The 56,582-nt window shown below is 73.0% G+C and carries 52 protein-coding genes, 1 tRNA gene and 2 pseudogenes (1 of these 55 running past the window's edge); 36 read left to right on the plus strand and 19 right to left on the minus strand.

Annotation, left to right across the window (positions count from 1 at the left end; genetic code table 11):
* Window positions 1–577 (plus strand): hypothetical protein (locus ASG49_RS07155; RefSeq protein ID WP_056538907.1); only part of this gene is annotated, 577 nt, incomplete at its 5' end.
* Complete coding sequence (locus ASG49_RS07160; protein ID WP_235561938.1) at window positions 574–1,923, plus strand: DUF2252 domain-containing protein; 1,350 nt, start codon at window positions 574–576, stop codon at window positions 1,921–1,923. The genes ASG49_RS07155 and ASG49_RS07160, both read left to right, overlap by 4 nt.
* A gap of 7 nt (window positions 1,924–1,930) precedes the next feature.
* Here the strand turns inward: ASG49_RS07160 and galK are convergent, their stop codons facing one another.
* Window positions 1,931–3,022, minus strand: coding sequence for a galactokinase (gene galK, locus ASG49_RS07165; RefSeq protein ID WP_056538910.1), 1,092 nt, complete (start codon window positions 3,020–3,022; stop codon window positions 1,931–1,933).
* A 60-nt stretch (window positions 3,023–3,082) separates the two neighbouring features.
* Between galK and ASG49_RS07170 the strand changes: the two genes are divergently transcribed.
* On the plus strand, window positions 3,083–4,525 hold the full coding sequence (locus ASG49_RS07170; protein ID WP_056539973.1) for a GuaB1 family IMP dehydrogenase-related protein: 1,443 nt from the start codon (window positions 3,083–3,085) through the stop codon (window positions 4,523–4,525).
* 54 nt (window positions 4,526–4,579) lie between these two features.
* A tRNA-Leu gene (locus tag ASG49_RS07175) sits at window positions 4,580–4,664 on the plus strand.
* A 34-nt stretch (window positions 4,665–4,698) separates the two neighbouring features.
* On the opposite strand, the gene ASG49_RS07180 is transcribed toward ASG49_RS07175, so the two are convergent.
* Entirely contained in the window at window positions 4,699–5,274 is a 576-nt protein-coding gene (locus ASG49_RS07180; protein ID WP_156384207.1) for a GAF domain-containing protein, read from the minus strand.
* Between the two features lie 155 nt (window positions 5,275–5,429).
* A complete protein-coding gene (locus ASG49_RS07185) occupies window positions 5,430–6,605 on the minus strand; it encodes an NADH:flavin oxidoreductase/NADH oxidase (RefSeq protein ID WP_056538915.1) in 1,176 nt (391 codons plus the stop codon).
* 247 nt (window positions 6,606–6,852) lie between these two features.
* Here ASG49_RS07185 and ASG49_RS07190 point away from each other — a divergent pair, with 247 nt between their 5' ends.
* Entirely contained in the window at window positions 6,853–7,734 is an 882-nt protein-coding gene (locus ASG49_RS07190) for a bestrophin family protein (RefSeq protein ID WP_200936217.1), read from the plus strand.
* Between the two features lie 18 nt (window positions 7,735–7,752).
* Here ASG49_RS07190 and ASG49_RS07195 read toward each other — a convergent pair whose 3' ends face one another.
* A complete protein-coding gene (locus ASG49_RS07195) occupies window positions 7,753–8,211 on the minus strand; it encodes an OsmC family protein (protein ID WP_200936218.1) in 459 nt (152 codons plus the stop codon).
* A gap of 85 nt (window positions 8,212–8,296) precedes the next feature.
* The gene (locus ASG49_RS07200; RefSeq protein WP_056538921.1) at window positions 8,297–10,678 is read right to left on the minus strand and encodes an FdhF/YdeP family oxidoreductase; all 2,382 of its coding nucleotides are present in this window, start codon (window positions 10,676–10,678) and stop codon (window positions 8,297–8,299) included.
* A 160-nt stretch (window positions 10,679–10,838) separates the two neighbouring features.
* Here ASG49_RS07200 and ASG49_RS07205 point away from each other — a divergent pair, with 160 nt between their 5' ends.
* Together ASG49_RS07205 and ASG49_RS07210 are read left to right on the plus strand one after the other, a co-directional pair.
* Window positions 10,839–11,501: a hypothetical protein gene (locus tag ASG49_RS07205; protein ID WP_056538924.1), complete on the plus strand. Its 663-nt coding sequence runs from the start codon at window positions 10,839–10,841 to the stop codon at window positions 11,499–11,501.
* The gene (locus ASG49_RS07210) at window positions 11,498–12,082 is read left to right on the plus strand and encodes a hypothetical protein (protein ID WP_056538927.1); all 585 of its coding nucleotides are present in this window, start codon (window positions 11,498–11,500) and stop codon (window positions 12,080–12,082) included. The genes ASG49_RS07205 and ASG49_RS07210 overlap by 4 nt, the downstream gene beginning before the upstream one ends.
* A 25-nt stretch (window positions 12,083–12,107) precedes the next feature.
* Here ASG49_RS07210 and ASG49_RS07215 read toward each other — a convergent pair whose 3' ends face one another.
* Window positions 12,108–12,782: a M23 family metallopeptidase gene (locus tag ASG49_RS07215; protein ID WP_082533841.1), complete on the minus strand. Its 675-nt coding sequence runs from the start codon at window positions 12,780–12,782 to the stop codon at window positions 12,108–12,110.
* A 466-nt stretch (window positions 12,783–13,248) separates the two neighbouring features.
* Between ASG49_RS07215 and ASG49_RS07220 the strand changes: the two genes are divergently transcribed.
* Both ASG49_RS07220 and ASG49_RS07225 read left to right on the plus strand, forming a co-directional pair.
* The gene (locus ASG49_RS07220; RefSeq protein ID WP_056538932.1) at window positions 13,249–13,611 is read left to right on the plus strand and encodes a hypothetical protein; all 363 of its coding nucleotides are present in this window, start codon (window positions 13,249–13,251) and stop codon (window positions 13,609–13,611) included.
* A gap of 25 nt (window positions 13,612–13,636) precedes the next feature.
* Window positions 13,637–14,974, plus strand: coding sequence for a M20/M25/M40 family metallo-hydrolase (locus ASG49_RS07225; RefSeq protein ID WP_056538935.1), 1,338 nt, complete (start codon window positions 13,637–13,639; stop codon window positions 14,972–14,974).
* A 14-nt stretch (window positions 14,975–14,988) separates the two neighbouring features.
* On the opposite strand, the gene ASG49_RS07230 is transcribed toward ASG49_RS07225, so the two are convergent.
* Both ASG49_RS07230 and ASG49_RS07235 read right to left on the minus strand, forming a co-directional pair.
* Window positions 14,989–15,201: a DUF5703 family protein gene (locus ASG49_RS07230; RefSeq protein WP_056539978.1), complete on the minus strand. Its 213-nt coding sequence runs from the start codon at window positions 15,199–15,201 to the stop codon at window positions 14,989–14,991.
* 20 nt (window positions 15,202–15,221) lie between these two features.
* Entirely contained in the window at window positions 15,222–16,190 is a 969-nt protein-coding gene (locus ASG49_RS07235) for an aldo/keto reductase (RefSeq protein ID WP_056538937.1), read from the minus strand.
* 94 nt (window positions 16,191–16,284) lie between these two features.
* On the opposite strand from ASG49_RS07235, the gene ASG49_RS07240 reads away from it, so the two are divergent.
* Window positions 16,285–17,109 (plus strand): undecaprenyl-diphosphate phosphatase, encoded by an 825-nt coding sequence (locus tag ASG49_RS07240; protein ID WP_056538940.1) that lies wholly within the window; start codon window positions 16,285–16,287, stop codon window positions 17,107–17,109.
* A gap of 15 nt (window positions 17,110–17,124) precedes the next feature.
* On the opposite strand, the gene corA is transcribed toward ASG49_RS07240, so the two are convergent.
* The gene (gene corA, locus ASG49_RS07245) at window positions 17,125–18,099 is read right to left on the minus strand and encodes a magnesium/cobalt transporter CorA (protein ID WP_056538943.1); all 975 of its coding nucleotides are present in this window, start codon (window positions 18,097–18,099) and stop codon (window positions 17,125–17,127) included.
* 31 nt (window positions 18,100–18,130) lie between these two features.
* On the opposite strand from corA, the gene ASG49_RS07250 reads away from it, so the two are divergent.
* Genes ASG49_RS07250 through mshC form a run of 4 tightly spaced genes read left to right on the plus strand, consistent with a single transcriptional unit; the run spans window position 18,131 to window position 21,566 of the window.
* Complete coding sequence (locus ASG49_RS07250; RefSeq protein ID WP_056538946.1) at window positions 18,131–18,838, plus strand: MSMEG_4193 family putative phosphomutase; 708 nt, start codon at window positions 18,131–18,133, stop codon at window positions 18,836–18,838.
* Window positions 18,839–18,848: 10 nt separating this feature from the next.
* Window positions 18,849–19,439 (plus strand): DUF3090 family protein, encoded by a 591-nt coding sequence (locus ASG49_RS07255; protein ID WP_056538950.1) that lies wholly within the window; start codon window positions 18,849–18,851, stop codon window positions 19,437–19,439.
* A gap of 19 nt (window positions 19,440–19,458) precedes the next feature.
* On the plus strand, window positions 19,459–20,277 hold the full coding sequence (locus ASG49_RS07260) for an SCO1664 family protein (RefSeq protein ID WP_056538954.1): 819 nt from the start codon (window positions 19,459–19,461) through the stop codon (window positions 20,275–20,277).
* 23 nt (window positions 20,278–20,300) lie between these two features.
* A complete protein-coding gene (gene mshC, locus ASG49_RS07265; RefSeq protein ID WP_056538959.1) occupies window positions 20,301–21,566 on the plus strand; it encodes a cysteine--1-D-myo-inosityl 2-amino-2-deoxy-alpha-D-glucopyranoside ligase in 1,266 nt (421 codons plus the stop codon).
* An 81-nt stretch (window positions 21,567–21,647) separates the two neighbouring features.
* Here mshC and ASG49_RS07270 read toward each other — a convergent pair whose 3' ends face one another.
* Window positions 21,648–22,496 (minus strand): PAC2 family protein, encoded by an 849-nt coding sequence (locus ASG49_RS07270; protein WP_056538960.1) that lies wholly within the window; start codon window positions 22,494–22,496, stop codon window positions 21,648–21,650.
* 136 nt (window positions 22,497–22,632) lie between these two features.
* Here ASG49_RS07270 and metH point away from each other — a divergent pair, with 136 nt between their 5' ends.
* The gene (metH, locus tag ASG49_RS07275) at window positions 22,633–26,319 is read left to right on the plus strand and encodes a methionine synthase (RefSeq protein WP_235561976.1); all 3,687 of its coding nucleotides are present in this window, start codon (window positions 22,633–22,635) and stop codon (window positions 26,317–26,319) included.
* Window positions 26,320–26,362: 43 nt separating this feature from the next.
* Window positions 26,363–26,827: pseudogene (locus tag ASG49_RS07280) on the plus strand (HAD family hydrolase); the annotation flags it as partial.
* A gap of 6 nt (window positions 26,828–26,833) precedes the next feature.
* On the opposite strand, the gene ASG49_RS07285 reads toward ASG49_RS07280, so the two are convergent.
* Window positions 26,834–27,829 carry a PD-(D/E)XK nuclease family protein gene (locus tag ASG49_RS07285; protein WP_235561939.1) on the minus strand — a complete coding sequence of 332 codons (996 nt, stop codon included), beginning with the start codon at window positions 27,827–27,829 and terminating at the stop codon, window positions 26,834–26,836.
* A 55-nt stretch (window positions 27,830–27,884) separates the two neighbouring features.
* Here ASG49_RS07285 and ASG49_RS07290 point away from each other — a divergent pair, with 55 nt between their 5' ends.
* From ASG49_RS07290 to ASG49_RS07360, 15 genes are all read left to right on the plus strand, one after another.
* A complete protein-coding gene (locus ASG49_RS07290) occupies window positions 27,885–29,018 on the plus strand; it encodes a site-2 protease family protein (RefSeq protein WP_056538971.1) in 1,134 nt (377 codons plus the stop codon).
* Entirely contained in the window at window positions 29,015–30,019 is a 1,005-nt protein-coding gene (locus ASG49_RS07295; protein WP_056538974.1) for a tRNA (adenine-N1)-methyltransferase, read from the plus strand. Before ASG49_RS07290 ends, ASG49_RS07295 begins: the two co-directional genes overlap by 4 nt.
* A 102-nt stretch (window positions 30,020–30,121) precedes the next feature.
* Window positions 30,122–31,864, plus strand: coding sequence for a proteasome ATPase (gene arc / locus ASG49_RS07300; RefSeq protein WP_156384208.1), 1,743 nt, complete (start codon window positions 30,122–30,124; stop codon window positions 31,862–31,864).
* Between the two features lie 192 nt (window positions 31,865–32,056).
* Window positions 32,057–33,565 (plus strand): depupylase/deamidase Dop, encoded by a 1,509-nt coding sequence (gene dop, locus ASG49_RS07305; protein WP_369814206.1) that lies wholly within the window; start codon window positions 32,057–32,059, stop codon window positions 33,563–33,565.
* Between the two features lie 59 nt (window positions 33,566–33,624).
* The gene (locus ASG49_RS07310) at window positions 33,625–33,825 is read left to right on the plus strand and encodes a ubiquitin-like protein Pup (protein ID WP_056539985.1); all 201 of its coding nucleotides are present in this window, start codon (window positions 33,625–33,627) and stop codon (window positions 33,823–33,825) included.
* A gap of 6 nt (window positions 33,826–33,831) precedes the next feature.
* Window positions 33,832–34,662 (plus strand): proteasome subunit beta, encoded by an 831-nt coding sequence (prcB, locus tag ASG49_RS07315; protein ID WP_056538979.1) that lies wholly within the window; start codon window positions 33,832–33,834, stop codon window positions 34,660–34,662.
* Between the two features lie 12 nt (window positions 34,663–34,674).
* Complete coding sequence (gene prcA, locus ASG49_RS07320; protein WP_056538983.1) at window positions 34,675–35,493, plus strand: proteasome subunit alpha; 819 nt, start codon at window positions 34,675–34,677, stop codon at window positions 35,491–35,493.
* Between the two features lie 35 nt (window positions 35,494–35,528).
* A complete protein-coding gene (pafA, locus tag ASG49_RS07325) occupies window positions 35,529–36,890 on the plus strand; it encodes a Pup--protein ligase (protein WP_056538986.1) in 1,362 nt (453 codons plus the stop codon).
* On the plus strand, window positions 36,887–37,831 hold the full coding sequence (locus tag ASG49_RS07330; RefSeq protein WP_056538989.1) for an FKBP-type peptidyl-prolyl cis-trans isomerase: 945 nt from the start codon (window positions 36,887–36,889) through the stop codon (window positions 37,829–37,831). The genes pafA and ASG49_RS07330 overlap by 4 nt, the downstream gene beginning before the upstream one ends.
* Window positions 37,832–37,841: 10 nt before the next feature.
* Window positions 37,842–38,813, plus strand: a complete 972-nt coding sequence (locus ASG49_RS07335) for a YafY family protein (protein ID WP_056538992.1) — start codon at window positions 37,842–37,844, stop codon at window positions 38,811–38,813.
* A complete protein-coding gene (locus ASG49_RS07340; protein WP_056538995.1) occupies window positions 38,810–39,781 on the plus strand; it encodes a YafY family protein in 972 nt (323 codons plus the stop codon). Before ASG49_RS07335 ends, ASG49_RS07340 begins: the two co-directional genes overlap by 4 nt.
* Before the next feature lie 96 nt (window positions 39,782–39,877).
* The gene (gene tatA / locus ASG49_RS07345) at window positions 39,878–40,186 is read left to right on the plus strand and encodes a twin-arginine translocase TatA/TatE family subunit (protein ID WP_235561940.1); all 309 of its coding nucleotides are present in this window, start codon (window positions 39,878–39,880) and stop codon (window positions 40,184–40,186) included.
* 13 nt (window positions 40,187–40,199) lie between these two features.
* Window positions 40,200–41,039 (plus strand): twin-arginine translocase subunit TatC, encoded by an 840-nt coding sequence (gene tatC / locus ASG49_RS07350; RefSeq protein WP_056539001.1) that lies wholly within the window; start codon window positions 40,200–40,202, stop codon window positions 41,037–41,039.
* Window positions 41,040–41,084: 45 nt separating this feature from the next.
* Entirely contained in the window at window positions 41,085–41,963 is an 879-nt protein-coding gene (locus ASG49_RS07355) for a diacylglycerol kinase family protein (RefSeq protein ID WP_056539004.1), read from the plus strand.
* Complete coding sequence (locus ASG49_RS07360; RefSeq protein WP_056539007.1) at window positions 41,960–44,785, plus strand: RNA helicase; 2,826 nt, start codon at window positions 41,960–41,962, stop codon at window positions 44,783–44,785. The genes ASG49_RS07355 and ASG49_RS07360 overlap by 4 nt, the downstream gene beginning before the upstream one ends.
* Window positions 44,786–44,806: 21 nt before the next feature.
* On the opposite strand, the gene ASG49_RS07365 is transcribed toward ASG49_RS07360, so the two are convergent.
* Window positions 44,807–45,754: an NAD(P)/FAD-dependent oxidoreductase gene (locus ASG49_RS07365; RefSeq protein ID WP_056539009.1), complete on the minus strand. Its 948-nt coding sequence runs from the start codon at window positions 45,752–45,754 to the stop codon at window positions 44,807–44,809.
* Between the two features lie 87 nt (window positions 45,755–45,841).
* Between ASG49_RS07365 and ASG49_RS07370 the strand changes: the two genes are divergently transcribed.
* Window positions 45,842–46,447: a helix-turn-helix domain-containing protein gene (locus ASG49_RS07370; protein ID WP_056539012.1), complete on the plus strand. Its 606-nt coding sequence runs from the start codon at window positions 45,842–45,844 to the stop codon at window positions 46,445–46,447.
* Here the strand turns inward: ASG49_RS07370 and ASG49_RS07375 are convergent.
* The gene (locus tag ASG49_RS07375) at window positions 46,444–47,403 is read right to left on the minus strand and encodes a 5'-3' exonuclease (RefSeq protein ID WP_235561941.1); all 960 of its coding nucleotides are present in this window, start codon (window positions 47,401–47,403) and stop codon (window positions 46,444–46,446) included. The genes ASG49_RS07370 and ASG49_RS07375 overlap by 4 nt on opposite strands.
* Window positions 47,404–47,481: 78 nt before the next feature.
* Here ASG49_RS07375 and ASG49_RS07380 point away from each other — a divergent pair, with 78 nt between their 5' ends.
* Window positions 47,482–47,919: an Lrp/AsnC family transcriptional regulator gene (locus ASG49_RS07380; protein ID WP_056539016.1), complete on the plus strand. Its 438-nt coding sequence runs from the start codon at window positions 47,482–47,484 to the stop codon at window positions 47,917–47,919.
* On the opposite strand, the gene ASG49_RS07385 is transcribed toward ASG49_RS07380, so the two are convergent.
* Together ASG49_RS07385 and ASG49_RS07390 are read right to left on the minus strand one after the other, a co-directional pair.
* Entirely contained in the window at window positions 47,916–48,392 is a 477-nt protein-coding gene (locus tag ASG49_RS07385; RefSeq protein WP_056539019.1) for a VOC family protein, read from the minus strand. The two genes, ASG49_RS07380 and ASG49_RS07385, sit on opposite strands and share 4 nt — an antisense overlap.
* Before the next feature lie 59 nt (window positions 48,393–48,451).
* Window positions 48,452–49,696, minus strand: coding sequence for a GAF domain-containing protein (locus ASG49_RS07390; RefSeq protein WP_056539024.1), 1,245 nt, complete (start codon window positions 49,694–49,696; stop codon window positions 48,452–48,454).
* Window positions 49,697–49,807: 111 nt separating this feature from the next.
* Between ASG49_RS07390 and ASG49_RS07395 the strand changes: the two genes are divergently transcribed.
* Window positions 49,808–51,667: an NAD(P)/FAD-dependent oxidoreductase gene (locus ASG49_RS07395; RefSeq protein WP_082533843.1), complete on the plus strand. Its 1,860-nt coding sequence runs from the start codon at window positions 49,808–49,810 to the stop codon at window positions 51,665–51,667.
* Between the two features lie 185 nt (window positions 51,668–51,852).
* Here ASG49_RS07395 and ASG49_RS07400 read toward each other — a convergent pair whose 3' ends face one another.
* The 3 genes and pseudogenes from ASG49_RS07400 to ASG49_RS19575 all read right to left on the minus strand — a co-directional run.
* Window positions 51,853–52,572: a carbon-nitrogen hydrolase family protein gene (locus ASG49_RS07400; protein ID WP_056539027.1), complete on the minus strand. Its 720-nt coding sequence runs from the start codon at window positions 52,570–52,572 to the stop codon at window positions 51,853–51,855.
* Window positions 52,573–52,705: 133 nt separating this feature from the next.
* Window positions 52,706–53,356: a hypothetical protein gene (locus ASG49_RS07405; RefSeq protein ID WP_235561978.1), complete on the minus strand. Its 651-nt coding sequence runs from the start codon at window positions 53,354–53,356 to the stop codon at window positions 52,706–52,708.
* A 38-nt stretch (window positions 53,357–53,394) separates the two neighbouring features.
* Window positions 53,395–53,703: pseudogene (locus tag ASG49_RS19575) on the minus strand (DNA topoisomerase IB); the annotation flags it as partial.
* A 31-nt stretch (window positions 53,704–53,734) separates the two neighbouring features.
* On the opposite strand from ASG49_RS19575, the gene ASG49_RS07410 reads away from it, so the two are divergent.
* Entirely contained in the window at window positions 53,735–54,205 is a 471-nt protein-coding gene (locus ASG49_RS07410; protein WP_056539032.1) for an SRPBCC family protein, read from the plus strand.
* Window positions 54,206–54,266: 61 nt separating this feature from the next.
* Here ASG49_RS07410 and ASG49_RS07415 read toward each other — a convergent pair whose 3' ends face one another.
* A complete protein-coding gene (locus ASG49_RS07415; RefSeq protein ID WP_056539035.1) occupies window positions 54,267–55,667 on the minus strand; it encodes a KamA family radical SAM protein in 1,401 nt (466 codons plus the stop codon).
* 105 nt (window positions 55,668–55,772) lie between these two features.
* Between ASG49_RS07415 and ASG49_RS07420 the strand changes: the two genes are divergently transcribed.
* Window positions 55,773–56,582, plus strand: partial view of a hypothetical protein gene (locus ASG49_RS07420; protein WP_056539992.1) — the 5' portion only. Its footprint extends 252 nt past the window's final position; only the first 810 of its 1,062 coding nucleotides appear in the window; its start codon is at window positions 55,773–55,775; its stop codon lies beyond the right edge, outside the window.

The raw sequence follows: 56,582 nt of genomic DNA on the forward strand, positions 1-56,582 counted from the left end.
CGTCCTGGTGTGGGTCTGGGTCTGGATCCAGGTGGCGGGCTCGGTCCGCGACGCGACCCTGGCGCTCGCCGGGCCGGGACGCCGCATCGACGCCTCGGCCACCGACCTCGCGGGCCGGCTGCGCGACGCCGGCGACACCGTCTCGGGCCTCCCGCTGGTGGGTGACGAGGTCCGCAGCCCCTTCGACGGCGCCGGGGGAGCGGCCGAGGGCATCGCCGGGGCGGGCCGCGACCAGGTCGCCGCGGTGGAGTCGCTCGCCCACTGGTTGGGGATCACCGTGGCCGTCGTACCGATCCTGCTGGTGCTGCTCCTCTGGCTGCCGGGCCGGGTCCGCTTCGTACGCCGCGCCACCGCCGGGCAGCGGTTCCTCGACGCCCGCGCCGACCTCGACCTGTTCGCGCTCCGGGCGATGGCCCACCAGCCGCTGCACGTCCTCGCCCGCGTCGACGACGACCCGGCCGGGGCCTGGCGCCGGGGCGACGCCACCGTCGTCGACCGGCTGGCCCGGCTCGAGCTGAGGTCGGTGGGGCTGAAGCGACCGGCCCCCGGGGCGGGGAGTGGCAGGGTGGGCGCGTGACCGATGCCACGACCGACGCCCGCGCCGACGAGCCCGCCGACCCCCAGGCCCGCACCGACCTCATCGTCTCGGTGTTCAAGGACGCCTTCGCCCCGCTGATGCAGGCCGACCCGCAGGCCTTCCGCTTCAAGTACCGCAAGATGGCCGCCAGCCCGCACGCCTTCTACCGCGGCTCCGCCTGCTTGTTCTACGCCGACATGACCGGCGTGGACGACGAGTGGGTCGACGAGCGCACCGGGGCGATCTGGATCCACGGCGACCTGCACGTGGAGAACTTCGGCACCTACCTCAACTCCGACGGCCGGCTCGTGTTCGACATCAACGACTTCGACGAGGCCTACATCGGCCACTACACGTGGGACCTGCGCCGGTTCGCCGCCAGCCTCGCCCTGATGGCGTGGCAGAAGGCGCTGCCCGCCGCCGACGTCGAGGCGCTCGTACGCCGCTTCCTGCGCGGCTACCTCTCCCAGGTCGACCACTACGCCTCGACCGAGGACGACGAGGACTTCGCGCTCCACCTCGACAACACCGAGGGCCCGATCCTCACCGCCCTGCTCAGCGCCCGGGCCATCAAGCGGGCCGACCTGCTCGACGGCATGACCCACATCGAGGACGGCGTGCGGGTCTTCACCCCCGACCACTCGATCCGGATGCTGCCCGACGACGAGCGCGCGGCCGTCGAGGCGGCGTTCGCGGCCTACCTCGACACGATCCCGGCCTCCAAGCGGTTCGACCGGTCGCTGTTCTACGACCTGCGCGACGCGGTGGGCAAGTCCGGCTTCGGCATCGGCAGCGCCGGGCTCCCGGCGTACAACCTGCTGGTGGAGGGCTACAGCCAGGCCCTCGACAACGACGTGGTGCTCTCGATGAAGCAGGCCAACGTGCCGGCGCTGAGCCGGTTCCAAGACTCCGCGACCATCGAGGGCTACTTCGAGCACGAGGGCCACCGCACCGTGGTGAGCCAGCGCGCGCTGCAGGTGCACACCGACCCGCTGCTGGGCCACACCGAGATGGCCGGCACCGGCTACGTCGTCTCGGAGATCTCGCCCTACGAGGTCGACCTCGACTGGGACGACATCACCGAGCCCGACGACATCGCCGCCGTGGTCGAGCTGCTCGGTCGGGCGACGGCCAAGATCCACTGCGCCTCCGACGAGGACAGCGACCAGGACCTCGTCGACTTCCAGGTCGAGCAGGCCATCGTGGCCTCGTTGAAGGGGCGGCGACGCGCGTTCGCCGACCACCTCGTGGAGTTCGCGGTGACCTACGCCGAGACGGTGCGCACCGACCACGCGCTGTTCGTCGACGCCTTCCGCAGCGGGCAGATCGGCGTCGCCGCCACCTGAGCGCCGTTCAGAGGACGCGGGCGCCGGGGCCGGGAGAGGCGTCGATGAAGTCCGGCTGGGTCCAGCCGCGCAGCACGAACGCGTGGGTGAGCGCCGAGCGCACGGCGGCGAGCCGCTCGACCGGGACCAGCGCGATCGCGGAGCCGCCGAAGCCGCCCCCGGTCATCCGGGCCCCCAGCGCGCCGGCCTCCCGGGCCACCTCGACCGCGACGTCGAGCTCCTCGCACGAGACCTCGTAGTCGTCGCGCAGCGAGGCGTGCGAGGCGTCCAGCAGCGGGCCCAGCAGGGTCCAGTCGTCGGCGCGCAGCGCCTCGACGAAGGCGTCGACGCGGCGGACCTCGGAGACGACGTGGCGGGCACGGCGCAGCAGGGTCTCGTCGAGGTCGGCCTGCTCCAGCGCGGCGGGGGAGGCCTCGGCCAGCGTGTCCACGCCCAGGAGGCGCGCGGCCTCCCAGGCCTGGTCGCGGCGCGCCTCGTAGCCGCCGTCGGTGAGCTCGTGGCTGACCCGGGTGTCGACCACCAGCACCCCGAGGTCGTGGGAGGCGGGGTCGAAGCGGACCTGCTCGCGGGCCCCGGTGCCGAAGTCGAGCAGCAGCGCGTGGTGCTCCTCGGCGTGCACCGAGACCGCCTGGTCGAGGCCGCCGGTCGGCGCCCCGACCGTGTCGGACTCCGCGCGGACGCCCGCCTGCTCCAGCTGCTCGGGGGTGCGGGCCAGGTCGAGCAGCGCGTCCACGGCGTACGCCACGCTGCACTCCAGCGCCGCGGAGCTCGACAGCCCGGCGCCGATCGGCACGTCGCTGCTGATCGCCACGTCGAGGCCCTCGGTCACCTCCAGCGCGAGCACCACGCCGGCGACGTACCTCACCCAGCCGGGGGCGTCGTCGAGCGCGTCGACCCGGCCCTCCCAGGCCTCGTCGCGGCTGGTGACGCGGAGCAGGTCGTCGTCGCGGCGGGTGACGCGGGCCGTGGTGGCCTGCCGCAGCGCGAACGGCAGGCACCGGCCGCCGTTGTAGTCGACGTGCTCGCCGATCAGGTTGACGCGGCCGGGGGCGACCCCCGTGGCTGCGGCGGGCGGGGCGGCGGGCTCGTGGTCGGACACCCGGACACCCTAGGGCGGACCCCGGCGGGTCGTCGGGGGCGGCGCGTAGATTGCGTGACCGTGCGCTTCCTCGACGACCACCGCCCGCCGTACGACCTGACCTACGACGACGTCTTCATGGTGCCGGCCCGCTCCGCGGTCGCCAGCCGCTACGACGTCGACCTGGCCCAACGGCCCGGTGACGGCACCGGCACCACCGTGCCGCTCGTGGTCGCCAACATGACGGCCGTCGCGGGTCGTCGGATGGCCGAGACCGTGGCCCGTCGCGGCGGGCTCGTCGTCGTGCCGCAGGACATCCCGCTCGACGTCGTGGCCGACGTGGTCGGCTGGGTCAAGGAGCGGCACACGGTCTTCGAGACCCCGATCGTGCTCGACCCGCACCACACCGTGAGCGACGCGCTGGCGCTGCTGCCCAAACGCGCTCACCGCGCCGCGGTCGTGCTCGAGGGCGGCCGCCCCGTGGGCGTCGTCACCGAGGCCGACTGCCTCGGGGTCGACCGCTTCACCCAGGTCGCCGACGTGATGACCACCGACATGACGACGCTCAAGGCGACGATGGAGCCGCGGGAGGCCTTCGACGTCCTGCACGCCTCGCGGCACCGGCTCGCTCCCGCCGTCGACGACGACGGCCGGCTGGTCGGCATCCTGACCCGCACCGGCGCGCTGCGTTCCACGATCTACGCCCCGGCCGTCGACGCGCAGGGCCGGCTGCGCATCGCCGCGGCGGTCGGCGTCAACGGTGACGTGGCCGGCAAGGCCGCACGGCTGCTCGGGCTCGGCGTCGACACCCTCGTGGTCGACACCGCCCACGGCCACCAGGAGCGGATGCTCGAGGCGCTGCGCGCCGTGCGCGCGCTCGACCCCGGCGTGCCCGTCGTGGCGGGCAACGTCGTCTCGGCCGACGGGGTCCGCGACCTCGTCGAGGCCGGGGCCGACATCATCAAGGTCGGCGTCGGCCCGGGCGCCATGTGCACCACCCGGATGATGACCGGGGTGGGTCGCCCGCAGCTGAGCGCGGTGCTGGAGTGCGCCGCGGCGGCTCGCGAGCTGGGCAAGCACGTCTGGGCCGACGGGGGAGTGCGCCACCCCCGCGACGTCGCCCTGGCCCTGGCCGCCGGCGCCTCGCAGGTGATGGTGGGCTCGTGGTTCGCCGGCACCCACGAGTCGCCCGGCGACCTCCACGTCGGCGCCGACGGCCGCGCCTACAAGGAGAGCTTCGGCATGGCCTCGGCCCGCGCCGTGGCCAACCGCACCTCGACCGAGACGGCGTTCGACCGTGCCCGCAAGGGGCTCTACGAGGAGGGCATCTCCTCCTCGCGGATGTTCCTCGACCCGGCGCGGCCCGGCGTGGAGGACCTGGTCGACGAGATCTGCTCCGGCGTCCGCTCCGCCGCGACGTACGCCGGGGCGCACGACCTCGCCGAGCTGCACGACCGTGCGGTGCTCGGCGTGCAGTCCGCCGCCGGCTTCGCCGAGGGGCGGCCGCTGCCCGGAGGCTGGTGAGGGGGTGCCCGATTGGGCGCCGGCCCGGGCTCCTTGGTAGTGTTCCCCTCGCTCGTCCGGGTGGCGGAATAGGCAGACGCGCTAGCTTGAGGTGCTAGTCCCCGTATAGGGGGTGGGGGTTCAAGTCCCCCCTCGGACACAGCACGATGGGCCCCGCACCGCGGGGCCCATCGTCATGTCCCGGACGTGTGGCGCCTGCCCCACCGGTCCAGGCCCGACCGCAGGGCTGCCGCCCGGCTGGTCTCCAGCTCGGTGACGACCTGTGCGGCCAGGTCGTCCAGCCGTGCGACCGTGGCGACGGGCAGCTCGCGGGGGTGGTCGTCGAACACGCAGAGCGTGCCGATGACGAAGCCCGAGGGCGCGACGAGCGGGTGCGCGCCGTAGAAGCGGACGTGGGCCCACCTGCCGTTGACGAACGGGTTGTCCGCCCAGCGCTCGTCGACCGACGCGTCGGCGACGTGGACGGTGCGACCGGCGTCGATGATCGCACCGCACATGGAGTCCCCGCGGTGGTGGAAGGTGACCTCCGCGCCCACCGCGGCCACGGTCCGCTGCGTGGTCGACCCCATCAGGTTGATCGCGGCAGCGGGCACGTCCGCGACACGGGCGGCCCGCAGCGCGAGGTCCTGCAACCAGGGGGCACCTTGCGGGACGTGGTTGTAACGGCCCACCTCCTGGTCCCGGTCGACCGTGGTCGCGAGCGGGACCAGGGGGACGGTCGGAGACGTCGCGCACTTCACTCTGATCACGGTGACTCCCAGCTGGCCTGGCCCGAGACCGGAGGGACCCGAGGACGGTGCGCGCGGCACCGACCCGGGTGTGACGGGGAGATCATGGCACCGGGATCGGACATCTCCGGGCGAATGCCGTGGTGGTCTAGTCGGTGGTCCAGGACCCGTGCCCGTCAGCCCGCGGCCTGCAGCTCGTCGGCGTCCTGCCGGGCGACGCCCGGCCAGCCGATGCTGGGGTCGTGGCCCCGGAAGTTGGACAGCCACCAGCCCCAGTCCTCGGGCACGAGGGTGAAGGGGTCGTCGTGCCCGAGCTCGCGCGCGGCCCAGACGGGCCAGTGTGGGTTGGCCAGGGCCGGACGTCCCAGCAGCACGAGGTCGACCTTGTCCTCCCGGATGGCCCGGTCGGCGTTCTGGGGGACGCCGAGGTTCCAGCTCACGGTGGCCGGGATGCCGACCTCCGCGCGGACGCGGGCGCCGCGCTCGACCCAGGCCGACGGGGTCGGGAAGAACGCGTCGCGCATGTCGTCGGTGTTGCCACCCATCGAGAGGTCGATCATGTCCAGGCCGTGGTCCTTGAGCCAGCGCACGACCTCGATCGACTCCTCGAACTGCGCGCCGTCGGGGTGGAAGTCGTCGCACCCGAGACGAGCGGTGAGGGGGAGGTCCTCGGGCCAGACCTCGCGCACCGCGTCGAGGGCTTCGAGGAGGAACCGGGCGCGGTTCTCCAGGCTGCCGCCGTAGGCGTCGGTGCGCTTGTTGGCCAGGGGGGAGTAGAAGCTCGCCCCGAGGTAGCCGTGGGCGAAGTGCATCTCCAGCCAGCGGTAGCCGGCCTCGTGGGCCCGTACCGCGGCCTCGGCGTACTGCCGGTGGATCGTCCTGATCTCGTCCACGCTGAGGGGGTGCACCGGGTAGGGCCGCTTCTCGAAGCCGTAGGGCACGTCCGAGGGCCCCACCACCTGCCAGCCCTCCGGGTGGTCGGGCGGGAGCTGGGAGCCGAGCATGCCGCCGACCCACGGCTTGAGCTCGCTGCCGTTGCGGCCGGTGTGGCCGAGCTGGATCCCCGCGACCGAACCCATCTCGTCGATGATGGAGGTGACCCGGCGGTGTCCCTCGACCTGGTCGTCCTTCCAGATGCCCGCACAGTGGGGCGTCGTACGTCCGTCCGGGGTGATGGCCACCTGCTCGGGGTAGATCAGCCCGAACCCGCCGGCGGCTCGGGCGCCGAGGTACATGACGTGGAAGTCGTCCATGTGGCCGTCGGTCGAGCGGTACATCGTCATGGGGGACATGGCGATGCGGTTGCGCAGCGTCACGCCCTTGAGCGTGTACGGCGAGAAGAGGTGGGGCATCGAGGGCCTCGGTTTCCGTCGGGGGCTGTGGCGCCAGTACAGGTCCACCCGGATTCCCCACCGTGTCATCGGGGTGACATCCGCGGAACATCGACCTCACGACCTCACGCCGTGACCGGCGCCACACGAGTGCTCGGCGGGCAGTGCGGGGGCTGCGCGGGGCGTGCGTGTGGCGGGACTCACGGGTCGACCACCCGGCCGCGACCCGGCGCCCGGTCGGTCCCCTGGTGGCTGCCAGCCTGGTGCCGTGATCGTCGATCCACGGTTGAGACCCACGCGCGCGGGCGCGAGCTTCCTGGTCACCATCGGGCTGGTGGTGCTCTGGGACGTCGCGGTGACGGCGACGTTCTTCGCGCGGCCGGGCTGGTTCAGCGACGGCGAGTTCCCCTTCGCGCTGTTCGGCAGCGCGATCGCGCTGTTCATCGGCGTGTCCATCAACGCGGCGTACGGCCGGTGGTGGGAGGCACGCACGCTGTGGGGCCAGGTGGTCAACTCCTCGCGGAGCCTGGGCAGGCAGGCGGTCACCACGATCGGGGACCAGGGCGCGGCTCGCGCGGTCGTCCAGGCCCAGATCGCCTACGTGCACGCGCTGCGCACGTCGCTGCGCGGGCAGGACCTCCCGCACGAGGCGTCCGTGCACCTGCCCGACGCCCCGGACCCCGACGACCCCCGGGTGGCCGACACGCCGACGGCCATCCTGGCGCGGTGCGGGGACATCCTCGCCCGGTCCCGGGCCCGGGACGACGTCTCGGAGCTGGCCCGGGTGCAGCTGGAGTCGACGCTGGTGGCGCTCACCGACGCCCAGGGAGGGTTGGAGCGGATCAAGAACACGCCGCTGCCGGTGCAGTACCGGGTCCTGCCCAGCCTGTTCGCGCGGCTGTTCTGCCTGGTGCTGCCGTTCGCGGTGGTGCACGACCTGATGTGGGCCACGCCCGTGGGGTCGGCGCTGATCAGCTTCATGTTCCTGATCACGGTCAAGGTCGGCACCGACCTGGCCGACCCCTTCACCGACGGGGTCCACGACGTGCCCATGACGACGCTGTGCCGCACCATCGAGATCGACCTGCTGCGCCTGATCCGTGAGGAGGCTCCTCCGCGGCTCACCCCGACCGACAGCGTCCTGTGGTGAGGTGGCCCCGCCGCCGGGTCAGCCCGTGATGGCGCGAGGCGTCCACGTCGAGGTGTAGGTCAGCCCGCTGCGACGGAACAGCTGGGTGACGGGGCAGCGACGCTCGAGCTCGGCCACGAAGTGGTCGAAGGTCTCGCCCTGCGCGTCGGTCTCCACGGTGGCCTGGACGGTCACCGAGGTGAAGTTGGCGTTGCCCTCGGCGCCGCCGACGAACACCGAGGGGTCGAGGTCGCCCTGGGCGGTGAAGCTGAAGGATCCGACCCGGATGCCGAGGTCCTTGGCCACCAGCTGGGCGCTGATCTGGTTGCACGAGGTCAGGGCGCCCAGGGTGTAGGCCAGCGGGCTGGGCGCGGAGTCCTCGCCCCCGAAGGCCGGGTAGGTGTCGGAGGTGAACCGGTGCGAGCGGTCGCCCTGGACGGTGATGTCCTGGGCGACGCCCGATCCGGTGCTGTCGACGGCGAAGGGGACGGTGGACATGAGGGCTCCGATCAGCATGTAAGTGGATCTACATACTACTGATTGCTGGTGGCGACCCCATTGCGGGTCCGGGTCCTCGGAGGCCTCAGCTCAGCTGGGTCGGGGCGACGTACCGCTTGGGCTCGGTGCCGCCGTCAGGCGACTCGTCGCTCGAGGTGCCCAGGGGACGCCCCTGCGACGGGGCGTCGACGGCCGACGGGACCAGGCGCACGATGATCGACTTGTACGCCGGCTGGTTGCTGCCGATCGCCTTGGAGTCCAGCGAGACCAGCGGGTTGGTCTCGGGGTAGTACGCCGCCGCGCAGCCGACGGGCGTGTCGTAGGAGACCACCCGGAACCGCTCGACCGTGCGGGTCGAGCCGTCCTCCCACTCGCTGACGATGTCCACGTGCTGGCCGTCTCGCAGGCCCTGCGACTCGATGTCGCGCGGGCTGAGGAAGACCACCTGCCGCCCGTCCTTGACGCCGCGGTAGCGGTCGTCGAGGCCGTAGATGACGGTGTTGAACTGGTCGTGGGAGCGCATCGTCTGCAGCAGCAGGCGGCCCTCGGGCACCTGGAGCACCTCGGTGGGGCTCACCGTGAAGACCGCGCGCTGCACGTCGGTCTCGAAGGTGCGGGTGTCCCGCGGCGGGTGCGGCATGACGAACCCGCCCGGCTGGTCGACCTTCTCCTCGTAGCCCGCGCAGCCCGGCACCATCCGACCGATGCGGCGCCGCAGCTGGCGGTAGTCGTCGCGGAACTCCGCCCACGGGATGCCGTGGCGGTCGCCCAGCGTCGCCATCGCGGTGGAGGCGATGATGTCGACCTCGGAGCGCAGGTGGGGGGAGGCGGGCTCGAGCGGCCCCTGGGAGGCGTGGACCGAGCACACCGAGTCCTCGACGGTCACCCGTTGCGGTCGCCCGCCGGTCAGGTCCTTCTCGCTGCGACCCAGCGGCGGCAGGATCAGCGCCACCTTGCCGTGCACGAGGTGGGACCGGTTGGGCTTGGTGGACACCTGCACCGTGAGGTCGGCCCGCCGCAGGGCGTCCTCGGTCACGGTGGTGTCCGACATGGCGCCGACGAAGTTGCCGCCGAGCCCGAAGAAGACCTTGGCCCGCCCGTCGCGGAAGGCCTTCACGGCCGCCACGGCGTCGAGGCCGTGCTCGCGCGGGGGCTCGAAGCCGAACTCGTCGCGCAGCGCGTCGAGGAAGTGCGCCGGCGGCCGCTCCCAGATCCCCATGGTGCGGTCGCCCTGCACGTTGGAGTGGCCGCGGACCGGGAAGAGCCCGGCGCCGGGCTTGCCGATGTTGCCCTGGAGGAAGGCGAGGTTGGAGATCTCCTTGACGTTGGCGACGCCGTTGCGGTGCTGGGTGATGCCCATCGCCCAGCAGTAGACCGTCCTGCGGGAGCCGGCGATCATGCGGGCGGCCTCCTCGATCTGCTCGCGGGGGAGTCCGGTCGCCTCCAGGACGAGGTCCCAGTCGAGCGCGCGCAGGTGCTCGGCGTACGCCTCGAAGCCGTGGGTGTGCTGCTCGATGAAGTCACGGTCGAGCGCGCCCCACTCCAGCAGCAACGAGGCGATCGCCTGGAACAGCGCCAGATCGCCGTTGATGCGCACCGGCAGGTAAAGATCGGCCATGGTGGTGCCGCGGCCGACCACGCCCCGGGGGTTCTGGGGGTTCTTGAAGCGGACCAGGCCCGCCTCCTTGAGCGGGTTGATCGCGATGATCCTGGCGCCGTTCTTCTTCGCGATCTCGAGAGCGCTGAGCATCCGCGGGTGGTTGGTGCCCGGGTTCTGCCCCGCGATCACCAGCACCTCGGCGTCGTGGACGTCGTCGAGGGTGACCGAGGCCTTGCCGATGCCGATCACCTCGGCCAGCCCGACCGAGGTCGACTCGTGGCACATGTTGGAGCAGTCGGGCAGGTTGTTGGTGCCGTAGGCGCGGACGAAGAGCTGGAACGCGAACGCCGCCTCGTTGGAGACCTTGCCCGAGGTGTAGAAGACCGCCTCGTCGGGGGAGTCGAGCCCGTTGAGGTGCTCACCGATCAGCCCGAACGCGTCGTCCCAGGCGATCGGCTCGTAGTGCGTGCCGCCCTCGCGCAGCACCATCGGCTCGGTGATGCGCCCCTGCTGGCCCAGCCAGTAGTCGGTGCGGCCCTCGAGCTCCGCGACCGGGTGGGCGGCCCAGAACTCCGGCCCGGCACGCCGCAGCATCACCTCGTCGGTGACGGCCTTGACGCCGTTCTCGCAGAACTCGGCGGTGTGGCGGTGCTCCGGCGACGGGTCGGGCCACGCGCAGCCCTGGCAGTCGAACCCGTCGGCCTGGTTGAGCTGGAGCAGGGTCTGCGCCGTACGGCGTACGCCCATCCCCTCGAGCGCACGCTTCATGCTGACCGCGACCGCGGTCGGGCCCGCCGCGTGGTCCTCGGGGTGGGTCACGGACAGCTCGGACTCGTCGATGTCGACCTGGGGTGCCTTGCGGCTCATGGGATGCGCCTCTCGTCGGGTGCACGCTGTACCCGCCGCGGCGCCCGACATGTCAGGTGCCGGGGTGAGCCATCCGACCCGGTCGGGCGGGGCGTCCTGCACACCGGAGGGTGGTCGGTGCGCTAGTTTCCGCGGACCGGCACCGACTCGGAGGCACCCCATGCGCAGGACCACGGCAGCACCCGCCCTGATCTGCCTCGCGCTGCTCGTCGGCGCCACCGGCTGTGGCGGCGAGGAGCCACCGGCGGCCGAGCCCTCGGGATCGCCGTCCACCCCCGGCGGGTCGGACGCGTCGTCGCCGTCCTCGTCCTCATCCTCGTCCCCGTCGGCCTCGTCGTCCGGCACCCCGTCGGCCTCGGCCAGCGCCTCGGCCAGCACCCCGCCCTTCACGGGCGACCTCCGGCCCGACGACGGCGGACCGGGCGAGGGCAACGGGCTCGGCGTCACCGGCGTGCGGGTCGGCCGGCAGGACGGGTTCGACCGGGTCGTGTTCGACCTCGGCGGCACCGGCACCCCCGGCTGGCGGGTGTCCTACGTCGCCCGGCCGGTCCAGGACGGGTCCGGCGACCCGGTGCGGATCGCCGGGTCGGCGTACCTCCAGGTCGACCTGCGCGGTCTGGGGATGCCCTCGGACACCGGCGTCCCGGAGTTCGGCGACAGCACGACCCGCGTCCGCGGCACCGGCGGCATCGCCGAGGTGGCCCCCGGGTCCGTCTTCGAGGGCCAGCAGCAGGCGTTCATCGGCCTGACCGGCTCCCGGCGCCCGTTCCGCGTCTTCGCGCTCACCGGTCCCACGCGGGTCGTCGTGGACGTCCGCTCGTGACCGCCCGCCGGACGGCGCCCCTGCTGGTCGCCGCCGCGGGGAGCCTCCTGCTGGCGGGCTGCGGCGGCGGCGGTGGGAGCGCCGAGGAGCCCGGCTCCACGGCATCCGACAGTCCCTCGGCCTCGGCGTCGTCGACGTCCGGACCCTCGGACGGTCCCGGGGCGCTGGCCCAGCTGGGCCGCGATACCGCTGCCGGGAGCCCGGAGGAGTTCGGCGAGCGGGACCGCTGCGTCAACGCGAGCGACTACGTCTACCTCACCGGCACGCTGGCGGGGGAGTCCGAGACCGATCCGGCCCTCGCCGCCACGGCCCTGCGCCGCATGGACGCGATCAACGCCGCCATGGTCGGGCAGGTGCCCGAGGACCAGACGGTCGACGCCCTGGCCACCCGCCGCACGATCCGGGTGCTGGGCGACGCGCTGCAGGCCGACCCCGGGCTCGACCTGGGCAGCCTGCCCCGCGACGTGGTGGAGAGGATCCTGCCGCTCCAGGACCGCGTCGCCGGCTTCGTCCAGGCCCAGCGGGCCGACTGCGAGGGCGAGGTCGAAGGCTTCGGCACGGGCCTGCGCCCGCCCGTCTAGCGAGCGCGCCCGTCGGACCTGCGCGTCAGGCGGCGAGCCCGCGGGCGCGCAGCCACTGGTCGGGGTCGACCGGGGTGTCGCCCGCGGGGTGCACCTCGAGGTGGAGGTGCGGACCGGTGACGTTGCCGGTGGAGCCCACGCGGCCGATCGGGGTCCCGGGCCCGACACGCTGACCCGGCTCGGCGACGAACGCGCTCTGGTGGCAGTACCACAGCTCGGTGCCGTCGTCGAGGCGTACGACGGTCTTGTTGCCGAAGGCGCCGTCGGACTCCGCGGAGACCACGGTGCCCGGCCCGATCGCGACCAGGGGGGTGCCCTCAGGGGCGGCGAAGTCGAGACCGGTGTGCGTGCTGGACCACAGCGAGCTGGAGGCACCGAAGCGCCCCGTGAGGTGGTACGCCGCGACGGGCAGCTGCCACGGCGGCGGCTTCTCGACCAGCTCGGCGCCCCGGACCACCCGGGCCGGCGGCACGAGGGCGGCCAGGCCGGCGGGCGACAGGGTCGGCTCGCCGACGCGGGTGCGGTCCGCGGCGCGGACGACGGCGGCGCCGGCGTCCCGCCCGGCCGCGTCCTCGGTGGCGGCGACGGCGGAGCCGGGGGCGGCGAGGAGCAGGAGGGAGGGAAGCGTCAACGGCAGCATCAGCAGACGTCGCCGCGTCCCGGGCATGACGGAGCTGGGGGGAACGGAGTTCAGGGGCATGGTGAGGGGGTGTCACCTCGAGGCGCCGCGGTGCACGGATGGGCGGCCGAGTCCGCCTGCCGTGGTGGCCCGTGTGGTCGGGGCGCACCGCTGCTCGTGGGAGGAGTCCTGGTGTCGGGGTCACCGCGGCCCGCACGAGCAGGTGGGGCGCATCTCGGGCGCACGGCTCTGGTCTGGTGCGACCCCGGCGCCCGAGGCGTCCGGCTCACCCGCACGGGTGTGTCGCCCGTCCAGTGAGACAGCCTCGGGCCCCAGGTGCAAACCCGGATGTCGGCCCCGTCACACCTCGGCGGCCGGTCCACGCTCAGCGGGTGAGCAAGGTCACCGGGGCCGAGCGCCGGGTGATCCGCGATTCCATGCCCGGCGGCTCCGGACGCAAACCTGCGCAGATGTGCGGGCTAGACAGGTCCAGGACGCGTACGCCGCGGGCTGGGCGCGGGCCCGGGGGCCGCTTAGCCTCGACCCCATGGACGACACGCACGCCCCGAGCTCGGGGGCCGGGATCGGCAGCACCGCCCTCGGGCGGCTGCAGCTGCGTGTCCCCGACGACGGTGGCTTCGAGGACGTGGTCGTCGAGCGCCGCTGGCCCGACATGGTCGCGGCCCGGGCCTGGTGCGAGCGCACCATCGCACGGGCCAGCGCCGGCACCACCGTGATGGAGGTGCAGGTCTTCGAGGAGTCGTGGCGGCACGCCAAGTCGTGGGAGACCACGCGGCACCGCCCGGTCGCCGAGGTGCTGCAGCTCGCGGTCGTCGCGGCCGACGGCACGCTGCGCTGGACCGAGCCGCGCTCCATGACGCCGCGCGCCGGCGCCCGCCACCTGCTCTGACCCCGGCTGGGGCACGATGGGGCGCATGACGACCCCTGCCTCCGAGCCGAGTCCCGTGTCGACGTACGACCCTGCGGCCGAGGTCGTGGAGATCTGCCGCGACCTGATCCGGATGGACACCACCAACCACGGCGACGGCGACGGGCCGGGGGAGCGCAAGGCCGCGGAGCACGTGGCCTCGCTGCTCGAGGACGTCGGCATCACCACCGAGCTGTGGGAGGCCGAGCCCGGCCGCACCAACGTCCTGGCCCGCTGGGGCGGAGACGGCAGCGACGGGGCCGAGCCGATGCTGCTGCACGGCCACCTCGACGTCGTCCCCGCCGACGCCGACGACTGGGCGGTCCACCCGTTCAGCGGCGAGGTGCAGGACGGCATGGTCTGGGGCCGCGGCGCGGTCGACATGAAGGACTTCGACGCGATGCTGCTCTCCGTCGTCCGGGCGAGGGCGGCGGCGGGCCAGGTGCCCTCCCGGCCGCTGGTGCTGGCGTTCACGGCCGACGAGGAGGCCGGCGGCCACCGCGGCGCCGGGCCGCTCGTGGAGGCCAAGCGGGAGTGGTTCGAGGGCTGCACCCACGCCGTGGGCGAGGTCGGCGGGTTCTCCACCACCGTCCGCGGACGTCGCCTCTACCTCGTCGAGGCCGCGGAGAAGGGGATGGCCTGGATGCGGCTGACCGCGACCGGCAACGCCGGCCACGGGTCGATGCGGCACCCGGACAACGCCGTCACCCACCTCGCCGAGGCGGTGGCCCGGATCGGTCGCCACCCCTGGCCGGTGCAGCTGACCCCCACGATGGAGGTGCTGATGGCGGTCGTCGGCGAGCTCGCCGGGGTGGAGGCCACGCCGGAGAACGCCGAGGAGCTGGTCGAGGAGTTCGGCAGCGCCTCGCGGATGCTGGCCGCGGTGCTCAAGCACACCACCAACCCGACGATGCTCCAGGCCGGCTACAAGGTCAACGTCGTGCCCGGCCAGGCGACCGCCCGCATCGACGGACGGTTCCTGCCCGGGCACCAGGAGGACTTCGTCGCGACGCTGCACGAGCTGGCCGGTCCCCACGTCGAGGTCAGTTTCGACAGCCTGCAGGCCGGCCTGGAGACGTCGTACGACGGGCCGGTGGCCGAGGCGATGACCGCCTCGCTGCTCGAGGAGGACCCGGACGCCCTCGTGGCGCCCTACCTGATGAGCGGCGGCACCGACGCCAAGCACTTCACCAAGCTGGGGATGCGCGCCTACGGCTTCGCGCCGCTGCGCCTGCCCGAGGACCTCGACTTCACCGGCCTCTTCCACGGGGTCGACGAGCGGGTGCCGGTCGACGCGCTGGAGTTCGGGGCGCGGGTCTTCGACCGGTTTCTCGGCAAGCTCTGAGCCCTCGGCAAGCTCTAGACGAACACCGTGCGCTGCCGGATGATCCGGCGGCGCAGCAGCACCCGGCGGGTGCCGTCGTGCTTGATCTGCACCCGGTCGAGCTCCCAGCCGCCGTGCTCGGCGCGCTCGACGAGCATGCGGGTGACGGCGGTGCGGGAGTGCTCGCGGGAGATGAGCAGCTTCTCGAACTCGTACTCCACGCCCGGGCGGAGCGCGCGGTGCTGCATCCGGCGGGCCTTGGCCGACGTCATCTGGTGGTCTCCTCCTCGGGTGTGGACGACACGTCCTCGAGCGCGGTGACGATCTCGGCGGGGAGGGTGCACTCCTCGACGCCGAGGGCGTCGCGCAGCTGGGCCGCGGTGCGGGCCCCCACGACCGGCGCCACGACGCCGGGGCGGTCCCGCACCCACGTCAACGCCACCTCGAGCGGAGTCCATCCCAGCCCGTCGGCGGCCTTGACGACCGCCTCGACGACGCGGGCCGAGCGCTCGTCGAGGTAGCGGCCCACGAAGCCGCCGAAGTGGGGGGAGGCGGCCCGGGAGTCCGCCGGGGTGCCGCCGCGGTACTTGCCGGTCAGCACGCCCCGGCCCAGCGGCGACCAGGGCAGCAGCCCCAGCCCCAGCGCCTGCGCCGCCGGCACGACCTCGGCCTCGACGGCGCGGTTGAGCAGGGAGTACTCCACCTGGTGGGAGGCCAGCGCCGCCCGACCCGGCACGGCGCGCTGCCAGGTCGCGGCCCGGGCCGACTGCCAGCCGGCGTAGTTGCTGATCCCGACGTACGCCGTCCGGCCGGTCGTCACGGCGAGGTCGAGCGCCGCCAGCGTCTCCTCCAGCGGCACCCGGTCGCTCCAGGTGTGCACCTGCCACAGGTCGACGTGGTCCACGCCGAGCCGCGTCAGCGAGGCGTCCAGCGAGGAGAGCAGGTGCCGGCGGGAGACGTCGACGTAGCGCTCACCGCGACGGCGCCCGACCCCGGCCTTGGTCGCGATGACGAGGTCGTCGCGGGCCACCACGTCGCCGACCAGGCGGCCCAGCAGCCGCTCGGAGTCGCCGTCGGTGTAGCCGGCGGCGGTGTCGACCAGGGTGCCGCCCGCGCCGGTGAAGGCGGCCAGCTGCTCGCGGGCCTCGTGCTCGTCGGTGTCCCGGCCCCAGGTCATCGTCCCCAGGGCGAGCCGGGAGACCGAGAGCCCGGTCTGCCCGACGTACCGCGTCCGCATGCCCCGCACGCTATCCAGGCCGCCCGCGCAGCCGGTCCGCGGCTCGCCGGGTGGGGTCGGGTGAGGTGCAGGTGGACGTTCCTAGACTGCTCCGGTGCTCGATCTCCTCAAGGCCGTCGTCCTGGGCCTCATCCAGGGACTCACCGAGTTCCTGCCCGTGTCCAGCAGCGCCCACCTGCGGATCTTCCCGGAGTGGTTCGGCTGGGGTGACCCGGGAGCGGCGTTCACCGCGGTCATCCAGATCGGCACCGAGCTCGCGGTGCTCATCTACTTCCGCAACGACATCTGGCGCATCGCCAGCACCTGGGTGCGGTCGCTGTTCCGCCCGGAGTACCGCGGCCACGCCGACGCCCGCATGGGCTGGTACGTCATCGTCGGCTCGCTGCCGATCGTGCTGCTCGGGGTGGCGCTCAAGGACGTCATCGAGCGCGACTTCCGCAACCTGTGGATCATCGCCACCGCGCTGATCGTGATGGGCGTCATCCTCGGCGTCGCCGACCGCACTGCGCGCCAGGACCGCGAGCTCAAGCAGGTCGGCCTCAAGCACGCGCTGCTGCTCGGCGGCGCGCAGGCGCTGGCGCTGGTGCCGGGCGTCTCGCGCTCCGGCGCGACCATCTCGATGGGGCTGTTCCTCGGCCTGACCCGCGAGGCGGCGACCCGGTTCGCCTTCCTGCTCGCCATCCCGGCCGTCGTCGGCGCCGGGCTGTTCGAGCTCAAGGAGATCCCCGACGGCGAGAACACCTACGGCTGGGGCCCCACCATCGTGGCCACGATCGTCTCCTTCGTGGTCGGGTACGCCGCGATCGCGTGGCTGCTCCGCTACGTCTCGACCCGGTCCTACGCGCCGTTCGTGCTCTACCGGATCGCGCTGGGCCTGCTCACCATGGGCCTGCTGGCCGCCGGGGTGCTGAGCGCCTGACCCCCCGGGTCCGGTTCACAGCCAGCCGGAGCGCTTGCTGATCAGGAACACCGTCAGCGAGCTGAGCAGCATCAGGCCGAGCGCCCACGGGTAGCCGTAGAGCCAGTGCAGCTCGGGCATGCGGTCGAAGTTCATGCCGTAGATGCCCGCGACCAGGGTGGGCGCCGCGATCAGGCCGATGGCGGCCGAGATGCGACGGGTGTCGTCGTTCTGCTGGATCGAGATCTGCGCGAGGTGCGCGTCGAAGGCCGTGGAGAGCAGCGAGTCGAGGGTGTCGATGGTGTCGGCCACCCGCGCGAGGTGGTCGGCGACGTCGCGGAAGTAGGGGCCGGCCTCGGTGTGGACGCCGCTGCCGGCGGCGAACCGGTTCATCGGCTCGCGCAGCGGCAGCACGGCCCGGCGCATCTCGGCCAGCTCGCGCTTGAGCACGTAGATCCGGGCGCTGTCGTTGGTGCGGTCGTCGGAGAACACCGACTCCTCGACCTCGTCGACGTCCTCCTGCAGCGAGTTGGCGACGTCCTCGTAGCGGTCCACCACGTCGTCGCACACGGCGTACAGCACCGCGGACGGGCCGTGGACGAGCACGTGGCTGTTGGCCTCGAGGCGACGCCGCGCCTCGGTGAGCGACGCGCCCTCGCCGTGGCGGACGGTGACGATGAAGCCGGGTCCGACGAAGAGGCTGATCTCCCCGGTCTCGACGGCGTCCTGCGCGTCGACGTACCACAGCGTCTTGAGCACGACGAACATCGAGTCGGCGTAGCGCTCCACCTTGGGTCGCTGGTGGGCCGAGAGGGCGTCCTCGACCGCCAGCTCGTGCAGGCCGTAGAGCTCCGCCACCCGCGCGAGCTCCTCGCCGGTCGGGTCGTGGAGCCCCACCCAGGTGAAGTCCTGCGGCTCCGAGACGCTGCCGCGCACGGCCGTCAGGTCACCCTGCTCGCAGCCCAGCTCGACCCGCTTGCCGTCGCGGTAGAGGGCGTTGTCGACGATCACCCGTGCAAGATACGACGGCTACGCTCCGGGCATGGCAACGGTGATCCTGGCGCGTCACGGTCGGACGGCGGCGAACGCGACCGGGGTGCTCGCCGGACGCACGCCGGGGGTCCACCTGGACGACACCGGGAAGCAGCAGGCACAACGCGCGGCCGAGCGACTCACCGGCCTCACCCTCGCCGGCGTGGTGAGCAGCCCGCTCCAGCGCTGCCGCGAGACGGCGCGGCTGCTGGCGCCCGACCACCGGCCCGTCACCGAGCAGCGGCTCTCGGAGTGCGACTACGGCGAGTGGACCAACCGGCCGCTGAAGTCGCTGGCCAAGGAGAAGCTCTGGCGCACCGTCCAGGCCCAGCCCTCGGCCGCGCGGTTCCCGGGCGGGGAGTCGCTGCAGGAGATGTCGGCGCGGGCCGTGGCCGCGGTCCGCGAACGCGACGCGGCGTACGACGCGGAGGCCGGTGGCGACGCGGTCTGGCTGGCCGTCTCCCACGGCGACGTGATCAAGGCCGTCCTGGCCGACGCCCTGGGGATGCACCTCGACGCCTTCCAGCGGATCATGGTCGACCCGGCCAGCCTCTCGGTGGTGCGCTACACCCCCGAGCGGGCCTTCGTGGTGACGATGAACTCCAGCTCGGGGCCGCTGGGCCACCTGGCCCCGCCACCGGGCCGCAAGCGGCGCCGCAGCTCCGACGCGGCGGTCGGCGGGGGAGCGGGCCCCGAGGCCGCTTCCGCGACGTCCTAGAGTCGAGCCCATGCCCGTCGTCCACAGCTTCGACCCGCCCGACCGCTTCGTGCCGGGGACGGTCGGCGAGCCCGGGTCGCGCACCTTCTTCCTGCAGGCCCGGTCGGGCGCCCAGCTCACCTCGGTGTCGCTGGAGAAGCAGCAGGTGCAGATCCTGGGCGAGCGCATCGCCGAGCTGCTCGACGAGCTGATCGCGAGCGCGGAGCCGCGCGACACGGTGCCGGCTGTCACTCCGGTGTCGATGATCGACAACGAGCCGCTCGACCAGCCGATCGAGGAGGAGTTCCGCGCCGGCACCATCACGCTGTCGTGGGACGCCGACGACGAGCGGGTCGTGGTCGAGGTGTTCCCCGTCGCCGAGGTCGAGGTCGAGGTGCCGGTCGAGGCGGCCGAGCAGGAGCTGATCGACCTGCCCATCGAGGAGCCCGAGCCCGACGAGCTGCTGCTGGTGCGGATGCCGGCCGCCATGGCCCGGGCGTTCGCCGCCCGCGCCGAGTCCGTCGTGGCCGCCGGCCGGGCCCCGTGCCCGCTGTGCGGCGGTCCGCTCGACCCCGAGGGGCACCTGTGCCCCCGGGCCAACGGCTACCGCCGCAGCGCCTGAGGCCGGCCGAGCCCTGCCGATGAACGCCGCTCCCGGTCCCGCCGCCCCGGGCCCCGACGCCGACGACCTGCTGCTCGGGGCCGAGCTGCACGTGCAGGGCCGGATCATGCCGGCGTCCAACCAGACCTTCCTGGCCACGCTGGGCGAGGACGGCCCGCGCTGCGTCTACAAGCCGGTCTCCGGCGAGCGGCCGCTGTGGGACTTCCCGCACGGCACCCTCGCCGAGCGCGAGTACGCCGCCTGGGTGGTCTCGGACCACCTCGGCTGGGACGTCGTGCCCCCGACCGTGCTACGCGAGGGCCCCGTCGGCCGCGGCATGGTGCAGCTGTGGCGCGAGCCCGTCGCCGGTCCCGACGACGTGCCCGACACCGTCGACGTGGTGCCCGAGGGCATCGTGCCCCGCGGCTGGCTGCACGTCCTGGACGCCTCCGGACCGCAGGACGAGCCGGTGATGCTGATCCACGAGGACTCCGCGCCGCTGCGCCGGATGGCGGTCTTCGACGTCGTCACCAACAACACCGACCGCAAGGGCGGCCACGTGCTGGCCATGGCCGACGGCCACCGCCACGGCGTCGACCACGGGGTCTGCTTCCACCACGAGGACAAGCTGCGCACCGTGCTGTGGGGGTGGGCCGGGCAGCAGCTCACCGACGAGGAGCGCGACGGCGTCGAGGACGTCCTGCTCGGTCTCCACGGGGAGCTCCGCGAGCGGCTCGAGGAGCTGCTGGCCGTCCACGAGGTCGACGCGACCGCCCGACGCTGCGAGCGGCTGCTGCGCGCCGGGAGCTTCCCGGTGCCGGCGGGTGGGTGGCCCTCCATCCCCTGGCCGCCCTTCTGAGGGCACCACATACCCTTCGGTCCATGCGTGCGTGGACCTCACCCGGACCGGGACAGCTGCCGGCGGGGGCCCGTGGACCCGAGGTCGCGGTGCACGACAGCGCGACCGGAGGGCTGCGCCCGAGCGTCCCGGAGTCGGGCACCGCGCGGCTCTACGTCTGCGGGATCACGCCGTACGACGCCACGCACCTCGGCCACGCCGCGACCTACGTCGCCTTCGACCTGCTCCAGCGTGCATGGCGCTCGGCCGGCCACGACGTGCGCTACGTGCAGAACGTCACCGACGTCGACGACCCGCTGCTCGAGCGGGCCACCGCGACCGGCGAGGACTGGACGGCCCTCGCCGAGCGCGAGACCGAGCTGTTCCGCACCGACATGGAGGCGCTGCGGGTGCTGCCGCCCGACGCCTACGTCGGCGCGGTCGAGGCCATCCCCCTCGTGCTCGCCATGGTCGAGCGGCTGCAGGAGGTCGGCGCGACCTACGACGTCGAGGTCGACGGCGGTCCCGGCGACGACCTCTACTTCCGCGTCACCGACGACCCCCGCTTCGGCGCGGTGTCGGGCTGGTCGCGCGAGCAGATGCTCGAGGTGTTCGCCGAGCGCGGCGGCGACCCCGAGCGCGCGGGCAAGCAGGACCCGCTCGACTGCCTCCTGTGGCAGGCCGAGCGCCCCGACGAGCCGGCGTGGGACAGCGCCCTGGGTCGCGGGCGCCCCGGCTGGCACGTCGAGTGCTCGGCCATCGCGCGCCACCACCTCGACACCGCCGCGCTCGGCCCGATCGACGTGCAGGGCGGCGGCAGCGACCTCGTCTTCCCCCACCACGAGATGAGCGCCTCGGAGGCGCAGGTCGCCGACGGCGGCACGGCGTTCGCGCACGCCTACGTCCACGCCGGCATGGTCGGCCTGGACGGCGCCAAGATGTCGAAGTCCAAGGGCAACCTCGTGCTGGTGTCCCGGCTGCGCGAGTCCGGGCTCGACCCGATGGTCGTCCGGCTGCTGCTGCTGGCCCACCACTACCGCAGCGACTGGATGTGGGACGCCGCGGACGTCGATGTCGCCCAGTCCCGGCTCGACGCGTGGCGCTCGGCGGCCTCGCGGTCGGGGGGCGCCCCGTCCGGCCCCGTCGTCGCCGAGGTGCTGGCCCGGCTCGCCGACGACCTCGACGCCCCCGCCGCCCTCGACGTCGTCGACTCCTGGGCCGAGGCCACCCTGACCGGCGAGGCGTCCGAGCCGGGTGCCGGCGAGGCGGTCACGTCCCTGGTCGACGCGGCCCTCGGCGTACGACTCTGACGCCGACCGGGCACTGCTGCTGACGCGGGAGTCGCCGACCGGGCACTTTCACCGTCGTACGACGCCCAGCCGGTCGGGGACCTACTCGGGCTTGTCGCGCCGCTTGAGGTAGCGCTCGAACTCGCGGGCGATGGCCTCGCCGCTCGCCTCGGGCAGCTCGGCGGCGTCCTGGCTCTCCTCGAGGTTGCGGACGTACTCCGCGACGTCCTCGTCCTCCTCGGCGAGCTCGGCGACGCCGCGCTCCCAGGCGCGGGCGTCCTCGGGCAGGTCGCCGAGCGGGATCCCGGTCTCGAGCAGGTCCTCGACCTGGCTGAGCAGGGCGAGCGTGGCCTTGGGGCAGGGCGGCTGCGGCAGGTAGTGCGGCACCGCGGCCCAGAACGACACGGCCGCGATGTCGAGGCGCTGGCAGGCGTCCTGGAAGACGCCGACGATCCCGGTCGGCCCCTCGTACGTCGCCGGCTCGAGCTTGAGCCGGTCCTCCAGGTCGAGCTCGGTGGCCGTGCCGCTGACCTGGATCGGGCGGGTGTGGGGCGTCTCGGCGAGCAGCGCCCCGAGCGTGGCCACGAGGCCGACGCCCAGGTCGTCGGCCGCCGCGAGCAGCTCGGCGCAGAACTGGCGCCACCGCATGTTGGGCTCGATGCCCCTCAGCAGCACCACGTCGCGGGCCGAGCCCGGCGGGCGGGCGACGTAGAGCTGGGTCGAGGGCCAGGTGATGTGGCGCATGCCCTCGTCGTTGGTGGCGATGAGGGGACGGTTGACCTGGAAGTCGTAGAACTCCTCGGGGTCGATGACCGCGACCACCTGGGCGTCCCAGACCTCGATGAGGTGGTCGACCACGCCGGTCGCGGCGCCCGCGGCGTCGTTCCAGCCCTCGAAGGCGGCGATCAGCACGGGGTCCACCAGCGGCGGGACGGACTCGATCTCGATCATCGCCCAACCCTAGTGGGGCCGGTGTGGTGTCAGGATGCGACGCTGCACGACCCCCGGTCGCCCGGCTCCGTACTCTTGTCGGGTGACACCCACGACGCACCACCGCCCCGACTGCACCGACGCCCTGACGACGGCCATGCGCGAGCGGATCCTGGTCATCGACGGGGCCATGGGCACCGCGATCCAGCGCGACCGCCCCGACGAGGCGGGCTACCGCGGCGAGCGCTTCGCCGAGTGGCACCTGGACGTGCAGGGCAACAACGACCTGCTGAGCATCACCGCGCCCGAGATCATCCGGTCGATCCACGAGGAGTACCTCGAGTCCGGCGCCGACCTCATCGAGACCAACACCTTCAACGCCAACGCCATCTCGCTGTCGGACTACGACATGTCCGAGCTGGCCTACGAGCTGTGCTTCGAGTCGGCCCGGCTGGCCCGCGAGGCCTGCGACGTGGTCACCGAGCGCACCCCGGAGCGGCCGCGCTACGTCGCCGGCGCCCTCGGCCCCACCAGCCGCACCGCCTCCATCAGCCCCGACGTCAACGACCCGGGCGCCCGCAACGTGAGCTTCGAGCAGCTCGTCACGGCGTACGTCGAGGCGACCCGCGGACTGCTCGACGGCGGCAGCGACGTGCTCGTCATCGAGACCATCTTCGACACCCTCAACGCCAAGGCCGCGATCTTCGCCGTCGAGACCGTCTTCGAGGAGCTGGGCCGCCGCTGGCCGGTGATCATCTCCGGCACCATCACCGACGCCTCGGGCCGCACCCTGTCCGGGCAGACCACCGAGGCGTTCTGGAACTCGATCCGCCACGCCCGCCCGATCCTGGTGGGTCTCAACTGTGCGCTCGGTGCCCGCGAGATGCGGCCGTTCCTGGCCGAGCTGTCGCGGGTGGCCGACACCTTCGTGCACGCCTACCCCAACGCCGGCCTGCCCAACGCCTTCGGGGAGTACGACGAGGCCGCCGCCGAGACCGCCGCGATCATCGAGGAGTTCGCCGAGGCCGGCCTGGTCAACCTCGTCGGCGGCTGCTGCGGCACCACGCCCGCCCACATCGCCGCGATCGCGGGCGCGGTCGAGGGGCGGGCCCCCCGCACCTGGGAGCCGGTCAAGCCGGCGATGCGGCTCTCGGGCCTCGAGCCCTTCTCGATCGACGCCGACTCGCTGTTCGTCAACGTGGGCGAGCGCACCAACATCACCGGCTCGGCGAAGTTCCGCAACCTGATCAAGGACAACGACTACGACGCCGCGCTGGCCGTCGCCGTCCAGCAGGTCGAGAACGGCGCGCAGGTCATCGACGTCAACATGGACGAGGGCATGATCGACGGGGTGGCGGCGATGGACCGCTTCCTCAAGCTGGTCGCCAGCGAGCCCGACATCAGCCGCGTGCCCGTGATGGTCGACTCCTCCAAGTGGGAGGTCATCGAGACCGGCCTGCGCTGCGTGCAGGGCAAGGCGATCGTCAACTCCATCTCCATGAAGGAGGGGGAGGAGCCGTTCCGCGAGCACGCCCGGCTGTGCCGCAAGTACGGCGCCGCCGTCGTGGTGATGGCCTTCGACGAGGACGGCCAGGCCGCCGACCTCGAGAGCCGCAAGCGGATCTGCGCCCGCGCCTACCAGATCCTGGTCGAGGAGGAGGGCTTCCCGGCCGAGGACGTCATCTTCGACCCCAACGTCTTCGCCCTCGCGACCGGCATCGAGGAGCACGCGGCGTACGGCATCGACTTCATCGAGGCCACCCGCTGGATCAAGCAGAACCTGCCCGGCGCCAAGGTCTCGGGCGGCATCTCCAACGTGTCGTTCTCCTTCCGCGGCAACAACCCGGTCCGTGAGGCGATCCACGCGGTGTTCCTGTTCCACGCCATCCAGGCCGGGCTCGACATGGGCATCGTCAACGCCGGCGCCCTGGTGGTCTACGACCAGGTCGACCCCGAGCTGCGCGAGCGCATCGAGGACGTCGTGCTCAACCGCCGCCCCGACGCCGCCGAGCGGCTGCTCGAGGTCGCCGAGGCCCACCGCGGCAGCGGCGAGCAGGCGGAGGCAGCCGTGCTGGAGTGGCGCTCGCTGCCGGTGGGGGAGCGCATCACCCACGCGCTGGTCAAGGGCATCGACGCCCACGTCACCGAGGACACCGAGGAGCTGCGCCAGGAGATCTCGGCCCGCGGTGGCCGCCCGATCGAGGTGATCGAGGGTCCGCTGATGGACGGCATGAACGTCGTCGGCGACCTGTTCGGCGCCGGCAAGATGTTCCTGCCCCAGGTGGTGAAGTCCGCGCGCGTGATGAAGAAGGCCGTGGCCTACCTGATCCCGTTCATCGAGGCCGAGAAGCAGCCCGGGGACGCGGAGACCAAGAAGGGCACCATCGTCATGGCGACGGTCAAGGGCGACGTCCACGACATCGGCAAGAACATCGTCGGCGTGGTGCTGCAGTGCAACAACTACGAGGTGATCGACCTCGGCGTGATGGTGCCGGCGCAGAAGATCCTCGACAAGGCCCGCGAGGTCGACGCCGACCTCATCGGGCTGTCCGGCCTGATCACGCCCTCGCTCGACGAGATGGTCACCTTCGCCACCGAGATGCAGCGCCAGGGGTTCACCATCCCGCTGCTGATCGGCGGCGCCACCACCTCGCGCGCCCACACCGCGGTCAAGGTGACCCCGCGCTACGAGGGCCCGGTGCTGTGGGTCAAGGACGCCTCCCGCTCGGTGCCGGTCGCCGCGGCCCTGCTCTCGGAGGACCGGCGCGGCAAGCTGCTGGCCGACACCGAGGCCGACTACGCCTCGTTGCGCGAGCGCCACGCCAACAAGCAGGACCGCAAGCTGGTCTCGATCGACACCGCCCGCGAGCGTCGTACGCCGCTGGAGTGGGACGGCTACACCCCGCCGGCCCCCGCCATGACCGCCGACGGGGCGCCCCGCACCCGCGTCTTCGAGGACTACGACCTCGCCGAGCTGCGCGACTACATCGACTGGCAGCCGTTCTTCAACGCCTGGGAGATGAAGGGGCGCTTCCCCGACATCCTCAACAACCCCGCCACCGGCGAGGTCGCGCGCAAGCTCTACGACGACGCGCAGGAGATGCTCGACCGGATGGTCGCCGAGAAGTGGGTGACCGCCAACGGGGTGGTCGGCTTCTTCCCGGCGGCCTCCGACGGCGACGACCTCGTGGTCTACGCCGACGACGAGCGCAGCGAGGTGCTGACCGTGCTGCACCAGCTCCGCCAGCAGGGCGAGCACCGCGACGGGGTGCCCAACCGGTCCCTGGCCGACTACGTCGCCCCGGTCGCCACCGGGCTCGCCGACCACGTCGGCGCCTTCGCCGTCACCGCCGGCCTGGGCAGCCAGGACCGGGTCGCGGCGTTCAAGGAGGAGCACGACGACTACAACGCGATCCTGCTCGAGTCGCTGGCCGACCGGCTCGCCGAGGCGTTCGCCGAGCGGATGCACGAGCGGGTCCGCACCGAGCTGTGGGGCTACGCCCCCGACGAGCAGCTCGACAACGACCAGCTGCTCAAGGAGCAGTACGCCGGCATCCGACCCGCCCCCGGCTACCCCGCCTGCCCCGAGCACACCGAGAAGCAGACGCTGTGGGAGCTGCTCGACGTCGAGAAGACGACCGGCATCACGCTGACCGAGTCGATGGCCATGTGGCCGGGTGCGGCGGTGAGCGGGTGGTACTTCTCGCACCCGCAGAGCCAGTACTTCGTGGTGGGCCGGCTCGGCCGCGACCAGGTCGCGTCGTACGCTGAGCGCAAGGGCTGGTCGCTGGCCGAGGCCGAGAAGTGGCTCTCGGCCAACCTCGGCTACGACCCCGAGGACTAGGACCGTGACGCTGCCCCCGTTGCCGGCGGCCGTGCTGTGGGACATGGACGGCACCCTGGTGGACACCGAGCCCTACTGGATGCGGTGCGAGCACGCCCTGGCCGCGAAGTACGGCGGCCGCTGGTCCGAGCAGGACGCCCTCGCCGTCGTCGGGGGCGACCTCGTCGACTCCGCGACCTACATGCGCGAGCACATGGGCATCGACCGCACGCCCTCGCAGATCGTCGAGGAGCTGCTCGACGGCGTCGTGGCGCTGGTGGAGCAGGAGGTGCCGTGGCGTCCCGGGGCCCGGGAGCTGCTGGCCGACCTCGCGGCCGCGAGCGTGCCGTGCGCGCTGGTGACGATGTCCTACCGGCGGTTCGCGGAGCCGGTGGTCAGTGCGCTGCCCGCCGGGTCGTTCGCCGCCCTGGTCGTCGGCGACGAGGTCAGCCGCGGCAAGCCCCACCCCGAGCCCTACCGCCGGGGGGCCGAGCTGCTCGGCGTGGCCCCCGAGCGCACCGTGGCCATCGAGGACTCACCCACGGGCGCCGCCTCGGCCGAGGCCGCCGGCTGCCGGGTCCTGGTGGTGCCCCACCACGTGCCCGTCCCCGACGGCCCCGGCCGGGTGCGCCGCGAGAGCCTGGCCGGGCTCACGCCCGCCGACCTCGGCGCCCTGCTCGACGGGCACGTCGTCCGCTGAGGCGACCGGCAGCGGGGGAGGGGTGCCGCCCCAGGCCGGGCAGATGTCACGGAACGAGCACCACGAGCAGGCCCGGCCGCGCTGCGGCTGCCAGTCGCCGGTCTCGCGGGCCTCGCGCACGGCCTCCCACACCGCCTGCACCAGCCGCTCGGTGAACAGCAGGTCGGCCTCGTCGGGGGCGTAGGACACCGTCTCGGCGGCGGCGAGGTAGACCAGCCGCAGCTCCCGGGGCACCACGCCGCGGCTGCGCCACAGCACCAGGGCGTAGAAGCGGAGCTGGAACAGCGCGCGCGCCTCGAAGCCCGGGGCCGGAGCCCGGCCGGTCTTGTAGTCGACGACCCGCAGCGCCCCGTCGGAGGCGACGTCGAGCCGGTCGACGAAGCCGCGCAGCAGCAGCCGCGACCCCAGCAGCGCCTCGACGTAGAGCTCGCGCTCGGCCGGCTCGAGCCGCCGGGGGTCCTCGAGCTCGAAGTAGGCCCGCACCGCGGCCCGGCACTGCTCGCGCCACGCCTGCGCCGGGACCTCGGCGCCGTCGGGGAACAGCGCGGCCAGCTCGGGCTCGCCCTCGAGCAGCGCCGCCCACGCGGGTCCGACCAGCGCCAGGGCGGCCTCGGGGGTGCGCTGCGGGGCGGGCAGGTCGAAGAGGTCCTCCAGCACCTTGTGGACGACGGTGCCGCGCACCGCCTCGGGCGACGGCGCCTCCGGCAACCGGTCCACGGTGCGGAAGCGGTAGAGCAGCGGGCAGGTGCGGAAGTCGGCGGCGCGGCTGGGGGAGAGCGACCCCACGACGAGCTCGCCGTCGACGGGGGTCCCGATCCGCGTGGTGTCCACGAGGGCCACCGTAGGCGGCGGGTCCGACAGCGGGGCGGCACGCTAGCGTTGGGGCGTGAGCGCCCCCTCGTCCCATCCTCCCGGCACGCTGCGGGTCGGACGGGTCGCCGGCGTGGACGTGCTCGTCCGCTCGTCGTGGCTGATCGTCGCGCTGCTGATCTCGCTGCTCCTCGCCCCCCGGGTCGAGCAGGTCCAGCCGGGTCTGGGCGCGCTGAAGTACGTCGCGGGCCTGGCCTTCGCCGTGCTGCTCTACCTCTCGGTGCTGCTGCACGAGATCTCGCACGCCGTGGTCGCCCAGCGGTTCGGGCTGGGTGTCCGCTCCATCACGCTGCACTTCCTGGGCGGGGCCACCGAGATCGACTCCGAGTCGCGCACGCCGGTGCAGGAGTTCACGATCGCGGTGGTCGGACCGTTGACCTCGATCGCGGTCGGGCTGGTGGCGCTGGTCGCCGTCCCCGTCACTCCCGACGGCCTGCTGCGGCTGGCCGTGGAGGGCCTGGCCGGCGCCAACCTCGTCGTCGGGGTGCTCAACCTCGTCCCGGGCCTGCCGCTCGACGGCGGTCGCGTGCTGCGCGCCCTGGTCTGGAAGGTGTCGGGCAACATGCACCGCGGCACCGTCGCCGCCGCGTGGGGCGGCCGGGTCGCGGCCTTCCTGGTGCTGCTGTGGCCGGCGCTGGCCCGCGAGCTGCTCGGCGTCCGGACCGACGTCCTCGACTACGTGATGGCCTTCATCATCGCGACCTTCCTGTGGTCGGGCTCGACCGCGTCGCTGGTCAGCGCGCGCGTGCGCCGCAGGCTCCCCGCCCTGCAGGCGCGTCCGCTCGCCCGCCGCATGGTCGCCGTCCCCGACGACGTCACCGTGGCCGAGGCCGTGCGCCGCGCCCAGGAGGCCGGCGCCGGCGGCATCGTCGTCCACGACCGCGACCACCGGCTGTCCGCCGTGGTCAGCGAGAAGGCCCTGTCCGCCACCCCCGAGGAGCGGCGGCCCTGGGTGCCGGTCACCTCGGTGTCGCGCACCCTCGAGGCCGGTCTCGTGCTGCCCGTCGAGCTGGTCGGCGAGGAGCTCGTCCGCGCCATGTCCCGCACCCCGGCCGAGGAGTACGTCCTCGTCGAGACCGGGGGAGATGTCTACGGCGTCCTGGCCACCGCCGACGTCGACCGTGCCTTCGAGGAGAGCGCCCGCACGTGACCCAGCAGACCCCGACCGACCCCGCCCCGGCCCCCACGGCGCCCGACCACGACTGGTCCGGCGTACGACGCGGTCCCCTCGTCCCCGGCGAGTGGGTGCGCCTGGTCGACGGCAAGGGACGCCGCCACAACATCTGCCTCGAGGCCGGCAAGACCTTCCACACCAACAAGGGAGGCCTGCTCCACGACGACATGATCGGTCGCGACGAGGGCTTCACCCTCACCTCGACCAACGGCGGCCAGTACCTCGTCTTCCGCCCGCTGCTCAGCGAGTTCGTGGTCTCGATGCCCCGCGGCGCGGCCGTCGTCTACCCCAAGGACGCGGCCCAGATCGTCGCCATGGCCGACATCTTCCCCGGCGCCCACGTCGTCGAGGCGGGCGCCGGGTCGGGCGCGCTGACGTGCTCGCTGCTGCGCGCGGTGGGTCCGACCGGGCGGCTGAGCTCTTTCGAGCGGCGCGAGGAGTTCGCGGCCGTCGCCCAGCGCAACGTCCGCCAGTTCTTCGGTGCCCCCGAGGGCGTCGACCACCCCGCGTGGCAGCTCACCGTCGGCGACCTCGTCGAGGAGCTGGGCCGGCTCGAGGCGCCCGGCACCGTCGACCGCGTCGTCCTCGACATGCTCGCGCCCTGGGAGTGCGTGGACGCCGTCGCCGAGGCGCTGGTGCCCGGCGGCATCGTGGTGGCCTACGTCGCGACCACCACGCAGCTCGGCCGGGTGGTGGAGACGCTGCGTGCCCATGGCGAGTTCACCGAGCCGCAGCCGTGGGAGACCCTGGTCCGCGACTGGCACGTCGAGGGCCTCGCGGTCCGCCCCGGCCACAAGATGAACGGCCACACCGGCTTCCTGGTCACCGCCCGCCGGATGGCCCGCGGCGAGAGCGCTCCGCAGAAGAAGCGGCGCCCGGCGCCCGGGGCCTACGGCGTCGACTACGACGGGCCCCGCCCGTCGGGCCTGGACCCCACCCTGGTCGGGCCCGACCCGGAGGCGATCCCCGGGTCCTGAGTCACGACTCGGTATCCGTCCGGGGCAGGCGCGTCGTACCCCTTGTCGGCGCGCGCGGGCACAGTAGGGTCGAGTTCCAGGACCCTCACGGAGGTGGTCGCGGTGTCCGAGCCGATCGATGGCAGCCCCAGCGCAGCCCAGCTGCGCAACCAGGTCGCGTTCCTCGAGGCCGAGGTGGTGGAGCTGCGCCGTCGGCTCCACGACGCCCCCGGCAGCAGCCGGGCGCTCGACCAGCGTCTGCTCGACACCCAGCGGTCGCTGGCCGCCGTGACCTCGCAGAACGAGCGGCTCGCCCAGACGCTGCGCGAGGCGCGCGACCAGATCCTCACGCTCAAGGAGGAGGTCGACCGGCTGGCGCAGCCGCCCACCGGGTTCGGCACCTTCTTGCAGCGCAACGACGACGACTCCGTCGACGTGTTCACCGGCGGCCGCAAGCTGCGGGTGACCGTCAGCCCGTCGGTCGAGCTCGACGCGCTGACCCGCGGCCAGGAGGTGATGCTCAACGAGGCCCTCAACGTCGTCGCCGCGCTCGAGTTCGAGCAGGTCGGCGAGGTCGTGATGTTCAAGGAGCTGCTCGCCGACGGCGACCGCGTCCTGGTCATCGCCAACGCCGACGAGGAGCGCGTCGTGCGCCTCGCGCAGCCCCTGCGCGAGACCACGCTGCGCGCCGGCGACTCGCTGCTGCTGGACGGCCGGTCGGGCTACGTCTACGAGAAGGTGCCCAAGTCGGAGGTCGAGGAGCTCGTCCTCGAGGAGGTGCCCGACATCGACTACACCGACATCGGCGGCCTGTTCGGGCAGATCGAGACCATCCGAGACGCCGTGGAGCTGCCCTACCTGCACCCCGACCTGTTCGTGGAGCACGAGCTCAAGCCGCCCAAGGGCGTGCTGCTCTACGGCCCGCCCGGCTGCGGCAAGACGCTGATCGCCAAGGCGGTGGCCAACAGCCTGGCCAAGAAGGTCGCGGCCAAGACGGGGCAGGAGGGCAAGTCCTACTTCCTCAACATCAAGGGCCCCGAGCTGCTCAACAAGTACGTCGGCGAGACCGAGCGCCACATCCGGCTGGTCTTCCAGCGGGCGCGCGAGAAGGCCTCCGAGGGCACCCCGGTGATCGTGTTCTTCGACGAGATGGACTCGCTGTTCCGCACCCGCGGCTCCGGGGTGTCCTCCGACGTGGAGAACACCATCGTGCCGCAGCTGCTCAGCGAGATCGACGGCGTCGAGCTGCTCGAGAACGTCCTGGTCATCGGCGCCTCCAACCGCGAGGACATGATCGACCCGGCGATCCTGCGCCCCGGCCGCCTCGACGTGAAGATCAAGATCGAGCGCCCCGACGCCGAGTCGGCCCGCGACATCTTCTCCAAGTACCTCACCGCGCGGCTGCCGCTGCACGCCGACGACCTCGCGGAGTTCTCCGGCGACCGCGACGCCTGCGTGGCCGGCATGATCCGGGCGACGGTCGAGCGGATGTACACCGAGACCGAGGAGAACCGCTTCCTCGAGGTGACCTACGCCAACGGCGACAAGGAGGTCCTCTACTTCAAGGACTTCAACTCCGGCGCGATGATCCAGAACATCGTCGACCGCGCCAAGAAGATGGCGATCAAGGACCTCCTCGACCTCGACCAGCGCGGCCTGCGCGTCCAGCACCTGCTCCAGGCCTGCGTCGACGAGTTCAAGGAGAACGAGGACCTGCCCAACACCACCAACCCCGACGACTGGGCGCGGATCTCGGGCAAGAAGGGCGAGCGGATCGTCTTCATCCGCACGCTCATCACCGGCAAGCAGGGCACCGAGCCCGGCCGGTCGATCGACACCGTCGCCAACACCGGCCAGTACCTGTAGGCCACCGTGGTGGGCGAGCACGACCCGCGACTGGAGTACGACGAGGCGCTGGTCGACTCGTCCGCTAGCGCCTCGAGCGGGCGGTCGCGCAGCGCGTCCGATCCTCCCGATCGACGCCGCCCACGCCCTCCAGTCGCGTCCGCGCGACTGAGCCGCCGCCGTCGGGGCCCGGGCTACCCGTAGGGTCGAAGGGTGAGCGTGCGCCGGGTCATGGGGACCGAGACCGAGTTCGGGATCTCGGTCCAGGGACACCCGCAGGCCAACCCGATGGTGGCCAGCACGCGGCTGGTCAACGCCTACGCCGGGGCGACCCTGAAGGCGCGCCGGGCGCGGTGGGACTTCGAGGAGGAGTCGCCGCTGCGCGACGCCCGGGGCTTCGACATGTCGCGCGAGGTGGCCGACCCGAGCCAGCTCACCGACGAGGACCTCGGCCTGGCCAACATCATCCTGACCAACGGCGCCCGCCTCTACGTCGACCACGCCCACCCGGAGTACTCCGCGCCCGAGTGCACCAACCCGATGGACGGCGTGCTGTGGGACAAGGCGGGGGAGCTGGTGGCGCTGGACGCCGCCCGGTTCGCCTCCAACGGCGGTGAGGGCGACCTGCTGCTCTACAAGAACAACACCGACGGCAAGGGTGCGAGCTACGGCGCCCACGAGAACTACCTGGTGCGCCGCAGCACCCCGTTCGGCGACATCGTGCGCCACCTCACCCCCTTCTTCGTCAGCCGGCAGGTCCTGTGCGGCGCCGGGCGCGTCGGCACCGGCCAGGACGGCCGCGGCGAGGGCTTCCAGCTCAGCCAGCGCGCGGACTTCTTCGAGGTCGAGGTCGGCCTGGAGACGACGCTGAAGCGGCCCATCATCAACACCCGCGACGAGCCGCACGCCGACCCCGAGAAGTACCGCCGCCTGCACGTCATCCTCGGCGACGCCAACCTCGCCGAGACCTCGACCTACCTCAAGCTCGGGACCACCGCGATGGTGCTCTCGATGATCGAGGACCGGTTCGTCACCACCGACCTGCGCGTCAGCCGGCCGGTGGCCTCGCTCAAGGCCGTCTCCCACGACCCCGGCCTGACCCACCTGCTCGAGGTGGGCGACGGCCGCCGGATGACCGCGGTGCAGCTGCAGTGGGAGTACCTCCACCTCGCCCACCGCTACGTCCAGGAGCGCCGCGGCGGCCAGCCGGACCAGCCCACCAAGGACCTGCTCGCCTGCTGGGAGCGGGTGCTCACCACCCTGGAGCGCGACCCCTTCGAGCTCGCCGACGAGCTCGACTGGGTGGCCAAGCTCAAGCTGCTGCAGTCCTACCGCGACCGCGACGGGCTCGCCTGGTCCCACGCCAAGCTGCACCTCATCGACCTGCAGTACGCCGACCTGCGCCCCGAGAAGGGCCTCTACCACCGGCTGGTGCGGCTGGGCCGGATGAAGCGGCTGACCGACGACGCCCAGGTCGAGCGGGCGATGCACGAGCCGCCGCTGGACACCCGCGCCTACTTCCGGGGCCGCTGCCTGGCGCAGTACCCCGACGAGATCGCCGCCGCGTCGTGGGACTCGGTCATCTTCGACCTCCCGGGCCACGAGTCGCTGCAGCGCGTGCCGACCCTGGACCCGCTGCGGGGCAGCAAGGCCCACGTCGGGGCGCTGCTCGACGAGCACGACACGGCGCTCGGCCTGTTCGAGGCCCTCACCGCGAGGTGAGGTGGATAGGGTCGGTGGCACGAGCCCGTCAGGCACCGGACACCGACCAGGAGGTCGTCATGGCGCAGGAGCACAAGCAGCCCCGCAGGTCGCACGAGGAGGAGGAGCCGGTCGACGCACCGGCCCCCGCCGAGAGCGCCACCGAGCGCAAGGACAAGCTCGACGACGACATCGACGCGATCCTCGAGGACATCGACGACGTGCTGGAGACCAACGCCGAGGACTTCGTGAAGTCCTTCATCCAGAAGGGCGGTCAGTGAGGCTCGATGACTGACGCCCGACTGCCCGACGCGTTCCTCACGCCCGGCACCTCCTCGTTCAGCGACTTCCTCGCCTCGGTCTCCCCGGAGCTGCTGCCCTCGCGCCGGGTGCTGCCGCCCGGCGACGCCGCCGCGCTGGCCCCGCACGGCACCACGATCGTCGCCGCCACCTTCCCCGGCGGTGTCGTGATCGCCGGCGACCGGCGCGCCACGATGGGCAACGTGATCGCCCAGCGCGACATCGAGAAGGTCTTCCCCGCCGACGAGTACTCCGCGGTCGGCATCGCCGGCACCGCCGGGCTCGCGGTCGAGATGGTGCGGCTGTTCCAGACCGAGCTCGAGCACTACGAGAAGATCGAGGGCACCACGCTCTCGATGGATGGCAAGGCCAACCGGCTCTCGGCGCTGATCCGCAACAACCTCGGCATGGCCATGCAGGGCCTGGCCGTGGTCCCGCTCTTCGCCGGCTACGACCTCAGCCAGGAGATCGGCCGGATCTTCTCCTACGACGTCACCGGCGGGCGCTACGAGGAGACCGCGTTCCACTCGGTCGGCTCCGGCTCGCTGTTCGCCCGCGGTGCGCTGAAGAAGCTCTACCGCGACGACCTCGACCAGGGCGGCACCGTCACCGCGGTCGTCCAGGCGCTGTACGACGCCGCCGACGACGACTCGGCGACCGGAGGCCCCGACCTGTTCCGCCGGATCTTCCCGATCGTCAGCGTCATCACCGCCGAGGGCCACACCCGGCTCGGCCAGGACGAGGTGGCGGCCGTGGCCGACGCGGTCGTGGCCAGCCGGATGCAGCGCCCCGACGGCCCGTCCGCCCCCCTGACCTAGGAGTCCTCCCGCATGAGCATGCCGTTCTACGTCTCGCCCGAGCAGCTGATGAAGGACCGGGCGGACTTCGCGCGCAAGGGCATCGCCCGGGGCCGCTCGGTCGCGGTGGTGCGCTACGCCGACGGGCTGCTGTTCGTCTCCGAGAACCCCTCGGCGGCGCTGCACAAGGTGAGCGAGATCTACGACCGGATCGCCTTCGCCGCGGTCGGTCGCTACAACGAGTTCGAGAACCTCCGCATCGCGGGGGTCCGGCTGGCCGACATGCGCGGCTACTCCTACGACCGGCGCGACGTCACCGGCCGGGGCCTGGCCAACGCCTACGCCCAGACGCTCGGCACGATCTTCTCCTCGGGCGGCGAGAAGCCCTACGAGATCGAGATCTTCGTGGCCGAGGTCGGCGACGGCGCCGCCGACGACCAGGTCTTCCGGCTCACCTTCGACGGCCAGGTCGTGGAGGAGAAGGACTACGCCGTGATGGGCGGGGCCGCCGACTCGGTGACCACCTACCTGCGCGAGCGCTACCGGCTCGGGCTCTCCCGCGACGAGGCGCTCCGGCTCGCCGTCGCGGCCCTGGGCCACAACGACACCGCCGACCGCACCATCCCGGCCGACGACCTCGAGGTGGCGGTGCTCGACCGGACCCGCTCCCAGGAGCGGAAGTTCAAGCGGCTGCTGCCCGCCGTGCTCCGCGACGTGCTCGGCGCCGCCCCGGCCGACGAGCCCGCCCAGGCCGACGAGCCCGCCCAGGCCTCCGGGCCGGCCGAGCCGGCCGCACCCACCCGGACCGATCCCTCGGTCTCGCCCGGTGAGGAACCGCCCGTCGCGCCCTGACGCCAACTCCCCACCTCCCCTCTAGGGTGGGTCACGTGGACCGGCGAATCTTCGGGATCGAGAACGAGTACGGCGTCACGTGCACGTTCAAGGGGCAGCGCCGCCTCTCGCCCGACGAGGTCGCCCGCTACCTGTTCCGCAAGGTCGTCAGCTGGGGCCGGTCGAGCAACGTCTTCCTGGCCAACGGAGCCCGGCTCTACCTCGACGTCGGGAGCCACCCGGAGTACGCCACCCCCGAGTGCGACGACATCGTCGACCTCGTCACCCACGACAAGGCCGGCGAGCGGGTCCTCGAGGGCCTGCTGGTCGACGCCGAGCGGCGGCTGCGCGACGAGGGCATCTCGGGCGACGTCTACCTGTTCAAGAACAACACCGACTCCGCCGGCAACTCCTACGGCTGCCACGAGAACTACCTCGTCAGCCGGCACGGCGAGTTCAGCCGCCTCGCCGACGTCCTGATCCCGTTCCTGGTGACGCGGCAGATCCTGGTCGGCGCGGGCAAGGTCACCCAGACGCCGCGGGGCGCGTCGTACTCCGTGAGCCAGCGGGCCGAGCACATCTGGGAGGGCGTCTCGAGCGCCACCACGCGCTCGCGGCCGATCATCAACACCCGCGACGAGCCCCACGCCGACGCCGAGCGGTTCCGCCGGCTCCACGTGATCGTGGGCGACTCCAACATGAGCGAGACCACCACGCTGCTCAAGGTGGCCTCCTGCGACCTGGTGCTGCGGATGATCGAGGAGGGCGTGGTGATGCGCGACCTCACCATGGAGAACCCCATCCGCGCGATCCGCGAGATCTCCCACGACATGACCGGCCAGCGCAAGGTCCGGCTGGCCAACGGCCGCGAGGCCAGCGTGCTCGACATCCAGGGGGAGTACCTCGCCCGGGTCCGCGACTTCGTCGACCGCCGCGAGCTGCACACCCCGGTCATCGACCAGGTCCTCGACCTGTGGGAGCGCGGCCTCAAGGCCGTCGACTCCGGCGACCTGTCGCTGGTCGACCGCGAGATCGACTGGGTCATCAAGTGGAAGCTCATCGAGCGCTACCGCGCCGCCCACGGCCTGCCGCTGGGCCACCCCCGCGTGGCGCAGCTCGACCTCGCCTACCACGACATCCACCGCGACCGCGGCCTCTACTACCTGCTGGAGAAGCGCGGCGCGGTCAAGCGGGTCACCGACGACCTCGCGATCTTCCGCGCCAAGTCGGTGCCGCCCCAGACCACCCGCGCCCGGCTGCGCGGGAGCTTCATCAAGAAGGCCCAGGAGCGACGGCGCGACTTCACCGTCGACTGGGTGCACCTCAAGCTCAACGACCAGGCCCAGCGCACGGTGCTGTGCAAGGACCCCTTCCGGGCCCACGACGAGCGCGTCGAACGACTGATCGAGGGAATGTGACCCCTGCACGACGAGCCGCAGCGCTGCTGTGCGCCCTGACCCTGACCGTGAGCGCCTGCGGGAGCTCGGAGCAACAGGAGGAGTCGGCCGACCTGCGCTCGCAGGTCGACGTCTCCGGTGACTTCGGGAAGGCACCCGAGGTCGACTTCTCGGCGCCTCTCGAGGTGACCGAGAGTGCTTCCTGGACCGAGGAGAAGGGCGACGGCGACCCCATCGGCCAGGCCTCGACCGCCGTGCTCCAGCTGACGCTGCTGGACGGCCGCACCGGCGAGAAGGCGATCAGCACCTTCGACCGGGGCCAGACCCCGCTCCAGGTCAGCCTCACCGAGCAGTTCCTGCCCTCGTTGGCCGAGGCGCTGGTCGGGGCTCGCGCGGGCAGCCGGCTGGTGGTGGCCTCGACGCCCGAGGACGCCTACGGCGCCGGCGGCTCGCCGCAGATCGGCATCAAGGGCGGCGACCCGGTCGTGATGGTGGCCGACGTGCTGGCCACGGACCCCACCGACGTGCTCGACGGCCCCACCGGCGACGAGGTCCAGCCGCCCACCGGCTCACCCACCCTGGTCGAGCGCGAGGGCGTGCCGACCGGCTTCGAGGTGCCGGCGAGGGCCAAGAAGCCGACGCGGCTCCAGGTCGTGCCGCTGCGCGAGGGCACCGGCGACGAGGTCGAGGACCCCGACCGGGTCACCGTCAACTACCTCGGCGCGGTCTGGAAGGGCGAGGAGCCGTTCGACCAGTCCTACGACAAGGAGCCGACGACGTTCTCGATCGGCCTCGGCGCGGTCATCAAGTGCTGGGACGAGGGCCTGGTGGGTCAGAAGGAGGGCGCGCGCGTGATGCTGGTCTGCCCGCCCGACACGGCGTACGGCAACACCGCCCAGGGCGACGACATCCCCGCCCGCTCGACCCTCGTCTTCGTCATCGACGTGCTCGGCGTGGGCTGACCCGACGACGATGGTGGCGGAGAAGGCCGAGCGGCTGCTCAACCTGGTGATCCTGCTGCTGGTGGCGCGCAACTACACCACCAAGGAGCAGATCCGGGCGCTCATGGAGCCCTACCGGACCAGCAGCAACGAGGCCTTCGACCGGATGTTCGAGCGCGACAAGGACGAGCTGCGCGCGCTCGGCATCCCGCTCGAGACCGGCTACGTCGACAAGTTCTTCGAGGACGAGCAGGGCTACCGCATCGAGCGCGACGCCTTCGAGCTCCCCGCGATCGACTTCACCGCCGACGAGGTCGCGGTGCTCGGCCTGGCCGCGAGGGTGTGGCGCCACGCCGGGCTGGCCGCGGCCACCTCCGACGCCCTGGTCAAGCTGCAGGCCGCCGGCCTGCGCTTCGACCGCGAGCAGCTCGAGCAGGTGCAGCCCACCCTGGCCGCCGAGGAGCCGGCCTTCGAGGCGATGTGGCGGGCCACCTCCGAGCGGGTCCCGGTGCGCTTCGACTACCGCCGGGCCGGCGAGCAGGAGGTCCGCGCCCGTCACCTGCAGCCCTGGGGCGTGGTGACGGCCCAGGGTCGCTGGTACGTCGTGGGCCAGGACACCGACCGGGCGGAGCCCCGGATGTTCCGGCTCAGCCGGATCGCCTCCGACGTGGTCACCGAGGGCGGTCCCGGCAGCTACACCGTGCCCGACGGCGTCGACCTCCGTGCCCTGTCCGGCGCGCTGGTGCGACCGCAGCCCGAGCACCGCGCCCGCGTGCTGGCGCGCGCCGGTGCCGCCGTCGGGCTGCGCCGTCGGGCCGAGGTGACCGCCACCGGGGTGACCGGACCCGACGGCTCGCTGGGCTGGGACCAGCTCGAGGTGCCGTTCGGCTCCACCGACGACGTGGCCGGGGAGCTGCTGGGGTACGCCGACGCGGTCGTCGTCGAGGAGCCCGCCGAGCTGCGCCGGCTGGTCCGCGAGCGGCTGCAGGGGCTGGCGTCGTGAGCAGCGCCCGCGACCAGGTCTCCCGGCTGCTGGCCCTGGTGCCCTACCTGCAGCGGCGCGACGACGTCTCGCTCGCCGAGGTGGCCGCCGACTTCGGGGTCACCGCGGAGCAGATCCGCCGCGACCTGCGGGTGCTGTGGATGTGCGGTCTGCCGGGGCTGACGCCCGACAAGATGATCGACGTCGACATGGAGGCGATCGAGGACGACCCCGACGGCGTGGTCCGCATCGACAACGCCGACTTCCTCTCCCGCCCGGTCCGCCTGGGCAGCTCCGAGGCGACCGCCCTGATCGTGGCGCTGCGGGCGCTGCGGGAGGGCAGCCCGGCCGCCTCCCGCGACGCCGTCGACCGGGTGCTGGCCAAGCTCGAGGAGGCCACCACCGTGGGCGCGACGCCCCCGGCCGTGGCCGTGCACCTCGCCGACGACGGCCGCACGGCCGGGCACGCGCGGCTCCTGGAGGAGGCCATCGCCCGCGACCGCCAGGCCCGGCTGGGCTACTACGTGCCGACCCGCGACGAGACCACCGACCGGCTCGTCGACCCCATCGCGCTGCTGACCCGCGACGGCCACGACTACCTCGACGCCTGGTGCCGCACCGTCGACGACCGCCGGCTGTTCCGGCTCGACCGGGTCGAGTCGGTCGAGGTCGTGGACCAGCCGCGCGGCCACCGCCGGCTGCCGCCACGCGACCTCGCGGGCAGCCTCTTCGAGCCCGGCCCGAGCGACCTGGAGGCGGTGCTGCACCTGGAGCGGCACGCCCGCTGGGTCGCCGACTACTACCCCGTGGACTCCGTCGAGGAGCTCGGCGAGGGCCGGCTCGCGGTCCGGCTGCGGGTCGGCGACCCTCGTTGGCTGGTGCGGCTGGCGCTGCGCCTCGGGCCGGCCGCCCGGGTGGTCGAGCCCGCCGGGTTGCGCGAGGAGGTCCGGCGTACGGCGGCCGCGGCGCTGTCGCTCTACGACGCCTGAGCACGGTCCGGTGGCCGGTCCGGGCCCCGCGGATCGACAGTCCCCGGATGTCGGGTTGACGGCTCGCGTTCATCTCCGCGGCGTACAGTGACAGGCATGAGTGCTGCTGTGGTGACCCCGATGTTCGCCGGTCTCGGGACGACGGAGCTCCTGATCATCGTCGGGATCATCGTCCTGCTCTTCGGCGCCTCCAAGCTGCCGGAGCTCGCCCGTGGCAGCGGCCGGGCGCTGCGGATCTTCAAGGCCGAGACCAAGGGCCTGATGGACGACGACGACAAGACCGACGCCCAGCGCGAGATCGACGCCCGCAACGCCGAGGCCGACGCCCGGCGCGACACCGACTTCGACGCCCAGCACCCGGTGCGGCGCACCGACGACCCGGGCACCCCCGGGTCCACCCGCTGACGCAGCCGTCTCGTTGTCCGTCGTCACCGGGGTCCTGGGCCTCTTCAGCGGCAAGCCCCGCAACCCCGTCGGCGAGGGCGGGCGAATGGCCCTGGCCGACCACTTCCGCGAGCTGCGCGCCCGCATCATGCGGATCGCGCTCTACCTCGTGCTCGGGACCACCGTCGCCTTCTTCTTCTACGACCAGCTCTACACGTTGATCATGCGTCCCTACGAGGAGGCACAGCTGCTGCTCGACGGTGACGTGCAGAGCGAGGCCGTCATCACCGGCCTCGCCAAGCCCCTGCTGCTGCAGATCAAGCTGTGCGCCACGGCCGGCGTGATCGCCACCGCTCCGCTGTGGCTCTACGAGATCTGGGCCTTCATCGTCCCGGGCCTGCACCGCCAGGAACGGCGCGCCACCCGGCTCTTCGCCCTGATCGCCGGACCGCTGTTCCTCGTCGGGGTGGGCACCGGCTACTGGGTGCTGCCGAAGGGCATCGCCACCCTGATCGGCTTCACCCAGTCCAACCTCGTCCAGCTGACCGACTTCGGCGACTACTTCAGCTTCACCGTGCGGATGCTGCTCATCTTCGGCATCGGCTTCGAGATCCCGCTGTTCGTCGTGCTGCTCAACCTGGCCGGTGTGGTCTCGGGCCGGGCACTGGGCCGCTACCGGCCCTGGATCATCGTCGGCACCTTCGTCTTCGCCGCCGTCGCGACGCCGTCGACGGACCCGTTCTCGATGCTCCTGCTGGCCATCCCGCTGCTCGTGCTGCTGATGATCTCCGAGGTCGTGTGCCGGGTCCTGGACCGCCGCAAGGGCCGGCACGCCCACGAGGACTGGGACGACGACACCGCCTCGCCGCTGTAGCCGGCGTGAGCCGCCGGTGCCGCTGCGGCGACTAGGGTCGAGCACGTGTCCCGCCGCATCGCCCTGCTCACCAACCCGAGCTCCGGAGGCGGACGGGGGCTGCGGATCGCCGCCGAGGCGGCGCCCCGGCTGCGCGACGCCGGCCACGAGGTGGAGGACCTGCGCGGACGCGACGCCGACGAGGCCGGTGACCTCGCCCGCGACTGCGTGGAGCGCGGGGTCGACACCCTCGTGGCGGTCGGCGGCGACGGCATGGTGCACGTCGCGATCCAGGCCCTGGCGGGGTCCACGACACGGCTCGGGCTGCTCCCGGCGGGCACCGGCAACGACGTCGCCCGCTACCTCGACGTGCCCCGGCGCGACACCGCCGCCGCCGTCGACGTCGTCATCGGGGCTCGCGAGCGCACCATCGACCTGGCGCGGGCCGGGGCGACGTACTTCCTGACGGTGCTGGCCGCCGGCTTCGACGCCGTGGTCAACGAGCGCGCCAACCGGATGCGCCGGCCCCGCGGCCAGATGCGCTACAACCTCGCCACCCTGGCCGAGCTGCGAGCGCTGCGCCCGATCGACTACGTGCTGGAGCTCGACGGCGAGGTGCAGCGGCTCGCCGCCACGGTGGTGGCGGTCGGCAACGGGCCGTCGTTCGGCGGCGGGCTGCGGATCACCGAGGGGGCCGAGCTCGACGACGGCCTGCTCGACGTCGTGGTCATCGAGCCGCTGAGCCGCCGCGAGCTGGTGCGGACCTACCCCAGGCTGTTCCGCGGCACCCACGTGCACCACCCCGGCTACCACCACCACCGGGTGCGCTCGGTGACGGTCGCGGCGGCCGGCATCACGGCGTACGCCGACGGCGAACGGGTCGGTCCGCTCCCGCTGACCGTCGACGTGGTCCCGGCGGCGTTGCGGGTACTGGTGGGCCGATGAGCAGCCGCCCCGACCGTCCCAGCGCCGCCGAGCGCTACTCCCGCTTCCGGGCCCACCAGGAGCACCCCATGCTGGCCGACTTCGCCTCCCGCCAGGCCTTCGCGCTCGACGACTTCCAGCTGCGCGCCTGCCGCGAGCTCGAGGACGGCCGCTCGGTCCTGGTCGCCGCCCCCACCGGCTCGGGCAAGACGATCGTGGGCGAGTTCGCGGTGCACCTGGCGCTGGAGTCGGGCCGCAAGGCGTTCTACACGACCCCGATCAAGGCGCTGTCCAACCAGAAGTTCCACGACCTGTCGATGCGCTACGGCCCCGAGAACGTCGGCCTGCTCACCGGCGACAACAGCATCAACGGCGAGGCGCCGGTGGTGGTGATGACCACCGAGGTCCTCCGCAACATGCTGTACGCCGGCTCACGGACCCTCGACACGCTCGGGTTCGTCGTCATGGACGAGGTGCACTACCTCGCCGACCGGATCCGCGGCGCGGTCTGGGAGGAGGTGATCATCCACCTGCCCGAGTCGGTGGCCGTCGCCTCGCTGTCGGCCACCGTCAGCAACGCCGAGGAGTTCGGCGAGTGGCTGGGCACCGTGCGCGGCGAGACCACCACGATCGTGGAGGAGCGCCGCCCCGTCCCGCTCTACCAGCACGTGATCGCCGGGCGACGGATGTACGACCTGTTCGCCGACGAGGAGACCGCCGACCCCACCCGCGACCGACAACCCCGGGTCAACCCGCAGCTGGAGAAGCTGGCCCGCGACGACTGGGCCCGTGGCCGGATGAAGGACCGTCGCGCCCCGCGCGGGGGCAAGCGCCCGCAGTCGGGCTCGAACGGCGCCCGTGGCGCCTGGACCCCCACCCGCGCCCAGGTCGTCGAGCAGCTCGACCGGGCTGGGCTGCTGCCGGCCATCGTGTTCATCTTCAGCCGGATCGGCTGCGACGCCGCGGTCCAGCAGTGCTTGGAGGCCAACCTGCGGCTGACCAGCCCCGCCGAGCGCGAGGAGATCTACGCCTTCGTGGAGGAGCGGTGTGCCGACCTCCCCGACGAGGACCTGCAGGCGCTGGGCTACCACGAGTTCCTCGACGGCCTCACCCGCGGCATCGCGGCCCACCACGCGGGGATGCTGCCGAAGTTCAAGGAGTGCGTCGAGGAGCTGTTCCTGCGGGGGCTGTGCCGCGTCGTGTTCGCCACCGAGACGCTGGCGCTGGGCATCAACATGCCCGCCCGGTCGGTAGTGATCGAGAAGCTGTCGAAGTGGAACGGCGAGACCCACGCCGACCTGTCGCCGGGGGAGTACACCCAGCTGACCGGTCGCGCAGGGCGCCGCGGCATCGACGTCGAGGGGCACGGCGTCGTGCTGTGGCAGCAGGGGCTCGACCCGTCGTCGGTGGCCGGTCTGGCCTCCACGCGCACCTACCCGCTGCGGTCGAGCTTCCGGCCGTCGTACAACATGGCGGTCAACCTGGTCCACCAGTTCGGCCGTGACCGGGCGCGCGAGCTGCTGGAGTCCTCCTTCGCGCAGTTCCAGGCCGACAAGGCCGTCGTGGGCCTGGCACGGCAGCTGCGCAAGAGCGACGACGCGCTCGCGGGGTACGCCGACGCCGCCGCCTGCGACCGCGGCGACTTCATGGAGTACGCCGGGCTGCGCCACCAGCTCTCCGACACCGAGCGCGACCTCGCCAAGTCGCGCCGCTTCGACCGTCGCCAGGAGGTGCTCGACTCGCTGGAGGCGCTGCGACCCGGCGACGTGATCGAGGTGCCGAGCGGCCGGTTCGCCGGCATCGCCGTCGTGATCGACCCCGGCACGCGGGCCGACCGGGACGGACCGCGTCCCTACGTGCTCACCGCCGACCGCCACGCCCGCCGGCTCAGCCTGACCGACTTCGCCACGCCGGTGGGGTCGATCACCCGGCTGAAGATCCCGCGCAGCTTCAACGGCCGCAACCCCCAGTCGCGCCGCGACCTGGCCAACGCGCTGAAGGAGCGGACCCACGGGTTCGCGCCGCCCCCGCCCGGCCGGGACGGGCGCTCCGGCCACGGCCCGGCGCGCTCCAGCACCGGTCGCTCCGGCATGGAGGACAGCCGCATCGAGGACCTGCGCCGGCGGCTGCGCGCCCACCCCTGCCACGAGTGCCCCGACCGCGAGGACCACGCCCGCTGGGCCGAGCGGTGGTTCAAGCTCGAGCGCGACTCTGCCACGCTGCGCCGCCGCATCGAGCAGCGCACCAACACCATCGCGCGCCGCTTCGACCGCGTCTGCGAGGTGCTGGCCACGCTCGGCTACCTCGAGGGCGAGGGTTCCGACCTGGTCGTGACCGACCGCGGCCGCACCCTGATGCGGATCTACAACGAGATGGACCTGCTCACCGCCGAGTCGCTGCGGGCCGGGCTGTGGGACGGCCTCGACGCCTCCGAGCTGGCCGCGGTGCTCTCGACCCTGGTCTACGAGTCCCGACGGCCCGACGACGCGGCCACCCCGAGGCTGCCGGCCTCGGGCCCGGTCCGCGAGGTGCTGGCCGAGATGGTCTCGACGTGGTCCGACCTCGACGCGCTCGAGCGCGAGCACCACCTCGACCAGCTCCACGAGCCCGACCTGGGGTTCGTCTGGGCGGCGTGGCGCTGGGCCGAGGGCGACGAGCTCGACGACATCCTGCGGGTCACCGACCTGTCCGCCGGAGACTTCGTGCGGTGGGTCAAGCAGCTGCTCGACCTCGCCGACCAGGTTGCCGACGCCGCGGGGTCCGGCGCGCTGCGGACCACCGCTCGTGAGACGGCCGGGCGGCTGCGGCGCGGCGTCGTGGCCTACTCCTCGGTCAGCAGCTAGGTCCGGCCGGAAACCGGCGGGTCAGCCGGCGGGGAGCAGCGCCGCCGCGAGCTCCTCCTCGATCAGCTCGGCGTGGATCATGGCACCGGCGGTGGTGCCCGCCGCTCCGCTCGCGCCGACCTGGGCGGTCAGGTCGCAGACGTTGCCGGCGAGGAAGACGCCCTCGACGCTGCTGTGCCCGGTCACCTCCGCCGGGTAGTGCTGGCCCATCCCCGTCGGGTGGGCCACCGGCTCCAGCCCGAGGTCGTCGAGCACGGCCGAGCGCGCCACCATGCGCGGGGCCACCACCACCGCGTCCAGCGGCAGCCTCGTCCCGTCCTCCAGTCGTACGCCGGACAGCCGGCCGGGCTCGCCCTCCAGCGCCGTCACCCGCCCGGTCACCACCGCCACGCCGGCAGCGCTGAGCCGCGGCAGGTCGGCCTCGTCCGGAGGGACCTCGTGGGCCAGCAGCACCACCCGGTCCGAGAGCCGGCTGAAGAGCACCGCCTGGTGGACCGCCATCGGGCCGGTGGCGAGCACCCCGATGCGCTGGTCGCGCACCTCCCAGCCGTGGCAGAACGGGCAGTGCAGCACCTGGTGGCCCCACCGCTCGGCCAGCCCCGGCAGGTCGGGCAGCTCGTCCACCAGGCCGGTCGTCACCAGCAGTCGCCGACCGGTCACGGCCGTCCCGTCGTCGAGGTCCACCTCGAAGCCGGTGCCGGCGCGACGGGCGCCGACGGCGCGGCCGCGGCGTACCTCCCCGCCGTAGGTCTCCAGGTCGGCCCGTCCCTGCGCCAGCAGGTCGAGGGGCGATACCCCCTCGCGACCCAGCAGGTTGTGCACCCCCTCGGCGGGGGCGTTGCGCGGGGAGCCGGCGTCGACCACCAGGACCCGCCGCCGCGACCGCGCCAGCGCGACCGCCCCGCTCAGCCCGGCGGCACCGCCACCCACCACCACCACGTCGTACCCGTCCCGCTGCTGCGCGGCCATGTCCGTCTCCTCTCGTCGGTGCCAACACCCTGCGACGCGGCCACGACCGACGGCAAATCGCGTTGCCGATGTGGCAACATAGGGGGCATGGACGAGCTCGAGACCGTGCTGGACTCCGTCGGCCCCCGGCTGCGGGCGCTGCGCCTGGAGGCCGGGCTGACCCTGGCGGACCTCGCCACCACGACCGGCATCTCGGTCAGCACGCTCTCGCGGCTGGAGTCCGGGGGGCGCCGGCCCACCCTGGAGCTGCTGCTCCCGCTCGCCCGCGCCCACGGCCTGGCCCTCGACGACCTCGTGGAGGCCAGCGGTGCGGCGGACCCGCGGGTCCCGCAGCGAGCGGTGACCCGCGGGGGCATGACGATGGTGCCGCTCAGCCGACGCGCCGGCGGGCTGCAGGCCTACAAGCTGACGATCCCGCCGGGGCGACGGCGCCGGGAGCCCGACCCGCAGACGCACGAGGGCTACGAGTGGCTCTACGTGCTCGACGGTCGGCTGCGGATGGTGCTCGGCGAGCACGACGTCGTGCTGGAGCCCGGCGAGGTCGCGGAGTTCGACACCCGGCTGCCGCACTGGTTCGGCGGGGCCGACGAGCGGCGCGTGGAGTTCCTGTCGATCTTCGGTCGCGAGGGCGAGCGGATGCACACCCGGGCCCGGTCGACCGACCGGGGCGACGCGCGCCCGGCGCCGGGCTAGGCGCGCGCGGCGAGGACCTCGCGCAGCCGCTCGACCGGGCTGCTCAGGCCCCACTGCTCGGCGATGGCGTCGAGCATCTCGGGGTCGGCGGGGGAGGCGGGCAGGGCGAGGTCGGGGCCGCCCAGGTCGAGGTCGCGCACCACGGCGACCACCCGAGGTGCCACCTCGAGGTAGTCCAGCGCCGCCTTCACCTTGCCCCGGGGGCCGGGACCCATCTCGGAGTCGGGGTCGGCGCCCTCGGGGTCGGTGGCGGCGGCGACGATCGCGTCGAGGTCGCCGAATCGCCCGAGCAGCACGGCCGCGGTCTTGTCGCCGATGCCGGCCACGCCGGGCAGGCCGTCGGAGGAGTCGCCGCGCAGGGTCGCGAAGGCGGCGTACTGCGCGGCCTCGACGCCGTAGCGCTCTCGCACCCAGGCCTCGTCGACCCGCTCGTGCTTGCCGACGCCACGGGCGGTGTAGAGCACCCGCACCTGCTGCTCGTCGTCGACGAGCTGGAACAGGTCGCGGTCGCCGGTGACCACGTCGACGGGCATGCCGGCCCCGGTCGCCAGCGTGCCGATGACGTCGTCGGCCTCGTGGTGGTCGGCGCCCACGACGGCGATCCCGAACGCCTCCAGCACCGCCTCGATGATCGGCACCTGCTTCTCCAGCGGGTCGGGCACCTCCTCGACGTCGGGGTCGGACTGCCGCTCGGCGACCACGCGGTGCGCCTTGTAGGTCGGGATCAGGTCGACGCGCCACTGCGGTCGCCAGTCGTTGTCCCAGCAGCAGGCCAGGTGCGTCGGCTCGTAGTCGGCCACCAGCCGGCTGATGAAGTCGAGCAGCCCGCGCACGGCGTTGACCGGGGTGCCGTCGGGTGCGGTGACCGAGTCGGGCACGCCGAAGAAGGCCCGGAAGTAGAGCGATGCGGTGTCGAGGAGCATCAGGCGCTGCGGTGCGGGCGGGGGAGCGGGCATGGCCGCAGCCTAGGCGCGACCGGGGACGGCCGCCCGGTGCGCCGCTCCCCGGCCCGACCGGCCGCTAGGGTCTCCCGCGTGGAGAACAAGGACCGGCAGATCCTGCGGCTGCTCGCCGACGACGGCCGGATGTCCTACACCGACCTCGGCAAGGCCACCGGCCTCTCGACCAGCGCCGTGCACCAGCGGGTCAAGCGGCTCGAGGAGCGCGGCCTGATCCTGGGGTACGGCGCGACGATCGACCACGCCGCCGCCGGCAAGCCGCTCACGGCGTTCGTCAGCATCACGCCGATCGACGTGTCGCGGCCCGACGACTACCCCGAGAAGCTCCGGGGCGTGGAGGAGATCGAGTCGTGCTGGTCGGTGGCCGGCGAGGAGTCCTACATCCTCAAGGTCCGCGTCGCGACCCCGGCCGACCTGGAGGACCTGCTCGCCCGGGTGCGCGCCGCCGCCCACGTCTCGACGCGCACGACCATCGTGCTGTCCACGCCGTTCGAGAACCGCGCGACGCACTAGGCCTTCACCGCGGCCTCGAGGTCGGCGATCGAGAACGGCACGCCGTCGAGCGTCATGAAGTAGGCCACTGCCCGCGGCGCCTTCTCCGGGTCGCCGAGGTGGTCGTCGAGCGCGGCGGGGTAGACCTGCCAGGCGAAGCCGAAGCGGTCCGAGAGCCACCCGCACGGGCCGCCCTTGCCCCCGTCGGTCAGGCCCGTCCAGAGGCGGTCGATCTCCTCCTGGGTGTCGCAGGGCACCGCCAGGGACACCGACTCGTTGGGCTCGAAGCGGGTGTCACCGCCGTTGATGGCGGTGTAGGCCTGTCCCTGCAGCTCGAACACGACGGCCATCGGCTGGCCCGCGAGCTCACCGGCCTCCTCGCCGTAGGCCATGGTCGACACCACCCGGGAGTCGGGGAAGAGCGAGACCCAGTGGTCGACGGCCTCCTGGATCCGGCCGTCGTTGATCCACAGGTTGACGTTGACAGGTCGCATGACGGGCTCCTCGGGGTGGATTGGTTCTCACCGGGTCAGACCGGCGCCGGGACCAGGACTCATCGGGGCGCGGCGCCGAGGCGGCGTACGACGGGAGCGCTGGACCCCGGCAGCACCGGGGAGCCGGGGTCGGGCAGCCGCAGCGTGGCCTCGACACCGGGGGAGAGGCGGTAGGGCCCCGAGAGCACCACGCTGCCGAGCAGCCGCCGCAGCCGCGAGAGCTCGGCACGGACGGTGACCACCCGGGTGGCGTCGTCGAAGAGGTCGGCGGCGAGGTCGGCGGCGGAGCGGCCCTCGGGTCCGGCCGCCAGCAGCGCGAGCAGGATCTCGGCGTGGCGCGGGGAGAGCCGCCGCGACCAGTCACCGCTCGGCGCGGCCACCTCGAGCGTCGGCGCGGTCCGCAGGTCGAGCACCAGCCGGGTGGCCGTCGACGTCGTGTCGCCCAGCCGCAGCAGCCAGCCGCCGGCGAGCGGCTCGGCGACCGCCTCGCCCAGCGTGGGCAGCCACAGCCGGCCGCCGGCGAGGTCGTGCGGCAGCGCGACGCGCTCGGGAGCCCGGGAGCCGACGGCCGCGGCGAGGTGGCCGAACCGGTCGACGGCGAGCACGTCGCCGCTCACGCCCGCCAGCACCGGCGCGGCGACCGCCCGCAACCGGTCGAGGTCGCTGCGGTGCTGCTCGACCACCTCGAGGCTGGTCATCCGCGCCGCGAGCTCCACCAGGGCGAGCTCGGCCGGGTGCATCCCGCGCGAGGGCCCGCTGACGTCGACCACCCCGAGGACGCGGCCCGACCAGGGGTCGCGGATCGGGGCGGCGGCGCAGCCCCAGCGGGTGTGGGACTCCACGAAGTGCTCGGGGCCCTGGATGTGGACGCCCTCGCCGAGCACCAGGCTGGTGCCGATGGCGTTGGTGCCGACGTTGCCCTCGGTCCACGACGAGCCGCCGACGAAGCCGAGGTCGTCCGCGGCACGGCGTACGCCCGAGGAGCCGGCGCGCCACAGCACCCGACCCTCGGGGTCGGCCACCACGACCATCTGGCCCGCGTCGATGACCGAGGCGAGGGTCTGCGTCAGCCGCGGGACGTACGCCGCGAGCCCGCTCTCGGCGCGCCGCCGCTCCAGCTCGGCGCCCCCGAGCGGGGCGACGTCCGGTTGCGAGCCGGGCTCGAGACCGCAGGCGGCCACCCGCCGCCAGGACGCCGCCACCGGTCCGCGCGGGGCGGGGACCGGCCCGGGGCCCCCGCCGAGCGCTACGTCGCGGAGGCGCTGCAGCCCGACGAGGTCGGGGCGGTCGTGACGCTGCGGCACGGGTCCTCCGAGGCGAGCCGGTCGGGTGAGGTGCAACGTCCTGCAACCCTGTCGCCCAGGGGTCGCGGCCGTGTGTGCTCGGTCACACCAGCCTAGGCGAAGGAGACGTACATGACCCAGGCCCCCGAGCGGGAGACCACCGCGAGCGACCCCACCACGACGCAGGACGGGCACCCCGGTGCGCAGGAGCGCACCGAGCGGTGGCTGGCCGCCTTCGAGGAGGCGCTCGCGGCGCGCGACGTGGAGCGGGTGAGCGGGCTGTTCGCGGCCGACAGCTACTGGCGCGACCTGATCGCCTTCACCTGGAACCTCCACACCTCCGAGGGACGCGAGGAGATCGCCGCCATGCTCGGCGAGGTCCTCGACGGGGTCGCGCCCAGCGGGTTCGGCACCGAGGAGCCCGCCGACGAGGCCGACGGTGTCGTCACCGCCTGGATCCGGTTCGAGACCGCCGTCGGCCGTGGCCGCGGGCTGGTGCGCCTGAAGCAGGAGGACGGCGAGGACCGGGCGTGGACGCTGCTGACCACCCTCTACGAGCTCAAGGGCCACGAGGAGCCGCGCGGCACCCACCGCCCGATGGGTGCCGAGCACGGCGCCAACAAGCAGCGCACCACCTGGAAGGAGCAGCGCCAGCAGGAGTCGGAGAGCCTGGGCAGTACCACCCAGCCCTACGTCCTCGTCGTCGGCGGCGGGCAGGGCGGCATCGCGCTCGGCGCGCGGCTGCGCCAGCTCGGCGTGCCGAGCCTGGTCATCGACAAGTACCCCCGTCCGGGTGACCAGTGGCGCGGTCGCTACAAGAGCCTGTGCCTGCACGACCCGGTCTGGTACGACCACCTGCCCTACCTGAAGTTCCCCGACAACTGGCCGGTCTTCGCGCCCAAGGACAAGATCGGCGACTGGCTGGAGTCCTACACGCGGATCATGGAGGTGCCGTACTGGTCGAGCACCACCGCGACCAGCGCCACCTGGTCCGAGGACGCGGGGGAGTGGACCGTCGAGGTCGAGCGCGAGGGCAAGCCGCTGACGCTGCGCCCGACGCACCTCGTCTTCGCCACCGGCATGTCGGGCAAGGCCAACGTGCCGGAGATCCCCGGCGCGGAGACCTTCCACGGTGACGTGCACCACTCCTCGGCCCACCCCGGCCCCGACGCGTACGCCGGGAAGAAGGCGGTCGTCATCGGCAGCAACAACTCCGCCTTCGACATCTGCGGGGCGCTGTGGGAGAACGACGTCGACGTCACGATGGTGCAGCGCTCCTCGACCCACATCGTCAAGAGCGACAGCCTGATGGAGTTCGGCCTGGGCGACCTCTACTCCGAGCGGGCCCTGGAGGCGGGGATGACGACCGAGAAGGCCGACATGGTCTTCGCCTCGCTGCCCTACCGGATCATGCACGAGTTCCAGATCCCGGCCTACGAGGCGATGGCCGAGAAGGACAAGGACTTCTACGACCGGCTCGAGGCCGCCGGCTTCCGGCACGACTGGGGCGACGACGGCTCGGGCCTGTTCATGAAGTACCTCCGCCGCGGCTCGGGCTACTACATCGACGTGGGCGCCGCCGAGCTCGTGGCCAACGGCGACGTCAAGCTCGCCCACGGCCAGGTCACCCACCTGACCGAGGACGCCGTCGTCCTCGAGGACGGCACCGAGCTGCCGGCCGACGTCGTCGTGCTGGCGACCGGCTACGGCTCGATGAACGGCTGGGTCGCCGACCTCATCGACGACGAGACCGCCGACCGGCTCGGGAAGGTGTGGGGCCTGGGCTCGGACACCACCAAGGACCCCGGCCCCTGGGAGGGCGAGCAGCGCAACATGTGGAAGCCGACCCAGGTGGAGAACCTGTGGATGCACGGCGGCAACCTCCACCAGTCGCGCCACTACTCGCTCTACCTCGCGCTGCAGCTCAAGGCGCGCTACGAGGAGATCCCGACCCCCGTGCACGGGCTGGCGGAGGTGCACCACACGGGGTAGGCGGTGGTCGGTGGTCGACCGGCGGCCGCGGGTTCCCAAGGTCGCTCGGGAGACCGCCGCTGCGCCGGAGCTGCGACCCCGGCGCAGTGGCAGGCTCTCCGGGGCAGCGAAGGTCTGGTCGTCGGGAAGGGGCCGGCGCTCACCTACCAGTGAGGCCTGGCGACTCCCTCCGCGACGCCGTGCCCTCAGCCGGCGCTGCGACCGAGCCCGGGGAGCGTCGCCCGGGCGATCGCGCCCGGGTCGGCGCCGACCTCGTCGAGGGCGGTGCCGTCGGCGGCGTACACCCCGGAGTGGCCGGCCGTGGTGGGGTACGCCGGGCCGCCAGGTCCGGCGCAGCTCGCGAGGACCACCGGCACCCCGGTCGCCCGGGCGATCCGCCCCGCACGGGCGCGCTGCTCCTCGAGCTCGTCGGGCCGGTGCACCAGGCCGGCGACGTAGAGGTCGGGACGCAGCACGGCGACGTCGCGCAGGTGCGCGGCGGTGCCGGTGTCCTTGCAGATGCCCAGCGCGACGCGGTGGCCGTCGACGTCGATCGCGACCGGCGCCGGTCCGGGCGTGAACCGCTCCTGCTCGGCCCGGCCCAGGTGTTGCTTGCGGTAGGCGACCGCGACACCGCCCTCGTCGACCCGGAGCGCGGCGATGGTCTCGACCCCGTCGGTCCGGGCGGGCGCCCCGACCAGGGCCACCGCACCCACCGCGGCGCAGGCCTCGACGAGCGGGACCAGCAGGGGGTCGCCGGGGTCGACCGCATCGGCTGCGAGGTCGTAGCCGGTCAGCGACAGCTCGGGGAAGACCACGAGACGGGCGCCGGCCCGGCGTACGGCCTCGACGTGGGTGGCGACGTTGCGCGTCAGGTCGTCGGCCACATGTGGCTGGCAGGCGGCGACGGTCAGCGGGTCGGGCATCGCCCCATCCTCGTCGTACGCCGGTCGGCCGCACTCCCCGGGTGAACCTGGTGCTTCCCGGGCGAAGTGTTCTCCGGGAAGCGTCGGTTTCACAGGGGACCCTGTGAAACCGACGACTCCCCACCCGCCCCACCTACCGCAGCAGCTCCAGCACCGCCGCCTCGAGCGCGCGCTGCTTGGCGGCGGGGGAGCGGTAGCGCTTGGTGACCAGCTCGGCGTCGATCGTGGTGCCGTTCTCGTAGAGGTCGATGACGCGCGGGTCGATGTAGGAGTTCTTGGCGATCGTGGGGGTGTTGCCGAGGTACTCGGAGACCTCGAGGACCGCCGCCTTCACGGCCCGTTGCCGTGAGCGCTTGGTGTCGCCGGGCTCCTCGGTCACCGCCAGGGAGGCGGCGGCCAGGACGGTGGCGTGCCAGGTGCGGAAGTCCTTGGCGGTGAGGTCCTCGAGCAGGCCGGAGAGGTAGGTGTTGACCGCCGTGCTGTCGAGGTCCTTCCAGGCCTTCTCGAGCTGGTAGGCCAGCAGCCGCTCGGTGCCGCCCCGCCGACGGCGCAGGCTGTCGAGGGCCTCGAGGATGTCGGGGTCGTCGATCTCGATGCTGTGCTCGATGCCGGACTTGCCCATGAACCGGAAGTGCAGCACGTCGCCCTTGCGGCGCACGTGCCGCTTCTCCAGCGTGGTGAGCCCGAAGGAGCCGTTGGTGTCGGCGTAGATGTCGCTCCCGACGCGGAAGTAGCCGAGGTCGAGCAGGCGTACGGCGACCGCGTCGGCCCGCTCCAGCGGCATCCCCTCCAGGCCGAGGTCGCGCTTGATCGCCCGCCGCNCGGCAGCTGCTCGGCCGCACGCAGCACCCGGTCGAACTTGAGCTTGTCGCGCTTGACCCGCCAGTCGGGGTGGTACTGGTACTGCCGGCGGCCGGCGTCGTCGGTGCCGACCGCCTGGATGTGGCCGTTGGGCCAGGGGCAGATCCACACGTCCCGCCAGGCCGGGGGGATGGCCAGCGACTTCAGCCGCTGCACCTCCTCGGGGTCGGTGATCCGCGCCCCGTCCTTGTCGAAGAAGGTCCAGCCCTTGCCCGCCCGACGGCGGGTCCCGCCGCGGGTGCTCGGGTAGACGGTGCGCAGACGTGGCATGGACCCTGTGTTCCCCCGCTAGCGTCGGCTCATGCCGCCCGTGACCTTCACCCAGAGCGCGACCTTCGCCACCTCGCCCGCCCACGCCCTCGCGACCGTCCTCCCGGCACCGCTGCCGGGCCTGTTCGACCGTCGGCACCTCGCCCTGCCGGCCATCCGCGAGGTCCGTGACCAGGACGGGGAGTGGGCCGAGCCGGGCCAGACCCGCACCATCGTGCTCGCCGACGGTGGCCGGATGCGCGAGCGGCTGGTCGCCGTCGAGGCGCCGCACCACTTCGACTACGAGCTGGGCGACCTCACCGGCCCGCTCGCGCTGCTGTCGCGCCGGGTCGAGGGTCGCTGGGCGTTCGAGGCGGCCGGGGGCGGCACCCGCGTCACCTGGAGCTGGCAGGTCCACCCGCGCACCCCGCTGGTGCGTCCGGCCGTGCTCGCGCTGCGCGTGATGTGGGCGGGCTACGCCCGGCTCGGCCTGCAGCGGGTGGGGCAGCTCCTGGCCGACTGACCCACCGCGCGCCGCCTCAGACCAAGCCGCCCCCAGACCGGCCGACCTCGGACCAGCCGCCTCAGACCGGGGCGCCCTGACGGGCCCACCACGCCTGGCCCTCGGCGGGGAGCGTGTGGATCGGGTCGAAGTAGGAGTAGGTGCGGGTCAGCGCCTCGGGGTCCTCGGCCTCGATCGAGGTCCGGTAGTTCTTGGTCCACTCCGAGATGCCCCGGACCCGGTCGTAGGAGGCGACCTGGTGCACCCAGCGCTTGCCGACGAACGGCACGTCGCACACGATCCGCGGCGTCGCGAAGCCCGGCAGGTAGCCCATGACGTGGTGCTGCAGCCGCTGCGCGTCGGCGACCGAGACCCGCCAGTGCTCCGAGGCCGGGATCATGTCGCACATGTAGAAGTAGTAGGGCAGGATCTGCGCCCCGTCGAGCAACCGGAAGCACAGGTCGAGCAGCGCGTGCGGGTCGGCGTTGACCCCGTCGAGCAGCACCCCCTGGTTGCGCACGTCGCGCACCCCGGCCTCGAACATCGCCCGCGTCGCGTCGGCGACCAGCGGGGTGACGGAGTTGGCGTGGTTGACGTGGGTGTGGATCGCCAGCGACACCCCACGGGCGCGCGCCTTGGTGGCGACCCGCTCCATGCCCCGGCGTACGTCGTCCTGGAGCCAGTGCTGGGGCAGGCCCATCAGCGCCTTGGTCGCGAGCCGGACGTCGCGGACGTTGTCGACGTCGAGCACCTGGGTGAGGAACTCCTCGAGGCGGGCCCACGGCATGTTGGCGACGTCGCCGCCGGAGACCACCACGTCGCGCACCGAGGGGGTGCGGCGCAGGTAGTCGAGCATCTCGGCGTGGCGGTCGACCGGCTTGCCGAGGAACTTCAGCTTCTCGACCGCGGGCGTGGAGTTGCCGACGAGGTCCATCCGCGTGCAGTGGCCGCAGTACTGCGGGCAGGTCGGCAGCAGCTCGGCCAGCACCTTGGTCGGGTAGCGGTGGGTCAGCCCCTCGACGGCCCACATGTCGTGCTCGTGCAGCGAGTCACGGCTGGCGTGGGGGTGCGAGGGCCAGTCCGTGCGGCGGTCGGAGAACACCGGGATCATGTAGTGCCGCACCGGGTCGGCGTAGAAGGCCTCGGTGAGCGAGCCCGGCCCGGCGGGGTCGACGTGGGGCGCCATCGTGTTCATCATCTGCGGCGGGACGAGCATCGACATCGTCGCCCGCTCGGCCTGGTCGCGCTCGAGGTCGGCGTAGAACCGCTCGTCCACGAGGTCGCCGAGCAGGGTGCGCAGCTGGCGCAGGTTCTTGATGCAGTGCGAGCGCTGCCACTGCGCGCTCTCCCACTCGGCCCGGGTGACGTCCTTCCACCCGGGGAAGCGCGTCCAGTCGGGCTCGACGAGCTCCACGCGCTGGTAGGGGTAGGGCTGACCGGTCTGCTGCTCGACCAGAGCCGCGATCGACGTCTCGATGCTCATGCGAGGAAGTATGGACACGATCCTTTCGGTGTCGCAAACACATCGCCGCAAGATCTACTGTTTCCTCCATGCGAGACAGGAAGGCGTGCTGACGTGGGACGGATGATGGGTGACCCGACCGGGCTGCACCGGGTGCTGGAGCCGCCCGGGGTGCTGCCGCAGGCGGCGACGCGGCTCGACACCGATCCGGAGCTGCGCCACGACGAGGTGCGGGTGCGGGTGGAGCGGCTCAACCTCGACGCCGCCTCGGCACGCCAGCTGCACGACAAGCACGGCGGCGACGGGGACGGCGTACGCCGCGAGGTGCTGGAGATCGTCCGGACCCGCGGCAAGATGCACAACCCCGTCACCGGCTCCGGCGGCATGCTCGTCGGCACCGTCGAGGAGGTCGCCGACGGCTCGCCGCTCGGGCTGCGCGTCGGCGACCGGATCGCCACCCTGGTCTCGCTGACCCTCACGCCGCTCGTGCTCACCGACGACCTCGCCCGGTGGGACGGGCTGAGCGAGCAGGTGCCGGCCGAGGGGTACGCCGTGCTCTTCGGCCGCAGCATCGCCGCCCGCCTGCCCGAGGACCTCTCGCCCGAGCTGGCGCTGTCGGTGATGGACGTCTGCGGCGCGCCGGCGCTGGTGGAGCGGCACGTGCGCAGCCACGTGGAGCTCGGGGTCTCGACAGGCTCGACCGGCGAGGTGGGTGTCGTGGTGATCGGCGGGGCCGGCAAGTCCGGGTCGTTGTGCCTGGCCGCGGCCCGGCGGGCAGGGGCGTCGCGCGTCGTCGCCGTCGTGCCGCACGACGCGGAGGCGGCGCTGCTGCGCGAGGGCGGCGTGGGTGCCGGCCTGGCCGACGGCGTGGTGGTCTGCGACGCCCGCGACCCGGTCGCGCTGCGCGACGCGGTGGGTGCCGCCGGCGGGCCGGCC

This window comes from Marmoricola sp. Leaf446 (genome assembly GCF_001424755.1).
GTDB lineage: Bacteria > Actinomycetota > Actinomycetes > Propionibacteriales > Nocardioidaceae > Marmoricola.

What these genes read in the sequence shown, in the direction of transcription:
- ASG49_RS07385 (WP_056539019.1), bottom strand. Translation starts at nt 48,392, where the DNA reads ATGCGACCTGTCAACGTCAACCTGTGGATCAACGACGGCCGGATCCAG.
- ASG49_RS07230 (WP_056539978.1), bottom strand. Translation starts at nt 15,201, where the DNA reads ATGCAGCACCGCGCGCTCCGCCCGGGCGTGGAGTACGAGTTCGAGAAG.
- ASG49_RS07260 (WP_056538954.1), top strand. Translation starts at nt 19,459, where the DNA reads ATGAACGCCGCTCCCGGTCCCGCCGCCCCGGGCCCCGACGCCGACGAC.
- ASG49_RS07250 (WP_056538946.1), top strand. Translation starts at nt 18,131, where the DNA reads ATGGCAACGGTGATCCTGGCGCGTCACGGTCGGACGGCGGCGAACGCG.
- ASG49_RS07310 (WP_056539985.1), top strand. Translation starts at nt 33,625, where the DNA reads ATGGCGCAGGAGCACAAGCAGCCCCGCAGGTCGCACGAGGAGGAGGAG.
- ASG49_RS07270 (WP_056538960.1), bottom strand. Translation starts at nt 22,496, where the DNA reads ATGATCGAGATCGAGTCCGTCCCGCCGCTGGTGGACCCCGTGCTGATC.
- tatA (WP_235561940.1), top strand. Translation starts at nt 39,878, where the DNA reads ATGAGTGCTGCTGTGGTGACCCCGATGTTCGCCGGTCTCGGGACGACG.
- ASG49_RS07205 (WP_056538924.1), top strand. Translation starts at nt 10,839, where the DNA reads ATGCGCAGGACCACGGCAGCACCCGCCCTGATCTGCCTCGCGCTGCTC.
- ASG49_RS07370 (WP_056539012.1), top strand. Translation starts at nt 45,842, where the DNA reads ATGGACGAGCTCGAGACCGTGCTGGACTCCGTCGGCCCCCGGCTGCGG.
- prcB (WP_056538979.1), top strand. Translation starts at nt 33,832, where the DNA reads ATGACTGACGCCCGACTGCCCGACGCGTTCCTCACGCCCGGCACCTCC.
- ASG49_RS07415 (WP_056539035.1), bottom strand. Translation starts at nt 55,667, where the DNA reads ATGAGCATCGAGACGTCGATCGCGGCTCTGGTCGAGCAGCAGACCGGT.
- ASG49_RS07395 (WP_082533843.1), top strand. Translation starts at nt 49,808, where the DNA reads ATGACCCAGGCCCCCGAGCGGGAGACCACCGCGAGCGACCCCACCACG.
- ASG49_RS07225 (WP_056538935.1), top strand. Translation starts at nt 13,637, where the DNA reads ATGACGACCCCTGCCTCCGAGCCGAGTCCCGTGTCGACGTACGACCCT.
- ASG49_RS07360 (WP_056539007.1), top strand. Translation starts at nt 41,960, where the DNA reads ATGAGCAGCCGCCCCGACCGTCCCAGCGCCGCCGAGCGCTACTCCCGC.
- ASG49_RS07410 (WP_056539032.1), top strand. Translation starts at nt 53,735, where the DNA reads ATGCCGCCCGTGACCTTCACCCAGAGCGCGACCTTCGCCACCTCGCCC.
- ASG49_RS07375 (WP_235561941.1), bottom strand. Translation starts at nt 47,403, where the DNA reads ATGCCCGCTCCCCCGCCCGCACCGCAGCGCCTGATGCTCCTCGACACC.
- ASG49_RS07255 (WP_056538950.1), top strand. Translation starts at nt 18,849, where the DNA reads ATGCCCGTCGTCCACAGCTTCGACCCGCCCGACCGCTTCGTGCCGGGG.
- ASG49_RS07235 (WP_056538937.1), bottom strand. Translation starts at nt 16,190, where the DNA reads ATGCGGACGCGGTACGTCGGGCAGACCGGGCTCTCGGTCTCCCGGCTC.
- ASG49_RS07400 (WP_056539027.1), bottom strand. Translation starts at nt 52,572, where the DNA reads ATGCCCGACCCGCTGACCGTCGCCGCCTGCCAGCCACATGTGGCCGAC.
- ASG49_RS07365 (WP_056539009.1), bottom strand. Translation starts at nt 45,754, where the DNA reads ATGGCCGCGCAGCAGCGGGACGGGTACGACGTGGTGGTGGTGGGTGGC.
- prcA (WP_056538983.1), top strand. Translation starts at nt 34,675, where the DNA reads ATGAGCATGCCGTTCTACGTCTCGCCCGAGCAGCTGATGAAGGACCGG.
- ASG49_RS07335 (WP_056538992.1), top strand. Translation starts at nt 37,842, where the DNA reads ATGGTGGCGGAGAAGGCCGAGCGGCTGCTCAACCTGGTGATCCTGCTG.
- metH (WP_235561976.1), top strand. Translation starts at nt 22,633, where the DNA reads ATGCGCGAGCGGATCCTGGTCATCGACGGGGCCATGGGCACCGCGATC.
- ASG49_RS07220 (WP_056538932.1), top strand. Translation starts at nt 13,249, where the DNA reads ATGGACGACACGCACGCCCCGAGCTCGGGGGCCGGGATCGGCAGCACC.
- ASG49_RS07215 (WP_082533841.1), bottom strand. Translation starts at nt 12,782, where the DNA reads ATGCCCCTGAACTCCGTTCCCCCCAGCTCCGTCATGCCCGGGACGCGG.
- ASG49_RS07195 (WP_200936218.1), bottom strand. Translation starts at nt 8,211, where the DNA reads ATGTCCACCGTCCCCTTCGCCGTCGACAGCACCGGATCGGGCGTCGCC.
- ASG49_RS07200 (WP_056538921.1), bottom strand. Translation starts at nt 10,678, where the DNA reads ATGAGCCGCAAGGCACCCCAGGTCGACATCGACGAGTCCGAGCTGTCC.
- ASG49_RS07405 (WP_235561978.1), bottom strand. Translation starts at nt 53,356, where the DNA reads ATGCCGCTGGAGCGGGCCGACGCGGTCGCCGTACGCCTGCTCGACCTC.
- mshC (WP_056538959.1), top strand. Translation starts at nt 20,301, where the DNA reads ATGCGTGCGTGGACCTCACCCGGACCGGGACAGCTGCCGGCGGGGGCC.
- ASG49_RS07185 (WP_056538915.1), bottom strand. Translation starts at nt 6,605, where the DNA reads ATGCCCCACCTCTTCTCGCCGTACACGCTCAAGGGCGTGACGCTGCGC.